Source organism: Agrococcus lahaulensis DSM 17612, assembly GCF_000425105.1.
Classification (GTDB): domain Bacteria; phylum Actinomycetota; class Actinomycetes; order Actinomycetales; family Microbacteriaceae; genus Agrococcus; species Agrococcus lahaulensis.
Genome location: NZ_KE384303.1, coordinates 1 through 55,814, shown reverse-complemented (window position 1 = coordinate 55,814; position 55,814 = coordinate 1). Strand labels below are relative to the sequence as shown.

The 55,814-nt window shown below is 69.3% G+C and carries 56 protein-coding genes (1 of these 56 running past the window's edge); 33 read left to right on the top strand and 23 right to left on the bottom strand.

Annotated elements, in window-relative coordinates:
• Positions 1-956 carry the 5' portion of a bifunctional 2-methylcitrate synthase/citrate synthase gene (locus H508_RS0109665; RefSeq protein WP_026373904.1) on the bottom strand. Its footprint begins 199 nt before the window's first position, so the window shows 956 of its 1,155 coding nt (coding positions 1-956); it begins with the start codon at positions 954-956; the stop codon falls past the left edge of the window.
• Positions 957-1,132: 176 nt separating this feature from the next.
• Here H508_RS0109665 and H508_RS16825 point away from each other — a divergent pair, with 176 nt between their 5' ends.
• Positions 1,133-1,981, top strand: coding sequence for an SRPBCC domain-containing protein (locus H508_RS16825; protein WP_051223171.1), 849 nt, complete (start codon positions 1,133-1,135; stop codon positions 1,979-1,981).
• A 215-nt stretch (positions 1,982-2,196) separates the two neighbouring features.
• Here the strand turns inward: H508_RS16825 and H508_RS0109655 are convergent, their stop codons facing one another.
• Positions 2,197-3,360, bottom strand: a complete 1,164-nt coding sequence (locus tag H508_RS0109655; RefSeq protein WP_026373903.1) for an acyl-CoA dehydrogenase family protein — start codon at positions 3,358-3,360, stop codon at positions 2,197-2,199.
• 154 nt (positions 3,361-3,514) lie between these two features.
• Here H508_RS0109655 and H508_RS0109650 point away from each other — a divergent pair, with 154 nt between their 5' ends.
• Positions 3,515-3,760 carry a CopG family transcriptional regulator gene (locus H508_RS0109650; RefSeq protein WP_026373902.1) on the top strand — a complete coding sequence of 82 codons (246 nt, stop codon included), beginning with the start codon at positions 3,515-3,517 and terminating at the stop codon, positions 3,758-3,760.
• Positions 3,757-4,101, top strand: coding sequence for a type II toxin-antitoxin system PemK/MazF family toxin (locus tag H508_RS0109645; protein WP_026373901.1), 345 nt, complete (start codon positions 3,757-3,759; stop codon positions 4,099-4,101). The genes H508_RS0109650 and H508_RS0109645 overlap by 4 nt, the downstream gene beginning before the upstream one ends.
• Before the next feature lie 7 nt (positions 4,102-4,108).
• On the opposite strand, the gene H508_RS0109640 is transcribed toward H508_RS0109645, so the two are convergent.
• From H508_RS0109640 to H508_RS0109630, 3 genes are read right to left on the bottom strand one after another with little or no spacing between them, the layout of a single operon-like run.
• Complete coding sequence (locus H508_RS0109640) at positions 4,109-5,188, bottom strand: oxidoreductase (protein WP_026373900.1); 1,080 nt, start codon at positions 5,186-5,188, stop codon at positions 4,109-4,111.
• The gene (gene prpB / locus H508_RS0109635; protein ID WP_026373899.1) at positions 5,185-6,096 is read right to left on the bottom strand and encodes a methylisocitrate lyase; all 912 of its coding nucleotides are present in this window, start codon (positions 6,094-6,096) and stop codon (positions 5,185-5,187) included. Before prpB ends, H508_RS0109640 begins: the two co-directional genes overlap by 4 nt.
• The gene (locus H508_RS0109630) at positions 6,096-7,601 is read right to left on the bottom strand and encodes an MmgE/PrpD family protein (protein WP_026373898.1); all 1,506 of its coding nucleotides are present in this window, start codon (positions 7,599-7,601) and stop codon (positions 6,096-6,098) included. Before H508_RS0109630 ends, prpB begins: the two co-directional genes overlap by 1 nt.
• A 114-nt stretch (positions 7,602-7,715) precedes the next feature.
• Here H508_RS0109630 and H508_RS15660 point away from each other — a divergent pair, with 114 nt between their 5' ends.
• The 5 genes from H508_RS15660 to H508_RS17700 all read left to right on the top strand — a co-directional run bounded on the left by H508_RS15660 (position 7,716) and on the right by H508_RS17700 (position 10,594).
• Complete coding sequence (locus tag H508_RS15660; protein ID WP_051223168.1) at positions 7,716-8,378, top strand: GntR family transcriptional regulator; 663 nt, start codon at positions 7,716-7,718, stop codon at positions 8,376-8,378.
• Between the two features lie 147 nt (positions 8,379-8,525).
• Positions 8,526-9,245 (top strand): hypothetical protein, encoded by a 720-nt coding sequence (locus H508_RS0109620; RefSeq protein ID WP_156906054.1) that lies wholly within the window; start codon positions 8,526-8,528, stop codon positions 9,243-9,245.
• A gap of 37 nt (positions 9,246-9,282) precedes the next feature.
• Positions 9,283-9,516 (top strand): type II toxin-antitoxin system ParD family antitoxin, encoded by a 234-nt coding sequence (locus H508_RS0109615; protein WP_026373896.1) that lies wholly within the window; start codon positions 9,283-9,285, stop codon positions 9,514-9,516.
• Complete coding sequence (locus tag H508_RS0109610) at positions 9,513-9,803, top strand: type II toxin-antitoxin system RelE/ParE family toxin (protein ID WP_026373895.1); 291 nt, start codon at positions 9,513-9,515, stop codon at positions 9,801-9,803. The genes H508_RS0109615 and H508_RS0109610 overlap by 4 nt, the downstream gene beginning before the upstream one ends.
• A gap of 125 nt (positions 9,804-9,928) precedes the next feature.
• Positions 9,929-10,594, top strand: coding sequence for a hypothetical protein (locus tag H508_RS17700; protein ID WP_026373894.1), 666 nt, complete (start codon positions 9,929-9,931; stop codon positions 10,592-10,594).
• Between the two features lie 9 nt (positions 10,595-10,603).
• Here the strand turns inward: H508_RS17700 and H508_RS0109600 are convergent, their stop codons facing one another.
• Positions 10,604-12,409, bottom strand: coding sequence for a DEAD/DEAH box helicase (locus H508_RS0109600; RefSeq protein ID WP_051223166.1), 1,806 nt, complete (start codon positions 12,407-12,409; stop codon positions 10,604-10,606).
• A 43-nt stretch (positions 12,410-12,452) separates the two neighbouring features.
• Positions 12,453-13,058: a hypothetical protein gene (locus H508_RS15655; RefSeq protein ID WP_035254699.1), complete on the bottom strand. Its 606-nt coding sequence runs from the start codon at positions 13,056-13,058 to the stop codon at positions 12,453-12,455.
• Between the two features lie 126 nt (positions 13,059-13,184).
• Between H508_RS15655 and H508_RS15650 the strand changes: the two genes are divergently transcribed.
• Positions 13,185-14,075: a hypothetical protein gene (locus tag H508_RS15650; protein WP_035254698.1), complete on the top strand. Its 891-nt coding sequence runs from the start codon at positions 13,185-13,187 to the stop codon at positions 14,073-14,075.
• Between the two features lie 75 nt (positions 14,076-14,150).
• Here the strand turns inward: H508_RS15650 and H508_RS0109585 are convergent, their stop codons facing one another.
• The 3 genes from H508_RS0109585 to H508_RS0109575 are packed head-to-tail and all read right to left on the bottom strand — an operon-like array spanning position 14,151 to position 15,584.
• A complete protein-coding gene (locus H508_RS0109585) occupies positions 14,151-14,621 on the bottom strand; it encodes a cupin domain-containing protein (protein ID WP_026373892.1) in 471 nt (156 codons plus the stop codon).
• Positions 14,622-14,679: 58 nt separating this feature from the next.
• Positions 14,680-15,405, bottom strand: coding sequence for a hypothetical protein (locus H508_RS15645; RefSeq protein WP_051223163.1), 726 nt, complete (start codon positions 15,403-15,405; stop codon positions 14,680-14,682).
• A complete protein-coding gene (locus tag H508_RS0109575) occupies positions 15,405-15,584 on the bottom strand; it encodes a hypothetical protein (protein WP_156906053.1) in 180 nt (59 codons plus the stop codon). The genes H508_RS15645 and H508_RS0109575 overlap by 1 nt, the downstream gene beginning before the upstream one ends.
• A 13-nt stretch (positions 15,585-15,597) precedes the next feature.
• Here H508_RS0109575 and hrpA point away from each other — a divergent pair, with 13 nt between their 5' ends.
• Positions 15,598-19,665 carry an ATP-dependent RNA helicase HrpA gene (gene hrpA / locus H508_RS0109570; RefSeq protein ID WP_084155268.1) on the top strand — a complete coding sequence of 1,356 codons (4,068 nt, stop codon included), beginning with the start codon at positions 15,598-15,600 and terminating at the stop codon, positions 19,663-19,665.
• An 84-nt stretch (positions 19,666-19,749) separates the two neighbouring features.
• A complete protein-coding gene (locus tag H508_RS0109565) occupies positions 19,750-20,094 on the top strand; it encodes a DUF6804 family protein (RefSeq protein WP_026373889.1) in 345 nt (114 codons plus the stop codon).
• Positions 20,095-20,124: 30 nt separating this feature from the next.
• Here the strand turns inward: H508_RS0109565 and H508_RS0109560 are convergent, their stop codons facing one another.
• Together H508_RS0109560 and H508_RS0109555 are read right to left on the bottom strand one after the other, a co-directional pair.
• Positions 20,125-20,325 (bottom strand): hypothetical protein, encoded by a 201-nt coding sequence (locus H508_RS0109560; RefSeq protein WP_026373888.1) that lies wholly within the window; start codon positions 20,323-20,325, stop codon positions 20,125-20,127.
• Positions 20,318-20,881 (bottom strand): hypothetical protein, encoded by a 564-nt coding sequence (locus tag H508_RS0109555; RefSeq protein WP_156906052.1) that lies wholly within the window; start codon positions 20,879-20,881, stop codon positions 20,318-20,320. The genes H508_RS0109560 and H508_RS0109555 overlap by 8 nt, the downstream gene beginning before the upstream one ends.
• A gap of 154 nt (positions 20,882-21,035) precedes the next feature.
• Between H508_RS0109555 and H508_RS0109550 the strand changes: the two genes are divergently transcribed.
• Entirely contained in the window at positions 21,036-22,238 is a 1,203-nt protein-coding gene (locus tag H508_RS0109550; protein WP_026373886.1) for an MFS transporter, read from the top strand.
• 142 nt (positions 22,239-22,380) lie between these two features.
• On the opposite strand, the gene H508_RS15640 is transcribed toward H508_RS0109550, so the two are convergent.
• Positions 22,381-23,154 carry a DUF3800 domain-containing protein gene (locus H508_RS15640; RefSeq protein ID WP_245569498.1) on the bottom strand — a complete coding sequence of 258 codons (774 nt, stop codon included), beginning with the start codon at positions 23,152-23,154 and terminating at the stop codon, positions 22,381-22,383.
• Positions 23,155-23,567: 413 nt separating this feature from the next.
• Here H508_RS15640 and H508_RS0109540 point away from each other — a divergent pair, with 413 nt between their 5' ends.
• The 6 genes from H508_RS0109540 to H508_RS16820 all read left to right on the top strand — a co-directional run bounded on the left by H508_RS0109540 (position 23,568) and on the right by H508_RS16820 (position 29,219).
• Complete coding sequence (locus H508_RS0109540; protein WP_026373885.1) at positions 23,568-24,392, top strand: aldo/keto reductase; 825 nt, start codon at positions 23,568-23,570, stop codon at positions 24,390-24,392.
• Between the two features lie 36 nt (positions 24,393-24,428).
• Positions 24,429-25,400, top strand: a complete 972-nt coding sequence (locus H508_RS15635; RefSeq protein ID WP_051223161.1) for a TetR/AcrR family transcriptional regulator — start codon at positions 24,429-24,431, stop codon at positions 25,398-25,400.
• A 92-nt stretch (positions 25,401-25,492) separates the two neighbouring features.
• Positions 25,493-25,981 carry a helix-turn-helix domain-containing protein gene (locus H508_RS0109530; protein ID WP_026373884.1) on the top strand — a complete coding sequence of 163 codons (489 nt, stop codon included), beginning with the start codon at positions 25,493-25,495 and terminating at the stop codon, positions 25,979-25,981.
• 92 nt (positions 25,982-26,073) lie between these two features.
• Complete coding sequence (locus tag H508_RS17550; RefSeq protein WP_169514175.1) at positions 26,074-26,358, top strand: hypothetical protein; 285 nt, start codon at positions 26,074-26,076, stop codon at positions 26,356-26,358.
• An 80-nt stretch (positions 26,359-26,438) separates the two neighbouring features.
• Complete coding sequence (locus tag H508_RS15630; protein WP_169514174.1) at positions 26,439-27,338, top strand: DUF4349 domain-containing protein; 900 nt, start codon at positions 26,439-26,441, stop codon at positions 27,336-27,338.
• A gap of 189 nt (positions 27,339-27,527) precedes the next feature.
• Positions 27,528-29,219 (top strand): CAP domain-containing protein, encoded by a 1,692-nt coding sequence (locus H508_RS16820; RefSeq protein ID WP_051223156.1) that lies wholly within the window; start codon positions 27,528-27,530, stop codon positions 29,217-29,219.
• A gap of 78 nt (positions 29,220-29,297) precedes the next feature.
• Here the strand turns inward: H508_RS16820 and H508_RS0109510 are convergent, their stop codons facing one another.
• Positions 29,298-29,924 (bottom strand): Fic family protein, encoded by a 627-nt coding sequence (locus H508_RS0109510; RefSeq protein WP_026373882.1) that lies wholly within the window; start codon positions 29,922-29,924, stop codon positions 29,298-29,300.
• Positions 29,924-30,079 carry a hypothetical protein gene (locus H508_RS17545; protein ID WP_169514173.1) on the bottom strand — a complete coding sequence of 52 codons (156 nt, stop codon included), beginning with the start codon at positions 30,077-30,079 and terminating at the stop codon, positions 29,924-29,926. Before H508_RS17545 ends, H508_RS0109510 begins: the two co-directional genes overlap by 1 nt.
• 152 nt (positions 30,080-30,231) lie before the next feature.
• On the opposite strand from H508_RS17545, the gene H508_RS15620 reads away from it, so the two are divergent.
• Positions 30,232-31,551, top strand: a complete 1,320-nt coding sequence (locus H508_RS15620; RefSeq protein WP_051223154.1) for a maltokinase N-terminal cap-like domain-containing protein — start codon at positions 30,232-30,234, stop codon at positions 31,549-31,551.
• A 362-nt stretch (positions 31,552-31,913) separates the two neighbouring features.
• Here H508_RS15620 and H508_RS15615 read toward each other — a convergent pair whose 3' ends face one another.
• From H508_RS15615 to galU, 3 genes are all read right to left on the bottom strand, one after another.
• Positions 31,914-32,801: a YveK family protein gene (locus H508_RS15615; protein ID WP_084155265.1), complete on the bottom strand. Its 888-nt coding sequence runs from the start codon at positions 32,799-32,801 to the stop codon at positions 31,914-31,916.
• Between the two features lie 146 nt (positions 32,802-32,947).
• Complete coding sequence (locus H508_RS0109490) at positions 32,948-33,292, bottom strand: histone-like nucleoid-structuring protein Lsr2 (protein WP_026373880.1); 345 nt, start codon at positions 33,290-33,292, stop codon at positions 32,948-32,950.
• Between the two features lie 97 nt (positions 33,293-33,389).
• Positions 33,390-34,292 (bottom strand): UTP--glucose-1-phosphate uridylyltransferase GalU, encoded by a 903-nt coding sequence (galU, locus tag H508_RS0109485; protein WP_026373879.1) that lies wholly within the window; start codon positions 34,290-34,292, stop codon positions 33,390-33,392.
• 185 nt (positions 34,293-34,477) lie between these two features.
• Between galU and H508_RS15610 the strand changes: the two genes are divergently transcribed.
• The 8 genes from H508_RS15610 to wecB are packed head-to-tail and all read left to right on the top strand — an operon-like array spanning position 34,478 to position 43,251.
• Positions 34,478-36,361: a nucleoside-diphosphate sugar epimerase/dehydratase gene (locus tag H508_RS15610; protein WP_245569497.1), complete on the top strand. Its 1,884-nt coding sequence runs from the start codon at positions 34,478-34,480 to the stop codon at positions 36,359-36,361.
• The gene (locus H508_RS0109475; RefSeq protein ID WP_026373878.1) at positions 36,358-37,500 is read left to right on the top strand and encodes a DegT/DnrJ/EryC1/StrS family aminotransferase; all 1,143 of its coding nucleotides are present in this window, start codon (positions 36,358-36,360) and stop codon (positions 37,498-37,500) included. Before H508_RS15610 ends, H508_RS0109475 begins: the two co-directional genes overlap by 4 nt.
• Positions 37,497-38,120: a sugar transferase gene (locus H508_RS0109470; protein ID WP_026373877.1), complete on the top strand. Its 624-nt coding sequence runs from the start codon at positions 37,497-37,499 to the stop codon at positions 38,118-38,120. The genes H508_RS0109475 and H508_RS0109470 overlap by 4 nt, the downstream gene beginning before the upstream one ends.
• A complete protein-coding gene (locus tag H508_RS0109465) occupies positions 38,120-38,758 on the top strand; it encodes an acetyltransferase (protein WP_026373876.1) in 639 nt (212 codons plus the stop codon). Before H508_RS0109470 ends, H508_RS0109465 begins: the two co-directional genes overlap by 1 nt.
• The gene (locus H508_RS0109460; protein ID WP_026373875.1) at positions 38,755-39,981 is read left to right on the top strand and encodes a glycosyltransferase family 4 protein; all 1,227 of its coding nucleotides are present in this window, start codon (positions 38,755-38,757) and stop codon (positions 39,979-39,981) included. Before H508_RS0109465 ends, H508_RS0109460 begins: the two co-directional genes overlap by 4 nt.
• On the top strand, positions 39,978-41,021 hold the full coding sequence (locus H508_RS0109455) for a polysaccharide biosynthesis protein (protein ID WP_026373874.1): 1,044 nt from the start codon (positions 39,978-39,980) through the stop codon (positions 41,019-41,021). Before H508_RS0109460 ends, H508_RS0109455 begins: the two co-directional genes overlap by 4 nt.
• A complete protein-coding gene (locus H508_RS0109450) occupies positions 41,018-42,112 on the top strand; it encodes a polysaccharide biosynthesis C-terminal domain-containing protein (RefSeq protein ID WP_026373873.1) in 1,095 nt (364 codons plus the stop codon). Before H508_RS0109455 ends, H508_RS0109450 begins: the two co-directional genes overlap by 4 nt.
• On the top strand, positions 42,109-43,251 hold the full coding sequence (wecB, locus tag H508_RS0109445; RefSeq protein ID WP_035254697.1) for a non-hydrolyzing UDP-N-acetylglucosamine 2-epimerase: 1,143 nt from the start codon (positions 42,109-42,111) through the stop codon (positions 43,249-43,251). The genes H508_RS0109450 and wecB overlap by 4 nt, the downstream gene beginning before the upstream one ends.
• 65 nt (positions 43,252-43,316) lie before the next feature.
• On the opposite strand, the gene H508_RS0109440 is transcribed toward wecB, so the two are convergent.
• A complete protein-coding gene (locus tag H508_RS0109440; protein ID WP_156906051.1) occupies positions 43,317-44,327 on the bottom strand; it encodes a hypothetical protein in 1,011 nt (336 codons plus the stop codon).
• Between the two features lie 414 nt (positions 44,328-44,741).
• The gene (locus tag H508_RS0109435; RefSeq protein WP_169514172.1) at positions 44,742-45,809 is read right to left on the bottom strand and encodes a glycosyltransferase family protein; all 1,068 of its coding nucleotides are present in this window, start codon (positions 45,807-45,809) and stop codon (positions 44,742-44,744) included.
• 1,337 nt (positions 45,810-47,146) lie between these two features.
• Between H508_RS0109435 and H508_RS0109430 the strand changes: the two genes are divergently transcribed.
• The gene (locus H508_RS0109430) at positions 47,147-48,607 is read left to right on the top strand and encodes a lipopolysaccharide biosynthesis protein (protein WP_169514171.1); all 1,461 of its coding nucleotides are present in this window, start codon (positions 47,147-47,149) and stop codon (positions 48,605-48,607) included.
• A gap of 455 nt (positions 48,608-49,062) precedes the next feature.
• On the opposite strand, the gene H508_RS0109425 is transcribed toward H508_RS0109430, so the two are convergent.
• Positions 49,063-50,505, bottom strand: a complete 1,443-nt coding sequence (locus H508_RS0109425) for a tyrosine-protein kinase domain-containing protein (protein WP_281168382.1) — start codon at positions 50,503-50,505, stop codon at positions 49,063-49,065.
• A 33-nt stretch (positions 50,506-50,538) separates the two neighbouring features.
• Complete coding sequence (locus tag H508_RS15605) at positions 50,539-51,192, bottom strand: arsenate reductase/protein-tyrosine-phosphatase family protein (protein WP_051223150.1); 654 nt, start codon at positions 51,190-51,192, stop codon at positions 50,539-50,541.
• 110 nt (positions 51,193-51,302) lie between these two features.
• Here H508_RS15605 and H508_RS0109415 point away from each other — a divergent pair, with 110 nt between their 5' ends.
• The 4 genes from H508_RS0109415 to H508_RS16815 all read left to right on the top strand — a co-directional run bounded on the left by H508_RS0109415 (position 51,303) and on the right by H508_RS16815 (position 54,945).
• Complete coding sequence (locus H508_RS0109415) at positions 51,303-52,265, top strand: hypothetical protein (RefSeq protein ID WP_026373867.1); 963 nt, start codon at positions 51,303-51,305, stop codon at positions 52,263-52,265.
• Between the two features lie 63 nt (positions 52,266-52,328).
• The gene (galE, locus tag H508_RS0109410; RefSeq protein ID WP_026373866.1) at positions 52,329-53,339 is read left to right on the top strand and encodes a UDP-glucose 4-epimerase GalE; all 1,011 of its coding nucleotides are present in this window, start codon (positions 52,329-52,331) and stop codon (positions 53,337-53,339) included.
• Between the two features lie 39 nt (positions 53,340-53,378).
• Positions 53,379-53,990 carry an NADPH-dependent FMN reductase gene (locus H508_RS0109405; protein WP_026373865.1) on the top strand — a complete coding sequence of 204 codons (612 nt, stop codon included), beginning with the start codon at positions 53,379-53,381 and terminating at the stop codon, positions 53,988-53,990.
• Between the two features lie 139 nt (positions 53,991-54,129).
• A complete protein-coding gene (locus H508_RS16815) occupies positions 54,130-54,945 on the top strand; it encodes an endonuclease/exonuclease/phosphatase family protein (RefSeq protein ID WP_051223148.1) in 816 nt (271 codons plus the stop codon).
• Positions 54,946-54,954: 9 nt separating this feature from the next.
• Here the strand turns inward: H508_RS16815 and H508_RS0109395 are convergent, their stop codons facing one another.
• The gene (locus H508_RS0109395) at positions 54,955-55,170 is read right to left on the bottom strand and encodes a hypothetical protein (protein WP_026373864.1); all 216 of its coding nucleotides are present in this window, start codon (positions 55,168-55,170) and stop codon (positions 54,955-54,957) included.
• Between the two features lie 337 nt (positions 55,171-55,507).
• Here H508_RS0109395 and H508_RS0109390 point away from each other — a divergent pair.
• Positions 55,508-55,814, top strand: a 307-nt coding sequence (locus H508_RS0109390; protein ID WP_156906049.1) for a transposase, incomplete at its 3' end; no start/stop codon positions are given.

Below are 55,814 nucleotides of genomic sequence, written 5' to 3'. Positions count from 1 at the left end.
CCGATGAGCGCGTAGGCCGGCCCCGAGGGGAAGTCGAGGTTGGGCTTGATGGGCTTCCGGTCGGCCATCGCCTGCTCGAGCGCGCGGTACATCTCGAGCATGTCGGGCCGCTCGTAGTGCTCGACGAGCCGCTCGAGCGCGGCGCGCATCGTCGGCACGCGCGAGTCGCCGTTCTTGTAGACGCGGTGCCCGAAGCCCATGATCTTGCGCTTCTCGTCGAGCGCGGACTGCAGCCACGCATCCGCCCGGTCGGCTGAGCCGACCTCCTCGAAGACCTGCATGACGGCCTCGTTCGCGCCGCCGTGCAGGTGCCCCTTGAGCGCGCCGATCGCGCCGGTGACGGCGGAGTAGAGGTCGGCGAGCGTCGAGGTGATGACGCGGGCGGTGAAGGTGGATGCGTTGAACGAGTGCTCGGCGTAGAGCACCATCGACTGGTTGAACGCCTCGACGACGACCGGGTCGGCCTCCTCGCCGAACGACATCCAGAGGAAGTTCGCGGCGTAGTCGAGGTCGTCGCGCGGCTCGACGAGGTCCTGCCCGTTGCGCCGGCGCTGCTCGTAGCTCACGATCGCCGGCAGCACGGCGAAGAGCCGGAAGGCCTTCTCGAAGTCGGCGGATGCGTCCTCGGTCGAAGGATCGTTGGCCCCGACGATGCTCACGGCCGTGCGCACGACGTCCATGGGGTGCGCGGTCGTGGGGAGCGCATCCATGACCGTCTTGACATTCTCGGGGAGCGCCCGGTGCTCGCGCTCCTTCGCGCGCATCTCGGCGAGCTGCTCGTCGGTGGGCAGGTCGCCGTGCCACAGCAGGTGCGCGACGGCTTCGAAGGGCTGGGTGAGCGCGAGCTCCTGCACGGGGTAGCCGCGGTAGAGCAGCGAGTTCGTGTCGGGGTTGACCTTCGAGATCTCGGTGGTGTCTGCGATGACACCGGCGAGGCCCTTCTTGATGTCGGCCATGGTGCTCCTAGGTCGAGAGGCGGGGAACCGCCTCTGACTCTAGGCCACCCTGGCTCGGAACTCGTTCGCCGGGCGAACGAGGTGCCGGTCGGTCCGAGGGCCGCCCTTGACGGCCGCTCCGCGCGGCGGCACCATCGACGTGTGCGGTTTTCCGCACACGTCTTCCGAGGAGCGAGATGACCCAGCACGACGCCGTGTGGTCGGCCCTCTCGCACCCCGCGCGCCGGCGCATCCTCGATGCGCTGCGCGAGCGGCCCGCGTCGACCGGTCGCCTCCACGAGGCGATCGCCGCGGCCGGCCTCTCCCCCAGCCGATTCGCGACGCAGCGGCACCTGCAGGTGCTGCGCGACGCCGATCTCGTGCTCGTGACCGACCGCGGCCGCGAGCGCGAGAACGCCCTCAACGCATCCGCCCTCTACCAGGCCACCATCGGGTGGCTCGACCCGGCGAGCGCGCGCACCGCGCACTCGCTCGACAGCTTGCGGCGCCTCGCGGAGGCGCCACCGCAGGAGGAGACCGACATGAACGAGTTCCACGTCCGCCAGGCGATCGAGATGGCCGCCCCCGTCGAGCACGTCTGGCAGGCGCTCGTCGACGAGCCGCACCGCTGGTGGGGCTCGCCCTACCTGCTGCTCGAGGGCGGCGACCAGTCGCTCGAGTTCCCGCAGCGCGCGGGCGAGGCCGTGCTCGAGCGGCAGGGCGAGGCGACCGCCCTCTGGGGCATCGTGACCGCGTGCGAGCCGGGCCGCGCCTACGCCTGGACCGGGCAGATGGGCATGGGCCCGGCGTGGACGGGCGAGGCGCGCTACGAGCTCGAGGCGACGGATGCCGGCACGCGCGTGACCGTCGTCCACGACGCGATGCGGCTGTGGGGCGAGGGCGACACCCGGGAGGCGGCGTCGGGCTACGACTACGGCTGGGCAGACCTCAACGCGCGGCTCAAGGCGTTCGTCGAGGACGGCGCCGAGCACGGCACGACGGGCGCGAACGCGGAGCCGGCGTTCGAGTTCGCACCGTCGGTGTAGCCGCCCGGTTCACCCCCCCGTTCGTCGAGCAGCCGCGCAGCGGCGTATCGAGACGAGAGCGATTCGGTCTCGATACGCCCGCTGCGCGGGCTACTCGACCAACGGAGGGCGCGGGCTACTCGACCAACGGAGGGCGCGGGCTACTCGACCGACGGAGCGGGCGGCTACTCGACGAACGGAGGGGCGGCTACTCGACGAACGGCGGACGGGAGCGCTCAGGCCAGACCGAGCGCCCTCGCCACGACGAGCAGCTGCACCTCGCTCGTGCCCTCGCCGATCTCGAGGATCTTCGAGTCGCGGTAGTGCCGCGCGACGGGGTACTCGTTCATGAAGCCGTTGCCGCCGAAGATCTGGGTCGCGTCGCGCGCGTTGTCCATCGCCGCCTCGCTCGAGACGAGCTTCGCGATCGCGGCCTCGGTCTTGAAGGGCTTCCCCGCATCCCGCAGCCGCGCCGCGTGGTGCCACGCGAGCCGCGCGCCGTGCACGCGCGACTGCATGCGCGCGATGACGAACTGCACGTTCTGCCGGGTCGCGAGCGGCTCGCCGAAGACGGTGCGCTGCTTCGCGTAGTCGATCGCCGCCTCGAGGCAGCCCTCCGCAGCGCCCGTCGCGAGCGCCGCGATCGCGATGCGCCCCTCGTCGAGGATGTGCAGGAAGCCGGCGAAGCCGCGCCCGCGCTGCCCGAGCAGGTTCCCCGCGGGCACGCGCGCGTCGCGGAACGTCAGCGGGTGCGTGTCGGAGGCGTGCCAGCCGACCTTGTCGTAGGGCGCCTCGACCGTGAAGCCCGGCGTGCCGTTCGGCACGATGATCGTCGAGATCTCCTTGCGGCCGTCCCGCTCCCCCGTCACGGCGGTCACGGTCACGAAGCGCGTGATGGGCGTGCCGGAGTTCGTGATGAACTGCTTCGCGCCGTTGACGACCCACTCGTCGCCCTCGAGCCGCGCGGTCGTGCGCGTCGCGCCGGCGTCGGAGCCCGCCTCGGGCTCGGTGAGGCCGAAGCCGGCGAGCGCGCGCCCCTCGAGCAGGTCGGGCAGCAGCTCGGCCTTCTGCTCCTCGGTGCCGAAGAGGTGGATGGGCATCGCGCCGAGGCTCACCCCCGCCTCGAGCGTGATCGCGATCGACTGGTCGACGCGCGCGAGGGCCTCGATCGCGAGCCCGAGCGTGAAGTAGTCGCCGCCCTGGCCGCCGTGCTCCTCGGGGAACGGGATGCCGAACAGGCCGAGCTCGCCCATCTGCGCGACGACGTCCATCGGGAGCGTCTTCGTGCGGTCGGCCTCGTAGGAGGCGGGCGCGACGACCTTGTCGGCGAAGTCGCGCACCGCCCGGGCGAGGTCGAGCTCCTCGTCGCTCAGGGCGTAGGTGGTCAGGTCGATCGTCATGCCGGCTCCTCGTTCTGGAAGGGACCGCCCTCCGTGCGCGAGAGCCGTGGGTCGGATCGCGACCCGCTCGGCTGCGCTCCGCGCTGAGCAGTCGCCAGCACTGTACGGCATGCACCGCTGGAACTTCCGAGTATGACTGGTTATACTTGACCCCATGAAGACGGCGATCTCGATCCCGAACGACGACTTCGAGCGCTTCGAGCGGATCGCTGCGCGGCATGGCATGAATCGCTCGGAGTTCTACCGACGCGCCGGCCGGAAGCTCGCCGACGAGCTCGAGGGCGAGGCAGAGCTCACCGCGCTGGCAGACGCAGTCATCGCCCGCGTCGGTCAGCCGTCCGCCGACAGCCCGATGCTCCGGGAGTCGGAGCGCATCATCAGCGAGGGCACCGACTGGTGATCGCTCACGGGGACGTCGTATGGGTCGACTTCGGCTCGCCTCAGGGCTCGGAGCCGGCGAAGCGGCGCCCCGCCGTGGTGCTGCAGGAGGACTGGCTGCTCGCGACCGCCATCGCGACCGTGCTCGTCGTGCCGCTCACCTCGAACGTCGCGCTCGAAGCCTTCCCCGGGAACGTGCTCGTCCCGGTTGATGCCTCGGGGCTCGATCGCGACTCCGTCGCCGTCGTCTCGCAGCTCGGACCGGTGAGCCGCGAGTTCGTCGATCCCTTCCCCGTCGGTCGCGTGCCGGCCTACGTGCTCTCGAAGATCGCCGACGGCGTCCGCCTCGTCACCGGCACCTGAACCCGCGTCAGGCCTGGCGCGCCCGCCGATACTGCGGAGGCCAGACGGATGCGTCGGGCACGCCGTCGAGGGCTGCCTCGGCCGCGAGGGCCCAGTGCGGGTTGCGCAGCCACGCGCGCGCGAGCATGACCGCGTCGGCGTCGCCGTCGGCGAGCAGCTGCTCGGCGTGCGTCGGCTCGTCGATGAGCCCGACGGCGTTGACCTTCGCGCCGGTCGCGGCGCGCACGTCGCGCGCGAAGTGCACCTGGTAGCCGGGCCCGAGCGGGATCTCCTGCCGCGGGTCGAGCCCGCCGGAGGAGAGGTCGAACCAGTCGGCGCCCGCTGCGGCTGCGACCCGCACGTGCTCGATCGTGCGCGCCGTGTCGATGCCGCCCTCGACCCAGTCGGTGGCGCTGAGCCGCACCATGAGCGCGACCTCGGGCGCGGCCTCGCGGACGGCCTCGACGACGAGCCGCAGGAGCCTCGTCGACAGGCCCGACGCATCCGGCCCCCACTCGTCGGAGCGCGAGTTCGTGATCGGCGAGAGGAACTGATGCAGGAGGTAGCCGTGCGCGGCGTGCACCTCGAGCGCCTCGAAGCCGGCGGCGACGGCGCGGCGCGCGGCATCCGCGAACGCCTGCGGCAGCTGCGCGACCTCGTCGGAGGCGAGGGCGCGCGGCGGCGCGTAGCGGCCGAACGGCTCCGAGCCGGCGCCCACCGTCTGCCAGCCGCCCTCCGACTCGGGCACGGTGCCGCGCCCGCTCCACTCGCGATAGGTCGAGGCCTTGCGGCCCGCGTGCGCGAGCTGCATCGCGGGCACGGCGCCGTGGGCGCGGATGCGGGCGGCGATCGGCGCCCACGCCTCCGCTTGCGCGTCGTCCCAGATGCCCGCGTCCTGCGGCGAGATGCGGCCCTCCGGCACGACGGCCGCGGCCTCGGTCATCACGAGGCCCGCGCCGCCGCGCGCGAAGGACGCCAGGTGCTCGCGGTGCCAGTCGTTCGGCATGCCGTCCTGCTCCTCGCAGGAGTACTGGCACATCGGCGAGACCCACGCGCGGTTGCGCGCCTCGAGCGGGCCGACCGCGACGGGCGAGAAGAGCAGGCTCACGCGCGCTCCCCCGACGGCACGTCGAAGTTGAACACGCCCTCGTCGAACGCGTTGTAGGCGGCGTAGTCGTTGAGCTCGTAGAGCCGCGCGCGCGTCTGCATGCGCTCGACGGCGCCGTCGAGCGTGCCGGTCTCCTTGAGGAGGCCGAGCTCGCGCTCGATCGCGCCCATCGCGATGCGCAGCAGCGACACGGGATGGATGGCGATGTTGACACCGACGTCCTCGAGCTGCTGGTGCGTGAAGAGCGCGCTCTTCCCGAACTCCGTCATGTTGGCGAGGATCGGCACGTCGACGGCCTCGCGGATGGCGGCGAACTCCTCGAGCGTCGCCATCGCCTCGGGGAAGATCGCGTCGGCGCCGGCGGCCTCGAGTGCCTTCGCGCGGTCCTTCGCAGCCTCGAGGCCCGCGACCCCGCGGATGTCGGTGCGCGCCATGATGACGAGGTCGCTGTCGCGGCGGGCGCTCACGGCAGCGGCGATGCGCTGCACGGCCTTGTCGAGCGCGACGACCTCCTTGCCGTCGAGGTGGCCGCACCGCTTGGGGTTGACCTGGTCCTCGAGGTGGAGGCCCGCGACGCCCGCGTCCTCGAGCTCGTGCACCGCGCGCGCGACGTTCATGGCCTCGCCGAAGCCGGTGTCGGCGTCGATGAGCGTCGGCAGATCGGTCATGCGCGAGATCTGCCGGCCGCGCTCGGCGACCTCCGAGAGCGTCGTAAGGCCGATGTCGGGCAGCCCGAGCTCGGCCGACATGACGGCGCCCGAGATGTAGGCGCCCTCGAAGCCGAGCCGCTGGATGAGCGGCGCGGTGAGCGGCGTGAACGCCCCCGGGAAGCGCTGGATGCGCCCGGAGGCGAGCCCCGCCCGGAACGCCTTGCGCTTCTCGTTCGGGGTGACGGAGCTCGAGAGCACTAGAAGATGCCCTGCGTCGTGCCGGCGTCGACGGTGCCGGCGGGGGCGCGGAGGTTGAGCTCGCGCACCTCCGCAGGCGTCAGCTCCGGCAGGCGCTCGACGAGGCCGAGGAAGCGGTCGAGCTCGGCGTCGTCGATGATGCCCTGCGCGAGCGTGCGCAGCTTCTGCACGTACTCCGCACGGCCGAACGGGCGCGCCCCGGCCGGGTGCGCATCCGCCACCGAGATCTCGTCCTCGATCGTCTCGCCGGACGTGAGCGTGATGACGATGCGGCCGCCGAACGCCTTCTTGTCGGGGTCCGGGTCGTGATAGCGCTCCGTCCACACCGCATCCTCGAGCGTCGAGATCTTGTTCCAGAGCTCGACGGTGTCGGGGCGCGAGGTGCGCTCGGGCGCGTAGGAGTCGACGTGGTGCCAGCCGCCGTCCTGCAGCGCGACCGCGACGATGTACGGGATCGAGTGGTCGAGCGTCTCGCGGCTCGCGGTCGGGTCGTACTTCTGCGGGTCGTTCGCGCCCGAGCCGATCACGTAGTGCGTGTGGTGGCTCGTGTGCAGGACGATCGAGGCGATGTTCGCGGGGTCGCGCAGCTCGGGGCGCTCGGTGCCGAGGCGGCGGGCGAGGTCGATCCACGCCTGCGCCTGGTACTCGGCCGAGTGCTCCTTCGTGTAGGTGTCGAGGATCGCGCGCTTCGGCTCGCCCGGCGCGGGCAGCGGCACGTGGTAGACGCCCTCCCAGCCGTCGAGCAGCCAGGCGATGAAGCCGTCCTCGCCCTCGTAGATCGGCACGGGGCTCGTCTGGCCGCGCATCGCGCGGTCGACCGACTCGACCGCCATCTTGCCGGCGAACGCGGGCGCGTGCGCCTTCCAGGTGGAGATCTCGCCCTTGCGCGACTGGCGCGTCGCGGTCGTCGTGTGGAGCGCCTGCCCGATGGCCTGGAAGATCGTCTCGGCCTCGAGGCCGAGCATCGAGCCGATGCCCGCCGCGGCCGACGGCCCGAGGTGCGCGACGTGGTCGATCTTGTGCTTGTGCAGGCTGATGGCGCGCACGAGGTCGACCTGGATCTCGTAGCCGGTCGCGAGGCCGCGCACGAGCGCGGCGCCGTCGCAGCCGAGGTGCTGCGCGACCGCGAGGATCGGCGGGATGTTGTCTCCCGGGTGCGAGTAGTCGGCCGCGAGGAAGGTGTCGTGGAAGTCGAGCTCGCGCACGGCGACGCCGTTCGCCCACGCCGCCCACTCGGGGCTCACGCGGTCGTCGATGCCGAAGATCGCGGCGCCGGGCGCGTACGGGTGGCGCTGCGCCTGCTCGCGGGCCGAGACGACCGGCGCGCGGTTGAGGCTCGCGACCGCGACGGCCGCGTTGTCGATGATGCGGTTCGCGATCATCTCGACGACGTCGCCCTCGACCTCGACGGGGTCGACGGCGACCTGGGCGATCTTCCACGCGAGCTGCTCCTCGCGGGGCAGGTTCTCGGCGGACTTCCGGGCTCGCACCTCGTGCGTGATCATGGCGTCTCCTCGCTCTGGCTCACGGGCGGATGCGCGACCGCCCTCCTGCGAGTCTGCACAACTGCATGCAGATGCACAAGTACGCAGATGTGCATTCCGTGGCATCATGACGCCATGGACGATCGCTGGCGCCGCCGGAGCGCGGGCTCCTCGACGTACGAGCAGCTCCGCGCGCTCATCGTCGAGGGCGGGCTCGAGCCCGGCGCGCCGCTCTCGGCGCCGGAGCTCGCCGAGCAGCTCGGCGTCTCCCGCACCCCCGTCCGCGAGGCGATCGGCTCGCTCGTGCTGGAGGGGCTCGCCGTGCGGCGCGGCTCCAACCGCACGATGGTCGCGCCCGTGTCGGTCGCGGAGCTCGAGCACGTCTTCGACGTGCGCGCGCGGCTCGAGGGCCTCATCGCGGCGGACGCCGCACGCCGGCTCACGGCGGCCGACGTCGAGGCGCTCGAGCGGCTCATCGTGCTCATGGAGCGCTTGCGCGACGACCACGTCGAGGTCGTGCGCTTCGGCGCCGAGTTCCACGACGAGCTCCAGCGCATCAGCGGCAACCAGCTCGCCGAGAACCTGCTGCGGATCGTGCGCGCGCACGCCGACCGGTACCGCTCGCTCACCTCGCGGCGCCCGGGCCGCTCCTCCGACGCGGCCGACGAGCACCGCGCGATCTTCGAGGCCGTCGCGGCGCGCGACCCCGATCGCGCCGAGGCCGTCATGCGCGAGCACATCGACGCCGCGAAGGCGGTCGCGATCGCCGTCATGCTGGAGCGCGACGCCGCCAAGTGAGCCAGCGCATCCGCTGGGGTGCGCTTGAGCCGCGACTGCGCGAATCGACGCCGGATCGTGACCGCCGCGGGGCGAGCTCGGGAGCACACTGGATGCCACCGCGTCACGGCCGAGCGGCAGTCGGTGCGCATGCCGAAGGAGCGCATGATGCCTCGGTCGAATCCGGCCTCCGCCGCCCGCCTGCGCGACCGCGCGGCGCTCGCGCTCGTCGCGCTCGCGCTCGCGCTCGCCGCGTGCAGCGGCCCCGCCCCCGGCGACTCCGCGCCGCCGACGCCATCGGCGTCACCGAGCCCATCCGCCACCCCGCCGCCGACCGAGACCGGCGAGCCGCCAACCCCCACGGTGACCCCTCGGCCGAGCGTCACGCCGAGCGCCGCGCCCGAGCCCGAGCCCGAGCCCGCGGCGGCGTACTGCGGCGACGAGTTCATCCTCGACCGCCCGCACCTCGTGTGGTGGGAGGGCACCGAGGCCGAGCAGCTCGCGGCCGCCGACGCGCAGCCCGTCTTCGAGCCGCCGGCGGTGCTCGAGGGCCTCGACGTCATCTGCGTCTCGACCTTCTCGAACCCGCTCGACGACCCGGCCGGCGGTGTCGTGCGCATCGCCGAGGCGCTCGTCGAGCGCGACGACGCCGCGTTCGATCGGCTCGAGGCGTGGGCCGCGGCGAACGGCTACGCCGCCGTCTCCGAGGGCCCGGGCTACCTCCAGTACGCGCCGCCCGCCGATGCCGACGGGTCGCAGCGGAGCCTCTTCTGGGCGCCGCTCGACAGCACGCAGCCCTCGCTCGGGAACGCCGAGACGATCATGCGCTACACCGGGGCCGACATCGACGACATCTACGTGACGCACTCGGTGACGATGCCGCACTGAGCGTGCCGGACATACCAATTCTTGGTACCGTGGACGCGTGGCTCAGAACACCTCAGTCAGCCTCGACGATCACTTCGCGGCCTTTCTGGCTCGAGAGGTGGCGTCCGGCCGGTACCGCTCCGCGAGCGAGGTGATCCGCGCCGGCCTCCGGCTGCTGGAGGACCAGGAGACGCGCGTCGCCGCGATGCGAGCCGCGCTCATCGAGGGTGAGCGGAGCGGCGCGCCCGAGCCGTTCGACTTCGACGCGTTCGTGGCGTCGAAGAAGCCGTGACGCGCATCCGCCTCACCCCCGCCGCGCAGGGCGATCTCTCACAGATCTGGGACTTCACCGAGGAGCGCTGGGATGCCGCGCAAGCTGAGCGATACGTCGGCGAGATCTGGGCCGCGATCGAGCGAGTCGCTGGCGACCCAGGCCGCGGCCGGGCATGCGACGAGATCCGCAAGGGATATCGCCGCTACGGCATCGGCAGCCATCTGCTCTTCTACGTCGCGCGCGGCGACGGCATCGACGTGGTCCGCATCCTCCACCAGCGGATGGATCCGACGCTGCACCTGTGAGCGACGGATGAGCCCAGCGCGCCGTTGCGCGATCGTTACGGGCGGCGCTCCCGGCGGGCACCTCGCGACCGCACACTGGGAGGACCAGCGCGCGGCGGGTCCGCGCCCGTCACGAGAGGCCGCACGTGCGCTCCACCACTCGCTCGCTGCTCGTCGCCGCCGCGGCGCTCGCCCTGCTGACCGGTTGCGCCGAGGCGACCCCGGCGCAGACGGCGGCGCCGACGTCGACCCCCGCCGCGACGCCGACCGCGACGCCAACCTCGACGCCGACGCCCACGCCCTCGGCGACCTCGACCGCCGCGCCGAGCGGGTCGCAGCTCGACTTCGCCGACGGCACCCCGTGCGCCGACGCGACGGCGATCGATCCCGAGAGCGTCACGACCATCAGTTGGGGCGGCACCTACGAGGAGCAGCTGGCTCAGGCCGAGCTGCGCACCGGGTTCGAGCCGACCGGCATGCTCGCGGCCGACGGCATCCTCTGCTCGCTCAGCTACCGCCTGCCGCTCGACGGCGAGCCGAGCACCGGCGACTTCTCCGTCGCCTACGTGCGCGACGCGAGCGTCCCGACGCGGGTCGCCGAGTGGGCGGCGGCGAACGGCTACGCGCCCCCGTCCGACCCGCAGTCGATCGGCGAGGAGGTCGTCGGCATCACGGCCGACGGGCTCCGCGACGTGCGCGTGGTGCGGCTCGAGGCGGCGGCCGACCTCGAGCGCGCCCGCCGCGTCACGGGCGTCGACCTGCAGCCGGGCGACCACCAGGTGCTGCACCGCACGATCGTGCCGCAGGGCTGACCGCGGCGGTCAGCGCCGGTCGACGAGCCGGCGCAGGTAGTGGATGCGGTCGCGCAGCTGCTGCATCGAGGCCTGCGCCACCGGCGGGCCGCCGCACACCCGCCGGGCCTCGGCGTGCACGAGTGCGTGCGCCTCGCCGCGCCGCTTCGCGACGATCGCGACGAGCGAGTTGAGCAGCTGCCGCTCCTCGCGCATGTTGCGGTAGAGCGGCTCGGGCGCCTCCTGCGACGGCGGCCGCTCGCGGATGCGCGCCGCCTGCCGCGCGTGCCGGCGCTTGAGCAGGTCGGAGATCTCCTCGGCGTCGAGGATGCCGGGGATGCCGATGAAGTCCATCTCCTCCTCGGTCGCCGGCTCGACGAGCTGCCCGAACTCGGCGTCGCCGAAGAGCACGCGGTCGAACGTCGCGCTCGACTCGAGCGGCTCCCACGTGAAGGGCGCCGGCTCCCGGTCGTCCTTGTCGCCCTTCTCTGCGGCGGCCATGAGGTCGTCCTCGAGCAGCTGGTCGTCGGGCTGCTCGCGGTCGAGCGCGTGGTCGCGCTGCCGCTCGAGCTCCGCCGCGAGCGTCAGCAGCGGCGGCACGGACGGCAGGAAGACGGTCGCGACCTCCCCGCGGTGGCGCGAGCGCACGAAGCGGCCGATCACCTGCGCGAAGAACAGCGGCGTCGCCGAGCTCGTCGCGTAGACGCCCACCGCGAGCCGCGGCACGTCGACGCCCTCCGAGACCATCCGCACGGCGACCATCCACCGCTGCGTGCCCTTCGAGAACGCCTCGATCCGATCCGAGCCGCCCGGGTCGTCCGAGAGCACGACGGTCGGCTCCTCGCCCGAGATGCCGCGCAGCAGCTGCGCGTACTGCCTCGCCTGGGCCTGGTCGGTCGCGATCACGAGACCGCCCGCATCCGGCACCGCCTGGCGCACGTGCGTGAGCCGCACGTCGGCCGAGCGCAGCACCTGCTGGATCCACTCGCCGCCCGGGTCGAGCGCGGTGCGCCACGCGCCGTTCGTGATGTCCTTCGTGTCGCCGTGGCCGAGCGTCGCCTTCATCTCGTCGCCCATCGACGTGCGCCACTGCATCGTGCCGGCGTAGGCCATGAAGAGCACGGGGCGCACGACGCCGTCGCGCAGCGCGTGCTCGTAGCCGTAGGCGTAGTCGGTCCGGCTCAGGCGCACGCCGCGCTCGTCGCGCACGTACTCGACGAACGGGATGGGCGAGGTGTCGCTGCGGAACGGCGTGCCCGTGAGCGAGAGGCGGCGGGTCGCCGGCCCGAACGCCTCGAGCACCGCGTCGCCCCAGCTGAGCGCGTCGCCCGCGTGGTGCACCTCGTCGAGGATGATGAGGCTCGGCGCCGAGCGGGTGATGCGCTCGTGCACGGATGCGCGGGCCGCGACCTGCGCGTACGTCACGACGACCCCGTGGTACTGCCGGGGGTAGTCGCCGTCGGCGTTCGCGAAGTCGGGGTCGAGGCGGATGCCCGCCTTGTGCGCGGCGTCGGCCCACTGCTGCTTGAGGTGCTCGGTCGGGGCGACGACCGTGATGCGGCGCACCGTGCCGCGCCGCAGCAGCTCCGAGGCGAGCCGGAGCGCGAAGGTCGTCTTGCCGGCGCCGGGCGTCGCGGCCGCGAGGAAGTCGCGCGGCTCGGTCTCGAAGTACTGGGTGAGCGCCTCCTGCTGCCACGCGCGCAGCGGCTGCGCCGTGCCCCACGGGGCGCGATCCGGGTAGAGCGGCGGCAGGTTGTCGGCCGCCCACGAGCCGTAGTGGCCGCCGTCTGCGGGGCCCTCGGGGCGCGCGATCGGCTGGCTGGTCACTCGCTCCATCGTAGGCGCGACCGCCGACGCGGGTGCCCTCGCGCGTGTCGCATCAGGGCGCTGGGAGCAGCTCGACCGACCCGGCGACCGCGTCGAGCTCGGCGTCGTCGACCTCCGCCTCGCCGCCGGAGTAGGCGATCGCGATGGCGTGCCCGTCGCGGTCGTCGACCGCGACGACCCACATGCCGTCGGAGGGGTCGTCGGCGCTGCCGAACGTGAAGTCGACGCGCACGGCGCTCGATGCGCCGGGCACCTCGATGTCCTCCTGCGAGAGGATGCGGAAGCGCTCGATCTCCGTCTGCGCCTGCGCGATGAAGACCGAGACGCCCGCCCTCGCGCCCTGGAAGCTGCCGAAGCCGTCGGCGATCGCGATCGCCTCATAGCTCGGGCTGTCGGTCGCCGCGTAGCGGAGGGTGAACGTCTGGTCGCCGCCGGTCTGCTCCCACTCCTCCGGCACGTCGACGGATGCGCGGCCCAGCACGCCGCGCTCGCTCGGCTCGGCGGGGGCGGCCGAGGGCGAGGCGCTGGGCTCCGCGGCGCCGCCGGTCGCCGCCGGCGTCGCCGCGGTGCTCGGCGCCGGGCTCGTCGACGGCTCCGGCGGCGACTGCATGCAGCCCGTCAGCAGCAGCCCTGCCCCCAGCGTCGTCGCGATCGTCATGCGGCCACGGCTCGTCAGCATCGTCGGCGCTCCCCTCGTCCCCCTCGACGGTAGCCGCGCATCCGCCGATCGCGCTCGACGATCGCACCCCGTGCCATCTCAGGCGGGCGCGCCTAGGCTGACCGCATGCACTACCTGCTCGGCCTGGCTGCCCTCCTGATCGGCGTCGTGATCGCGACCCGCCGCACGCGGCCCACGTGGTTCGTCGTGCTCACCGCCGTGCTCATCGGCATCGGCGCGCTGCTCGCCGTGCTGAGCTACGCGCGCGTCACCGACTCGCTCGGCCTCGTCGCCAACAATGTGCTCGGCTGGACGTACGTCGGCCTCTCGATCATCACGATGCTCTCGGCGGTGTTCGTGCTCGAGCGGCGCGGCGAGTTCGGCGAGGAGCTGCCGCCGCTCATCGGCGACAACCCGCTCGACGGCGACACCGACGACAGCGACGACCTGCCGCCCGGACAGCCGCACCCCGACTTCGCCGACGCCGCGGCCGAGCGCGCGCGCAACCAGGCTGGTGCCCGCAGCCGCGCCGAGGCTCGCGGCTCCGCGGGCCTCTCGGCCGGGCTCGCCGGCGGCGCGGGTGCGGCCGCCGCGACGGCCGCCGCCTTCGGCGACGGGATCGTGCCGACGGCCGACGAGCTCGGCTCCGACCCGGCCGCGAACCGCGGCGGCACCCTCGCGAGCGACGCGGTCGCGGGTGCGTCGACCGGCGCTGGCGCCGCGCAGCCCGAGGCGGGCACGCGCGGCGGCACGATCCCCGAGGTGCACCCCGGCGACACCGAGACGCCGCGCGGCTACTCCCCCGCTCCCGAGGAGGGCCACCAGGGACGCGACGAGGACGCCGACGCCGAGGGCGCCGGCTACCGGCCCGGGCCGAGCGAGGAGGCGCAGGACGGCACCGCGGTCATCGGCGCCGACCCCGACATCCACACGCCCGCTGACGAGACCGACGTCGAGGCAGCGCCCGAGGGACGCGCCGACGACGGAGACCGGAGTGACGCGCCCGGTCGCGACTGAACGCATCCGCTCGTCCTCTCGAGACAGCACGACGCCCGCCGGTCGACCGGCGGGCGTCGTCGCGTCGAGGGAAGGCTAGGCCGTCTCCTCGCCCTTCTCGTCGACCTCCTCGACCCACGACGGCGGCTCGTCGCGGCCTGCCTCCTCGTCCTCCTCGGCCTTCTCGGCCGTCTCCTGCACGATGCCCTGCGCGTGGTGCGTCGGCGCGTAGATCGTGTAGAGGCGCAGCGGCTCGTCACCGGTGTTCTCGACGTCGTGCCACGTGCCCTCGGGCACCTGGATGCTCCAGCCGTCGCCGACCTCGGTCTCGGTCAGGTCATCCTTCGAGGGGCCCATCTTGACGACGCCGCTGCCCTGGTCGATGCGCAGGAACTGGTCGGTGCCCTTGTGCACCTCGAGGCCGATCGAGGCGCCCGGCTCGATCGACATGAGGGTGACCTGGAGGTGCTTGCCCGTCCAGGCGACGCGGCGGTAGGCGTCGTTCTCGACCGTGGCGGTCTCGATGTCGAAGACGTTCGGCTTGGGTCCGTTGTCCTTGATGTTCATGCTCCGCATCCTGCCTGCGGAGGCTGGGAGGAAGCGGGGCGGTGGCCACCGGTCGCGTTCAGTATTGGAGGAGTTGCGCTCCTGTCGCTGGCAGGTCGGAACGCTCGCGATCGACGCGATAGCCGTGGAGACGGAGCACGTCGGCGGCCACCTCTAGGTCGTCGCGCACAGCTGACTGGAGCTGCAGCTTCCGCCAGCGAGCTCGTCCCGCCTGCAGGGCGACCCTCCACTGATGCGACGCGCGCACGCCGAACTCTTCGATGAGCATCTGCAACACATCCTCGATCGAAGGCCGGAAGCGCGTCCCGCCGAGTGGAAAGTGCAGAGCGCTCAAGTGAGGGACCGCGTCGGCAGTCTTCAGTCGCCGCCTCGCTCGCCGCGAACCGGATCCTGGATAGCCCATCGCGTAAGCGATCGCGTCTCGGTGCGCGTGAATCTGAAGGTGGGCTGCCGGGATCCCACCGTCCGGTCGCTTGACGAATTCGTACCTGAACAACGGATCAGCGTCCCATGCGCTCAGCACGTGCACCTCGGAGTCCTGGACTGCCAAGAACTGACCATGACCGTCCCAAGTGCACGAGTACCTGAAGTTCAGACGCATGAACGTCTCGCCGTCAGAGTCCGCCGCGAGCGGAACACCCGCCGGATCCGCTGGGCGAACAGAGATGCGCCCCTCGAGCACCGTCACCGACACCTCGTGTGCGGACCCGAGCGCGCCCTCGAGAGTCGCTGCGAGGTCGGCCGCGAACGAACGCGCCTCAGCCTCGAGCGCGGAATCGTCCATCAAGGAGCCAGGAGGAAATCCAGCTCAGCAAGTCGCTGAATCGCGCGGACCATCTCGGACGTCGTGCCGCTTGTCATGCTTCGGCGCCGAAGTTCCACGCGCTCGGTCGTCCCGAGCACAGATCGGATCTCAGCCTCGAGTTCCTGGCGCTCAAGTTCCGCGTCCTCGCGCTTGAGCATGTGCATTGTGACCATGGCCGCCTCCCCGGTTCGAAGCACAGTATCGGCCCTGCCGCTGACACGCTGCTCGACACGGGAGAATGGTCGGGTGCGCATCGAGTACCCGGCCGAGCTGCCCGTCAGCGACGCGCGCGACGAGATCATGGCGGCGATCCGCGACCACCAGGTGGTCGTCGTCGCGGGCGCGACGGGCTCCGGCAAGACGACCCAGCTGCCGAAGATGTGCCTCGAGCTCGGCCGATCGAGGATCGGCCACACGCAGCCGCGCCGGCTCGCCGCTCGCACGATCGCCGAGCGCATCGCGGAGGAGCTCGGCACCGAGCTCGGGCAGGAAGTCGGCTACAAGGTGCGCTTCACCGATCAGGTGAGCGCCGACACCCGCGTCAAGGTCATGACCGACGGCATCCTGCTCGCCGAGATGCACCGCGACAAGGACCTCGAAGCCTACGACACGATCATCATCGACGAGGCCCACGAGCGCAGCCTCACGATCGACTTCCTCATCGGCTACCTGCAGCGGCTCCTCCCCCGGCGACCCGACCTCAAGGTCATCGTCACGAGCGCGACGATCGACCCGGAGTCGTTCAGCCGCCACTTCGGCGGCGCGCCGATCATCGAGGTCTCCGGCCGCACCTTCCCGGTCGACATCCGCTACCGCCCGCTCGTCGCGGAGGCGCAGCGCGTCGGCCCGCAGGACGCCGACGACGACGGCGAGCCCGACGAGCCGGCCGTCGACCTCGACCCCATCGAGGGCATCGAGGCGGCGCTGCAGGAGATCGCGCGCGACGACTCCGGCGACGTGCTCGTGTTCTTCCCGAGCGAGGCTGACATCCGCGACGCGCAGGACCAGCTGCAGGGCCGGCTCGGCCCGACCACCGAGATCCTGCCGCTCTACGGCCGCTTGAGCGCCGCCGAGCAGCACCGCGTCTTCGAGCGCTCGACCCGCGCGGGCATCCGTCGCCGGGTCGTGCTCGCCACCAACGTGGCCGAGACGAGCCTCACGGTGCCCGGCATCCGGCACGTCATCGACACCGGCACGGCCCGCATCTCGCGCTACTCGGCGCGCAGCAAGGTGCAGCGGCTGCCGATCGAGGCGATCAGCCAGGCGAGCGCCAACCAGCGCTCGGGCCGCGCCGGCCGCGTCGCGCCCGGCATCGCGATCCGCCTCTACTCCGAGGAGGACTTCGACCGCCGCCCCGAGTTCACCGACCCCGAGATCCTCCGCACCAACCTCGCGGCGGTCATCCTGCAGGCCGCGTCGCTCGGGCTCGGCCCGCTCGAGGAGTTCCCCTTCCTCCAGCCGCCCGACCCGCGCGGCATCAAGGACGGCCGCGACCTGCTGCGCGAGCTCGGCGCCATCAGCCCCAAGGGCGACATCACGCGCATCGGCCGCGAGCTCGCGCGGCTCCCCGTCGACCCGAGGTTCGGGCGGATGGCCCTGGCCGGCCGGGATGCGGACGTCGCGCACGAGGTCATCGCGATCGTCGCGGGGCTCACGATCCAGGACCCGCGCGAGCGCCCGCTCGAGCGCCGCGAGGAGGCGGACCGCATGCACACGCGGTTCGTCGACCCGAAGAGCGACTTCATCACGCTGCTCGCCCTGTGGCGCTACCTTCAGGAGCAGCAGGCGACGCTCTCGGGCAACCAGTTCCGCAAGCTCTGCAAGGCGGAGCACCTCAGCTTCCTGCGCGTGCGCGAGTGGCAGGACGTCGTGCGGCAGCTCACGCGCTCGATGGGGCTCAAGCCGGACCCCTCCGGTCGTCGTCCCCGCTCGTCGAGTAGCGCCGAAGGCGCGTATCGAGGCGCGCAGCGCTCCGGTCTCGATACGCCGACTTCGCCGGCTGCTCGACCAGCGGAGGGAGCGTCGGCTGCTCGTCCAGCGGGTGGGGACGGCGACTGGCCGCCCGCCCGCATGACGGTGAGCGTCGACGCCGACGCCGTCCACAAGGCGCTCCTCTCGGGCCTCCTCGGCCGCATCGGCCGCCTCGACGAGGCGCAGAAGGCGCAGCACCCGCGGCCCGGCGAGCCGGGTTCGAAGCGACGGATGCGTCCCCGCGCCGAGTACGTCGGCGCACGGGGCGCGCGGTTCCAGATCTTCCCCGGCTCGGGCCTCGCGAAGAACCCGCCTCGCGCCGTCATGGCCGCCGAGCTCGTCGAGACGAGCCGCCTCTTCGCCCGCACCGTCGCATCCGTCGACCTCGCCTGGGCCGAGCCGCTCGCGGGCGACCTCGCGAAGCGGCAGGTGAGCGAGCCGCACTGGGAGCGCAAGCAGGGCGCGGCGGTCGCCTACGAGAAGGTGACGCTCTTCGGCGTCCCGATCGTCGAGCGCCGGCGCGTGCAGTACGCGCGCTTCGACCCGGAGCACGCGCGCGAGCTCTTCATCCGCCACGCGCTCGTCGAGGGCGAGTGGGACAGCCCGCAGGAGTTCGACCGCAAGAACCGCGAGCTGCGGCGCGAGATCGAGCGGCTCGAGGAGCGCCAGCGGCGCCGCGACCTGCTCGTCGGCGACGAGGCGGTCTTCGAGTTCTTCGACGCGCGCATCCCCGCCGACGTCGTCTCGACCCGCAGCTTCGAGGGCTGGTGGCGCAAGGCTCGCGAGGAGACGCCCGACCTGCTGACGATGACGCGCCGCGACCTCACGGGCGAGGAGCCGCAGGTCGACTCGCGCGCGTTCCCGACGAAGTGGCAGCAGGGCGAGCAGCGGCTGCGGCTGAGCTACCGCTTCGAGCCGGGCGCCGCCGACGACGGCCTCACGGTGCACGTGCCGCTCGCGGTGCTGCCGAGGCTCAGCCCCGAGGGGTTCGACTGGCTCGTGCCCGGCATGCGCGAGGAGCTGCTCACCGCGATGATCAAGAGCCTGCCGAAGCACGTGCGCAAGCACGTCGTGCCGGCCGGCGACTGGGCGCGCGGCATGCTCGCCGAGCTCCCCGACGAGCCGGCGGGCGGCGAGCGCGCGCGGTCGCTCTCGGAGGTGCTCGCGGCGCGCATCTCCCGCACCGCCTACGTGCAGGCGGCCGCGAGCGACGTCGACTGGGGACGCATCCCCGACCACTTGAAGCCGACCTTCGCGGTGGAGGACGCCCGCGGCCGCCGCCTCGGCCAGGACAAGGACCTCGAGGCGCTCAAGCGGCGCTTCGCCGGGCAGGCGCGCACGCAGGTGGCGAAGGCGGCCGTCAAGGTGACGAGCGACCTCGAGCGCGACGAGGTCGCGGGATTCGACACCGACCTCCCCGAGCACATCGACGTGCGGCAGGGCGGCAACACGGTGCGCGCCTACCCGGGCTACGCGGTGACGGGGAAGGGCACGGTCGGCATCCGGCTCGCATCGACCCGCGAGGCGCAGCAGCGCGACCAGCGCGCGGCGGTGCGGCAGCTGCTGCTCCGGCAGGTGCCGAGCCCCGCGCCCTACGTGCAGGCCAACCTCACGAGCGCCGAGAAGCTCGCGCTCGGCGCCTCGCCCTACGCGTCGACCGACCGCCTCTTCGACGACCTCATGCTCGCGATCATCGACGCCGAGCTCGGCGCGCGTCCGCCTGCGACGGTCGCGGAGTTCGAGGCGCTCCGGGCGCGCGTCGCCGACGGCCTCGTCGACCGCATGTTCGCGCTCGCGAGCCAGGTCGCGCGCATCCTGACGAGCGCGCGGCTCGCCGACCGCGCGATCCGCGACGGCGCGAGCCTCGCCCACATGGCGGCGCTCGCCGACGCGCGCGCCAACCTCGAGCAGCTCGTCTTCGACGGCTTCGTGAGCCGCACGGGGCTCGATCGGCTCGGCCGGCTCGAGGTCTACGTGCGAGCGATCGAGCACCGCGTGAAGCGGCTGCCCGAGACCGCGAACCGCGACCGCGCATGGATGAGCGAGGTCGAGCAGGCGACGGTGCTCTACACCGCGGCGGGCGGCACGCTGCCGCTGGCGCCCTCGGTGACGGATGCGGTGGCGAGCGCCGACGAGACCGGCAAGGCCGAGCGGCTGGTCACCGCCCGCTGGCTGCTGGAAGAGCTGCGCGTGAGCCTCTTCGCGCAGCCGCTCGGCACCGCGGGCCCCGTGAGCCTGCAGCGCATCAGGAAGGCGCTCGCGGCGTAGCGCGCTCCCCGCCGCTCCCCCGCTCGTCGAGTAGCGCGCGCAGCGCGCGTATCGAGACGCTGCACGGGCGTAGGTTTGGAGGCGATGTCCTCCGACCGCTACGGCCCCACCTTCCAGCGCAACGCCCTCGCGCCCGGCATCCTGCTCGCCGTCCTGCTCGTCGTCGCGCTGCTGCTGCTCGAGAGCGAGTGGTACGGCACGCTCCGCTTCGTCATCGCGGTGCTCGCGATCATCATCGGCTGGTTCGCGCTGCAGGCGCGGCATTGGTGGTGGGTCCCGGTGTTCGCCGCGATCGCCATCGCGTGGAACCCCGTGCTGCCCTTCGACTTCGCCGGCCAGGGCTGGGCGCTCGCCCACATGGCCGCGGCGCTCGTCTCGCTCGTCGCCGGCGTGCTCATCAAGAGCCCGCGCGTCGACGACCGGCGCTAGGCGTTCCACCGGCCAGCGCTGCTGGAGGAATCACGCGCGCTGCTTGGCGAGCTCGACGATCCACGGCTCGGTCTCGATGCCGCGGATCTCATCGGCCACGATGCGCGCTCGCGCCGCTGCGATGCGCTCCGCCTGCGTCACGATCCGCCCGGTGATGCGGGAGCGGTAGACCGTCTGCCGCTCTGGCTCCTGCCCGCCGGTGCCCGTGTCGTCACGCTGCTCGTCAGCCATGGTCGCCTCCTCGACCCATTGTGCCGCGGTCGTGCTCTGCGGTCGAGTGTGCATCGCCCTCGTCGGAAAGCCCTGCTCCCGACAGCGGCGAGCCGCTGACCGCGTCGTGCGCCTCGGCTGTGAGCGCGAACTCCGTCGCGGCGGCGATGATGTCGGCCTCGTGCTGGTCCGCCCACTCGCTGCGGCCCAGCGCCTCGAGCACGCCGAGCCCGATGACCGCAGAGCTCCCGCCCCGAGCGACCTCCGTGAGTGCCCACTCCGCCCGGGCCCACCACTGCTCCTTCCGCCGCTGCCGCTCGAGCTGCCGGCGATCCTCCTCCGCCTGCCGCCGGGTCGAGCGCGCGCCGTACGCGGCTGCGGCGAACGCGATGAGCGCGGCGGCGACCGCCGCGGCGCCGCCGAACCCGGCCGACGTGAGGAAGGTCGACCAGGCGAGCGCGTCGCCGAGCAGCGCGACCGAGAGCGCGCCCACGATGAGCCCGACCACGACGCCGAGCGCCGCCGAAAGCACGGCGAGCGCCCGCCGAGCGCCGAGCTCGTCCACCCTCCTGGCCATGCGCGGATCGTACGCGGCGAGCACCGAGCCGCACCACGGGAGATCGCACTCCTGTGGAGGAACGCGTGCACCCGCATCCGCTCTGTCACCGGCCGCGCAGACACCGCATCCGGCATGCACGTCCGCAGGATGCAACCCGTCGTAGGCTCTCCTGGTGCGCGCATACGGTGAGGTGCTGAGGGTCCCTGGGCTCGCGCGCATCATGCTCGCGCAGCTCATCGCGCGCTTCCCCGCCGGCATGTACTCGCTCGGCATCCTCATGCACATGGAGCAGCAGCACGGCTCCTACACCGCGGCCGGCCTCGTGCTCGCCGCCTTCTCGGTCGGCATGGCGATCGCCGGGCCCTTCGTCTCGCGGCTGATGAGCCGCTTCGGAACCGTGACCGTGCTCGTCACGACGGCGGTGATCTCGATCCTCGCGCTCCTGTCGATCGCGAGCTTCGAGATCCCGCTCTGGGGCGACGTGCTCGCCGGCGCGATCGCGGGCGCCGCGATGCCTCCGGTCGTGCCGACCGTGCGCACCCTCTACCCCCGCATGGTGCAGCAGCGCCTGCTCGCGCCGCTGTTCTCCTTCGACGCCGCGCTGCAGGAGATCATCTGGGTCTTCGGGCCCGTGCTGCTGACGCTGCTCGTCTCGCTGCTCGGCACCGGGCCGACGCTGCTCGTCACGATCGCGATCCAGGCGATCGGCGCCCTCTTCTTCATCCTCGCGCCCGAGGTGCGGCGCCTCCGCATCCCGCCGACGACGCGCAAGCTCGGCCGGGTGCTGCGCAAGCCCCCGGTGCTGCTGTCGGTCATCGTCTCGTCGATGTTCATCGGCGGCTTCGCGGCCGTCGAGGCGGGCGTCGTCGCGACCTTCGGCGAGGGCGCGCTCGAGGCGGGCATCGTGCTCGGCGTCTCGGCGCTCGGCTCGCTCGCGGGCGGCTTCGCGCTCGGCGGCCGCGGCATCACGCCGTGGTCGGTCGCGATCCGCCTGACCATCGTGCTGCTCGGCATGGTGATCGCGCTGCCGCTCAGCGACGTCGTGGGCCTCTCGATCGCCCTCTTCATCGCCGGCATCGGCACGGCGCCGGCGCTCGCGGCCTTCTCGGCGATCGTCGCCGGCACGGTGAAGTTCGCCGACACCCCCGAGGCCTACGCCTGGATCGGCACCGGCCAGCTGCTCGGCGCCGCCCTCGGCTCCGCGATCGCGGGCGTCGCGATCGACGCGAGCGGCGGCGTCGGCGGCATCTGGGTCGCGGTCGTCATGGTGGCCATCGCGGCGGCGATCGCCGCGATCTTCCGCCGCCACCAGCCCGACCTGCGGCAGGGCATCGGCGAGCCGCCCGACACCGCGCCGGTCGAGCTGCCGCGCTGATCACTCTTCAGTCGATCTGTGCCTCTCGGCGCTCGCCCGGAGCTTTCGCAGCGCATCATCCGGGATGCTCGCCCCCAGCAGCTGCCCGCCCGGGGTCGGATGCAGTGGACGCTCGGGGCGGAAGATGTCGGAGTGATTGAGGTCAGGCACGCCTCGGTTCCACAGGCGCAGTTTCGACTCGTGAGTGAAGGAGCCTCGCACCGCGTCGACAGCCCGCGGTCCGGTAACCCAGCGGTAGGGCGAATCGCGAATGGTCTGAAACTCGATCGCGCGGGTGACGCAGGCGGAGATCCAATCTGCGAACTGGATGTTTGCGCTCAGGCACACTGTCGACATGCATCGGCGGCTCGATGATGCGCCGCATCTCGGGGTGGCTGCTCGCACGCCCGAGGATGTGCGCGTACATGTTCGGCACGCGCTCGGACCGCTGGTTCTCGTTGATCTGGTCGATCATCACCATGAGATTTGATCCGTCCTGCGAGTCGGCATGCCGCGCGAGTCGGTTGAGCGTCTCCTGCATCGCGCTGGTCTCGCGCTGCGCGGTGTCCAAGCGTGTCTGAGCCGGTGTGCCCAGCGGCTTCTCGTGCGCGTAGTAGAAGAGATTGCCGCCGAACGAGCGCAGCTTCCTCACGAGCCCGTTGAACACGCGAACCTGCTGAGGGAACTTCGCGAGCGTGTCGGGTCGGAAGATCGATGACCCCTTGCGCTCCCACTGACCAGGATTGGAAGCTCGCTCGATCTCGGTCCGGAAGACCCGACGCTTCTCCTCGGTGAAGACGGTCCCGAATCGGCGTGCGTGCACCTCAGGTATGACGAAGCCCGCGTACCCGAATGCGGGGCTCGTATGGAAGCGCGGGTGATCCTTCGCGACGAACGCGCCGGGTTCGCCGATCTCATCGATGTAGGCGAGCAGCACATGCCGATTGTGCCTTCAACATGTGACCCAACGCAGAAACCCACGCACGAGGCGTGGGTTTCTCGAATCGGCGCGCCGAAGACTGTTCCACTCCTCGCTACCGCTCTCCACGATAGTCGACGCGCAGCCGCAGCAGCAACGGTGCGGCTGTACGCCGTGGAAGAAACCGAGGCCAGCTCGATCGCCACCATGTGGGCGGCTCGCTCTGCACCTCGGATTCCAGTCGTCATCGCAGCTGGCGATCGCCAGGATGTCCTGCCCCGCCTCCCCGGCTGGCACCCATGGAGCTGAGCCGAGCCGCGAGCCCGATCGGGCACAGCTGCGGGCCGGCACCCCGCTCGGCCCGATCGAGCTCGCGCCTTGTCCCTCGCGCGACGGACGCCTCGGACGACACCGCCTGCGATGATCGACGCGTGCCCCACTCCCTCGCGCTCAACGACGGCAGCAGCCTGCCCGCGCTCGGCTTCGGGCTCTACAAGGTGCCGCCCGCCGAGACCGCCGACGTCGTCGCCGCGGGCCTCGAGGCCGGCTACCGGCTGATCGACGGTGCCGAGCTCTACGGCAACGAGCGCGAGCTCGGAGAGGCACTCAAGCGAGCGGATGCGTCGGGTCACGACCGCGACGACCTCACGGTCACGAGCAAGTTCTGGGGCGAGGCCTCGCAAGAGCCCGCCGCAGTGCGGGCCGCGTTCGAGGCGAGCGAGCGGGCGCTCGGCCGCATCGACGTCTACATGATCCACTGGCCCCGACCCGCCCGCGACCGCTACGTCGACGTCTGGCGCACGCTCGTCGAGCTGCAGGCCGAGGGCCGCGTGCGCACGATCGGCGTCAGCAACTTCACCGCGGAGCACTTGCGCCGCATCATCGGCGAGACGGGCGTGACGCCGGCGATCAATCAGGTCGAGTCGCACCCGTGGCTGCCGCAGCACGAGCTGCGCCGCGTGCACGACGAGCTCGGCATCGTCACGCAGGCGTGGAGTCCGCTCGGCCGCTCGCGGGTGCTGGCAGATCCGGCCATCCGCCGCATCGCGGCCGAGCACGGCGTGACGCCCGCGCAGGCGATCATCCGCTGGCACCTGCAGAAGGGTGGCGCGCTCGTGCCGAAGTCGACGCATCCGCACCGCTTGCGCGAGAACCTCGACGTCGACGGCTTCACCCTCGGCGACGACGACATGGCCGCGATCGCGGCACTCGAGACCGGCGAGCGCACCGGCACGCACCCCGACGACCGCAACTAGCGACGCTACGACACGACACGACGACACGAGACACCCATGACGAGCATCGAGCCGCACGACGACTCCCCGCCCCTGCCGCACGCGCACGCCCTCACGTGGGGCGTCGCCGCGCTGCCGCACCGCGGCCCCAAGCGCGAGCTCAGCACCGAGCGCATCGTCGAAGCGGCGATCGAGATCGCCGACGCCGACGGGCTCGAGGCGGTCAGCATGGGCAGGGTCGCGGCCGCGGTCGGCGTCGCGCCGATGTCGCTCTACCGCTACGTCACCGGCAAGGACGACCTGCTGCTGCTCATGTTCGACGCGGCGAGCGAGGTGACGGTGCCGAGCACGGGCGGCTCGTGGCGCGAGCGCGTGAAGCAGTGGGCGCTGTTCGTGCGCGCGACCTACGACGCGCACCCGTGGCTCGCCGACCTGCCGCCGAGCGCGACGCCCACGACCCCCAACCGGCTCGCGATCCTCGAGGCGGGCCTCGTCGCCCTCGAGGAGGTCGACGCGCCCGATCGCATGAAGGTGCCGACGCTGCTGCTGCTGCTCGGCTACATCGCCCTCTACGCGCGCGCGTCGAGCGATGCGGACGTCGACGACGAGGTGCGGCGCGCACTGCCCGAGCTCGTCACCGACGAGCGGTTCCCGCTGCTGGCGCCCGCCGTGCGCGAGGGCATGTTCGAGCCGCAGCAGCCCGATGACGGCCGCGGCTTCGGCTTCGGCCTCTCTCGCCTGCTCGACGGCATCGCGCGCTGGCTCGAGCGGGGCGAGCCCGACGACGACGTCGAGCGCATGCCGGCGGCGATCGTCGCCGACAAGCAGGTGCGCGAGGCGGCGAAGGCCGTCGCCGAGGCGCGCGAGCAGCTGCGGCGCGCGGAGTCGAAGGCCGCGGATGCGGTGGCGAAGGCGACCGAGCGGCTCCTGGCCGCCGAGGCCAAGGCCGAGGCCGCCGAGGCGAAGGCGGCCGCGAAGGCCGGGGCGAAGGCGGCGAAGGCCGAGGCGAAGCGCTCGAAGCGCGACTGACCCGTCGCTCGTCCCGCGCATCGGAAGCGCAGCCTGGAGCCTGCCAGCGCACCGTGCCACAATGTCGGAGTACGCCGACACTGGAGGGTCGAATGCTCGACAGCGAGAGCCTGGGCAGGCGTCTCCGCGCTCTGCGAACCAGTCGAGGCCTCTCCCAGCGCGAGCTTGCACGGCGCGCCGGCATCGCTCGCTCGAGCATCATCGATCTCGAGCAGGGCAAGCAGACGCTCGAGCTCCGCACGCTCATCGCGGCGCTGAACGCGCTCCGCCACGACGTCGATCTCGTCTCGGATGTGCGTCCGTCCGAAATCCTCGCGGAGCGGAAGCAAGACATCCTGCGGGCCGCAGCCGCGCACCGCATCAGCCATGTACGCGTCTTCGGGTCCACGGCGCGCGGCGACGACGATCGCGAGAGCGACATCGACCTCCTCGTCCACACCCCCGACGACATGCACCCGGGCGAGCTCGCCGCGTTCGAGGCCGAGATCGAGCGTCTGACCGGGTTCGACGTCGACGTGCTGTCCGACAAGCTCGCGGGCGCCAAGTACGACGAGATCCGCGCGTCGGCGGTACCGCTGTGAATAGAGAGGCGCGCGAGCGAGGCCGACGAAGCGCCGCGGTGCGGGCCGCTGCATGCGAGCGAATCATCGCTGCCATCGACGACATCGAGACCGTGATCCGAGGCCAGACGCAAGCGGACTTCTTCGCGGAGGACTTCGATGCGCGCACTCGGCGCAAGGCCTGCGAGCTCGACGTCGTCAGGATCGCGAACGATGTCGCCGAGGCCGGGATCGAGGACGGCTTGCCCACGCTCGCACGGGACGGGCTGAGGAAGCAGCGGTCGATCGCGGCGCACTCGTACGTCGCGATGGACCCCGACATGCTGTGGCGCGGACTGCACGGCCTCGACGAGGTGAAGCGCGCGGCCGAGGCCGCACTGAGGGCACTCGGCGCGTAGTCGCGAATCGAGAATCAAGACGCTCGACTCATGCGAAAGGTTGGGCTGTGATTCTCGCGCCAGCGAAGCACGCTGGAACCATGACCCGCAGACTCGCCCCGATGGCCGGCATCCTGATCGCCGGCGCCGTCCTCCTCACCGGCTGCGGCGCGAGCGGCGCCTCGACCGGCTCGCCGATCATGCCGACGACCGACCAGGGCGGCTTCCCGGAATCCGCGCCCGACTTCGAGGAGTCGGCCGGCGGCGACAGCGGCGGCCTCCCCGAGCAGGACGCCGAGAACGACCGCGACGTCATCATCACCGGCGACGTGTCGATGCGCGCCGAGGATCCGATCACGACGGCGGATGCGGTGGCCGACGCCGTCGAGGCCCGTGACGGCTCGATCGACGCGCGCTCCGAGGGCGCCTCGACCGACTTCGAGCCCGCGTGGGCGACGCTCACCGTGCGAGTGCCGGCTCCGCAGGTCGAGGACCTGCTCACCGCGATCCGCGGCCTCGGCGACGTGACCGCCGTCGACACGAAGGAGCAGCGCGTCGGCGCGCAGGTGCGCGATCTCGAGGTGCGCGTCAACGCGGCGCGCGCCTCGGTCGAGCGCCTCACCGAGCTGCTCGGCACCGCCGCGAACACCGACATCCTGCTCGACGTCGAGGCGCAGCTGACGCAGCGCACCTCCGAGCTCGAGCAGCTCCTCTCGCAGCAGCGCACGCTCGCCGACCAGGTGGCGATGTCGACGATCGACGTCAGCATCCGCGCGACGACGGTCGAGGGGCCGGCGGGCACGCCGAGCTTCTGGGACGGCCTCGTCGCCGGCTGGGGTGCGTTCCTCGCCTGGGGCGCAGCGTTCCTGTTCGGCCTCGGCCAGGCGGTGCCCACGCTCGTGGTCCTCGCGCTGCTCGCCCTCGTCGCGTTCCTCGTCGTTCGACGCGTCATCAAGCGGATGCCGTCCCGCAAGGCCCCTGCTCCCCCGCTCGTCGAGTAGGCCCGACCACCCGCTCGTCGAGTAGGCCCTTAGGGCCGTATCGAGACGGGAGCGACCGGTCTCGATACGCACCTGCGGCGCTACTCGACCAGCGGCCGTGCCCGGAAGCTCTAGCCGAGGTTGAACCCCTCCGCTACGCTCATCGTGGCCCCAGCCTGTTCTGATACTCCGACCGTCACGAGGTCCGCTTTGTCCCGCCGCCGCTCCCTGCTCTATGCCGCCCTGGCCACCCTCGGGCTCAGCACCGCCCTCATCGTCGCCCCGACCGGCGCGCCCACGGCCGTCTCGTCCGAGCAGCTCGCGCAGACGCAGGAGGCGCACCTCGCGGTGATCGACGAGATCTCGATGTGGGATGCGCGCTCCCCGCACCCGCGCATCGGCACGGTCTCGGGCGACCCGGTCGCCGGCACGATCGAGATCGGCTGGGCGGGTTCCGTGCCGTCCGAGGTCCGGGCGATCGCCGACGACGCGGCGACCCGCGGCATCGACATCACCTTCGTGGCGCAGGAGGCGAGCGAGGCCGAGCTGGTCGAGCTCGCCCACGCGCTCGCGGCATCCATGCCCGCCGACGGCGCGTTCGCCATCGGCATCGGCGCCGACTCGCTCTCGGTCGAGGTGCCGACGCCCGAGGCCGCCGAGGCGGCCGGCACGGAGCCGATCGCGCTCGAGGGCGAGGTGCTCGAGGTCATCGACGAGACCGAGCAGGCCGCCGAGCAGCTCGGCGCGACGGTCACGGTCGAGGCGACCGACACCGTGCCGACGACCACCGCCGTGACCGAGCTCGCGCAGGGTCAGCCGGTCGACGCATCCGCCGCCCTCTTCGCCGGCCGCTCGAACGACTCGACCGAGGTCTCGGGCGGGGTGCGCGTGCAGACGCAGTTCGCGAGCGGCTCGTGGGTGGGCTGCACGTCGGGCTTCACCGGCTTCTACGGCCACCAGCCGGTGATCGTCACTGCGGCGCACTGCAGCGACTTCCGCGACGGCCGCGCGGTGCGGAACGCGGCCGGCACGCGCATCGGCACGTCCGACCTCGTCGCCGAGCTCAACGACGGCGCTCGCCCCTACGACCTCGGCGCGATCGCGCTGTCGTACGACACCCGCACGCTGCCGCGCATCTACACCAGCGAGACGTCGACCGTCAGCATCACCGGCACCCAGCTCTCCTTCCCGCCCGCCGGCTATCAGCTGTGCTCATCGGGTCAGGTGACGGGCTGGAAGTGCAACATGACGACGGGCGCCGCCTACGTCGCCTGCTACGGCTCCGAGTGCATGAACGTGCAGGAGGTGCGGGCGAGCAGCGGGAACGCGTTCTGTCGCGGCGACTCCGGCGGCCCGGTCGTCAGCACGCCGAGCTCGGGCGGCGCGATCGCCGTCGGCGTCGTCTCGGGCCTTCGCGGCACGAACGTCACGTGCTCCGATCGCGGGCTCATCGCGCCCATGTCGCAGCTCATGGCGACGATCCCCGGCCTGCAGCTGCACACGGTGAGCGGCAGCGCTGCGGGCGACGCGCCCATCGCCATCCTCGACCGCATCAACGCCGAGCGCAGCGCCGCCGGCCTCGGTCCGCTCTCGCAGGACGGCTGCCTCAGCAGCATGGCGCAGGGCTGGTCGACCACGATGGCCGCGACCTCGGCGACCGGCAGCGCGCACAACCCGAACCTCAACGCGCAGGCCCGCGGCTGCGCCATGCTCGGCTGGGGCGAGAACGTCGGCCGCACGTCCGGCTCGGCCGTCTCGCCGGGCGGGATCATGGACGCCTGGATGGCCTCCTCCGCCCACCGCGCCAACCTGCTGAGCACGTCCTTCACGCACGTCGGCATCGGCGTCGAGCGGGGCGCGAACGGCTACTGGTACTACGTGCTCGACTTCGGCCGCCGCTGACACGGCCTGTCAGCGGGCCGACGGCCGGCCGAAGCGCACCGGCAGGAGTGCCGCGATGGTCGCGACAGCTGCACGGACTCAGTCCGCGAGCGGCCGGGTCTTGATGAAGGCGGCGAGTGCTGCAGGGTCGCGAGAGCGGTCGTATTCGCGCAGCAGATCGATGTACTGCCGCTTGTCGACCTCCCAGTCGTACACGTCCGGTTCCACTCCCTCCTGCGCGACGGCGAACACGAGATCCGCGAGCAATCGCGTCGTCCGGCCATTGCCGTCCGTGAAGGGATGGACTCTGACGATCTCGGCGTGAACCGCGATCCCGAGTTGGTGAGCTGTCCAGTCCGCGGTGTGCTTCCAACGATGCTGGATCGTGCCGAGCGCGGATCGCACCTCCACTGCAATCAGCTCCGGCGGAACGCCGATGTTGATCTCGCGCTTCCGATAGACGCCAGCCCATGACCAGACATCGCCGTACAACCGCCGATGCAACTCGCGGACGAACAAGTCGTCAAGCACCGCGTCGAGCGTCAAGGCACCGTTGTAGGCGCTGAGCAACAGCTCCTCGGCAACGGCTTCCTGCAGCGCTTGCTCGAGGTCGTAGACCGCCACCTTCGAGATCGGCTCGCCGAGGACGTGCTTCGCTTCGTCAGTCAGCGCGTCGAACTCGTCGTCCGAAACGGGCGTCTCGCCGTAATCCGGCGCGAGCGCCATCAGCCGCGTTCGCGGCGCTCTGCCAGGAAGCGCGCCACGCTGGGCGAGCGCACGTGAGTCGGGGGAACGGTGCGCCGCTCGAGCTGGGCTGACGCCTTCGTCGAACGCGCGACCGCGCGCCGCACGGCGGCCTTGTTCACGACGCGGCGTTCCATGATCTGCACCCTCGAGTCCGGTGTTCTGTGCGGTCCGACTCTACCGCCGACGAAGGCCCTCGTCACTGGGTGATCGCCCGAGCGACGCGTCGACGGCCGTGTGCTCCTCCCCACTCTGCCAACGCTCAACCAGCGCAGGCAGACTGACTCGCATGAGCGCTCCCCTCCCCTTCGACGCTCCCGAGGTCACCGAAGCCATCGCGGCCTGGATGCCCGACGCCCGGTGGTACCCGCTCAAGGGCCAGCAGGCCGACATCACCCTCGCGCACTCGTACGAGCTCGGCGACGCCGCGATCCTGCTCATGCGCGCGGGCGACGCGCTGCTGCAGGTCCCCGTCGCGTGGCGCTCCGAGCCAGGCACCGCCCCCATCGCGCAGCTCGGTGGCCGCTGGCTCGTCGACGCGTGCTCTGATCCGGATGCGGTGCAGACGCTCATCGAGATCGCCGCCGGCACGAGGGCGGTCCCGGGGCTCGAGGGCGACGCGACGAAGCCGCTGGGCCCGGCGGGCGCGATCCGCGTCATCGGCGGCGAGCAGTCGAACACGTCGATCATCGGCGGCGACGGCAGCTGGATCGCGAAGGTCTTCCGCGTCGTCCACCCCGGCGACAATCCCGACGTCGTCGTCACGGGCGCGCTCACCCGCGCCGGCTCGGAGCCGGTGCCGGCGCTGCTCGCCTCGATCCGCGCCACGTGGCCCGCAGGCGATGCGACCGTCACCGGGCATCTGCTCGCGGTCTCCGAGTTCGTGAGCGGCGCGGAGGACGCGTGGGAGCTCTACCGGCAGCACGCGCTCGCGGCGCTCCGCGGCGAGGAGCGCGAGGCGCCCGACGCCCGCGCCCTCGGCGCGGCGGTCGCGACGGTGCACCGCGATCTCGCGGCCGCGCTCGGCACCGCCGAGGCGAGCCCGGCCGACACGCACAGCTTCATCAGCGGCCTCGAGCAGCGCCTCGGCTGGGCGCGCGAGCAGGCGGCCGAGGCACTCGCCGACCTCGACGACGAGCTCGGCCGCGCGAAGGAGCAGCTGCGCGAGATCCGATCGATCGGCGAGCTGCAGCACATCCACGGCGACCTGCACCTCGGTCAGGTGCTGCGCTCGAGCGACGGCGACTGGCTGCTGCTCGACTTCGAGGGCGAGCCGCTGCGCCCCATGCACGAGCGGTCGATCCGCGAACCGCGCCTGCGCGACGTCGTCGGCATGCTCCGCTCGTTCGACTACGCCGCCGGCTCGGCGCAGCAGGAGCTGCCCGACGCCGACCCGGCGGCCGCCGACGAGTGGGTGCGGCAGCGCCAGCAGGAGTTCCTTGCGGGCTACGCGGATGCGTCGGGCCCGGTCGACGAGGACGACCCCGTCTTCCGCGCCATCCAGCTCGACAAGGCGCTCTACGAGGTCGTCTACGAGGTGCGGAACCGCCCCGACTGGCTGCAGGTGCCGCTCGAGGCGGTCCGTCGGCTGCTGACCTCCGCTCGTTGAGCCAGCAGCAGGCGCTCCTCGGGCAGCGCTGAGGCGCGCCGCTCGGAGCGTCCGCTACGGTGCCCCTAGCAGCGCCAGGGAGGAGGGGCACGGATGCTCGTCACGCGCCCTCCGCTCGCGCGCGACTCGGCACGGCCTGCGGGTCCGGCGAGCTGAGGCTCAGCTGTGGCGACGCTCTCCGATCGCGGCCGGCTGACCGCGCCGGCGATCGACGAGCGCCCCGCGGTCCGCGAGCGCCGCCACGTGCTGCTGACGCTCACGATCCTCGCGCTCCCGTTCTCGTACGTGCCGCTCGAGCTGCTGCCGGGCAAGGTGAGCGTCACGCTCGTCGTCTTCGCGCTCGTCGCGGCCACGGGCATCCGCTACGGCGTGCTGCGCCAGCGCGTCCCGGAGCCGGCGATCGCGAGCGCGAGGTTCACGGCGGTGGTGGTCTTGCCCTCCCCCGGGATCGACGAGGTCATCACGAAGAGCCGGCTCTCGCCGTCGACCTCGACGAAGTTGAGGTTCGTCCGCAGGGTGCGGAAGACCTCCGACTGCGGGCTGAGCGGCTCGGCATGCACGACGAGCGGTCGCGCGGCGGCCTTCGGGTCGAAGTGCACGGCGGCGAGCAGCGGCGCGGAGGTGACGGCCTTCACGTCGCGCTCGGTGCGGATGCGCGTGTCGACGAGATCCCGGACGACGATGAACGCGAGCGCTGCGACCGCGAGCAGCAGCGCCCCGAGGATGCCCTGCAGCACCGGCCGCGGGCTCTCGGGCTCGGCCGGCACGTCGGCGCTCACGATGGTCGCGAGCCGCACCGGGCTCGTCGAGCCGGTCGTCTCGAGCTCCTCGACGGCCTCGGCGAGGCTCGCGGAGGTCGCGTTCGCGAGGTCGGCGGCGAGCGCGGGGTCGTCGCTGAGGGCGGAGATCTCGAGGATGGCGGTGTTCGTCACCGGCATCGCCTCGACCTGCTCCATGAGGTCGCGCACCGGCACCTCGAGCTCGAGCCGATCGGCGACGCGCTCGAGCACCTCCTCGCTGCCGGCGAGCCGGGCATAGGTGTTCACGCGCGAGAGCGTGAAGGCATTGCCCTGCACGAGGTCGGAGCTCGTATCGGCCGCTTGCGTCGAGATGAAGACCTCGGTGGATGCGCGATACGACGGCGTCTGCACGAATGAGATGAGCAGCCCCGCGGCGGCGCCGAGGATGGCGGCGAAGATCACGAGGAACCAGTGCCTCCGCAGCAGCCGCGCGTATTCAAGGAAGCCCATCGTCGTACCTCCGGAGCATCATCGCGGCCATTCGTGCCGCAGTGCGCCATCGCCTCGGCTGCCGATTGCTCACATCGTAGGAGTGCCGGCGCAATGCAGACGGGCGCCGCTGCTCAGCAGTGGCGCCCGAATGGATCATGATCTGATCAGCGGTTCTTGTATCGCTCCACGATGTCGGCGGGGATGCGGCCGCGCGAGGCGACCTTCAGCCCCTGCGACTCGGCCCACTCACGGATCGCCGCGGTCTCGCCGCTGCCACCGCTGCTGCGGCGGCTGCTGCCCGAGCTGCGGCCGCGGCTGCGGCCCGAGACGCGGCGCGATGCCCGCACATAGCGCTCGAGCGTGCTCGAGAGCTCTTCGATGTTGTCGTTGCTGAGGTCGATCTCGTACTCAGCGCCGTCGAATCCGAATCGCACCGTGCGACCGGTGCCATCCTCGATGGGCTCGCCCGTGAAGTCATCGACGAGCTTGGTGAAAGTCTGCTTTGCCATGGAACGCAATATAGACCAATTCGCCGTGAGCGCAACACAGGAATGCGAAGTGAGGAAATGTACCCCTTCGAATGTACCCCGATGAATCTGGTAGCGACTATGCCGGCTGTTCCGAGAACCGCTCCACATACTCGCGGAGCCATTCGCGCAGACCCGGCCCGAGATCATCGCGCTCGCACGCGAGCATCACGTTCGCCTTGATGTAGTCGAGCTTGTCGCCCGTGTCATAGCGACGACCGCGGAAGATCACGCCGTGCACGCCGCCCTCTGCATCGTCCTCCGCCATGGTGAGGAGCGCATCCGTGAGCTGGATCTCTCCCCCGCGGCCGGGCGCGGTCCGCTCGAGCACCGGGTAGATCTCGGGCTTCAGCACGTAGCGGCCGACGATCGCGAGGTTCGAGGGCGCCGTGCCCGGCTCCGGCTTCTCGACGAGCCCGCGCACGCGCACGACGTCGTCCTCCTCGGTCGCGTCGACGGTGGCGATGCCGTACAAGTGTGCTTGCGCCGGGTCGACCTCCATGAGCGCCACGACGCACGTGTCGCGCTCGTTGTGCACCTGCAGCATGCGCTCGAGCAAGTGGTCGCGCGGGTCGATGATGTCGTCGCCGAGCAGCACCGCGAAGGAGTCGCCGTTGACGTGCGCCCGCGAGCGCAGCACCGCGTGGCCGAGCCCGAGCGGGTCGCCCTGCCGTACGTAGTGCACATTGGCGAGCCCCGTCGACTCCGCGACCTTCTCGAGTCGGTCCGCGTCGCCCTTGCGCGTGAGGATCTGCTCGAGCTCGGTCGCACGGTCGAAGTGGTTCTCCAGCGCGTTCTTGTTGCGCCCGGTCACGAAGAGCACATCGGGAAGCCCGGCGCGCACCGCTTCCTCGACGACGTACTGGATCGCCGGCTTGTCGACGACCGGCATCATCTCCTTCGGGAGCGCCTTCGTCGCTGGCAGGAAGCGGGTGCCCAGCCCTGCCGCGGGGATGACGACCTTGGTGACAGAATGGCGCATGGGGGTCACCGTACCTGCCCGCGGCGTCGCCCGCCTGAAATGAGCGGATAGACCCTACCGGGCGCTGGCGGTCCGCGCTCCTCAGCAGATCTTGAGGGTGTTGTACCCTTGCGGCCAGGAACTCGAGTCGGTTGCGCGTGTGAATTCGTTGTGCGTCGCAGCGCCGGGAAAGCACGGAGGAACGGGTGGAACCCAGCGCACAGGGCGACGGCAGGAGCAGGTCGCTGCGCGCCAACATGCGGGTGTTCCAGTACCTCTTCGATGCGATCGCATGGATCGGCGCGATCGTCCTCGCAGTGTGGCTGCGGTACGAGTTCGGTTTTGGAGAGACGAACTGGCTCGCGATGCTCGCGCTCGTTGTGCTGGCGGCGCTCTCTCAGCTCGCAGCTGGCAGTGCGCTCGCCCTGTATCGCCGCCGCTACCACGTCGGCAGTTTCGACGAGGTGCTCAGCCTCACGGGATCGGTGGCGCTGACGACGATCGTCATCGGCCTCCCTGTCCTGATCGCCGGACCGGAGATCGGGATCCCGCGGAGCACGCCGTTCATCGCCGCGCCGCTCGCGTTCCTGGCGATGGCACTTACTCGCTACTTCCGCCGCCTGGCGCAAGAGCGGGCGAGCCGGCCGAAGGACGCTGCGACGCCGATCCTCGTCTACGGAGCAGGATTTGTCGGGTCAAGCCTGATCAAGCGCATGCGCACTGACCCACAGTCCCGGTACAACCCGGTCGGCATCATCGACGACTCTCCCAACCTCGCCAAGGCGGTGCGGACTGGGGTGCGTGTGCTTGGCACGGGCGAGCAGCTCGCGGAAGTGGCGCGAGCGACCGGAGCGACCACCATGGTGATCGCTATCGCCCGGGCCGATGCCTCGCTGATGCAACGAATCTCAGATCGAGCCGCCGCCGCCGACCTGCGGGTGCTCGTTCTGCCGCCGCTCGACGACATTCTCGAGGGCCGCAGCGCGATGGGCGACCTGCGGGAGATCTCGATCGAAGACATCATCGGCCGCCACCCTGTGGACACCGACATCGAGACAGTCGCTGGCTACCTCACCGGCAAGCGTGTGCTGGTCACCGGCGCTGGGGGCTCCATCGGTGCCGAACTCTGCCGTCAGATCGCCCGCTTCGGGCCATCCGAGCTGATGATGCTCGACCGCGACGAATCGGCGCTACAGGCGGTGCAGATCTCGATCGCCGGCCATGGCCTGCTCCACACGAAGGATGTGGTGCTCGCCGACATCCGCGATGCCGACGCAATCCGCGACCTGATGGCGGAGAGACGCCCGCACGTCGTCTTCCACGCCGCTGCCTTGAAGCACCTCCCCATGCTCGAGCAGTATCCAGACGAAGCATGGAAGACCAATGTGCTCGGCACACTCAACGTTCTCGAGGGCGCTTATGCTGCCGAGGTCGAGACGTTCGTCAACATTTCCACCGACAAGGCCGCCAACCCCACGAGCGTGCTGGGCCACTCGAAGCGGCTAGCTGAGCGCCTGACCGCTTCGTACGCGGAGCGCGGTGTTGGGCGCTACCTCTCGGTCCGCTTCGGCAATGTCCTGGGCAGTCGCGGGTCGATGTTGCCAACGTTCACTGCGCTGATCGAGGCAGGCGGCCCCTTGACGGTAACTCACCCCGACATCACGCGCTACTTCATGACGATCCCGGAGGCGTGTCAGTTGGTCGTCCAGGCCGGCGGCATCGGCCGTCCGGGCGAGGTGCTCATTCTCGATATGGGCGAGCCCGTGAAGATCCTCGATGTGGCGAAGCGGATGATCCGCATGTCCGGCAAGCCGATCGAGATCGTGTACACCGGCCTTCGACCGCACGAGAAGCTGCACGAGGAATTGATCGGCGCCGGCGAGCACGACGAGCGCCCGTTCCACGAGAAGATCACGCACGCGCGTGGCGAACCGCTGCTGCCGGACGATCTGGACAAGGCAGTATGGGATTCGCATTGGGATCGGGAGCGTCGATCGAACGACACGCACAACGATGCAGAGCAAGCACACATCGGGGGCGCGACGGCTCCCATCGTGCCGAGCCAGCTCGGACTGAGGGGAACCCGATGAACGACCGAATCTACATGTCGTCTCCGGACGTCGGGGACGACGAGAAGACCGCTGTCCGACGAGCGATGGACTCGGGTTGGATCGCACCGCTCGGGCCCGAGGTCGATGCGTTCGAGCGAGAACTCGCGGGCCGCGTCGGTGTCGCCCACGGCGTTGCGCTGTCGAGCGGCACCGCAGCGCTTCACCTCGGTTTGCTGGGTCTCGGCATTGGGCCTGGTGACATCGTCGTCACATCATCGATGACGTTCGCTGCGACGATCAACGCGATCACCTACACGGGCGCGACTCCGGTTCTCGTCGACAGCCGCCTCGAAGACGGCAACATCGACGTCAACCTGCTGGAAGAAGCACTTGCTGCTCTTGAGCAGGACGGCACACCCGCGAAGGCGATCGTTCCCGTCGACCTCCTTGGTCGGGCGGTGGATTACACCGCTATCGAGCAGCTCGCCGCTGAGCGCGAAATACCGATCCTCGCGGATGCGGCTGAGTCGCTGGGAGCGCGGCACCGTGGCCGCGCGGCCGGATCATTCGGCGTAGCGTCGATCGTCTCGTTCAACGGGAACAAGATCATGACGACGTCGGGCGGCGGGATGCTGCTGACCGATGACGGGGACCTCGCGTCACGAGCCCGATACCTCGCCACCCAGGCACGTCAGCCGGTCGCCCACTACGAGCATGTCGATGTCGGCTACAACTACCGACTCTCGAACATTCTCGCTGCGCTCGGCAGAGCCCAGCTGCAGCGACTGGACGAGATGATGGCGCGACGGCGCAGGATCCGCGAATCGTATCGACAGCTCTTCAGCGCCGTCGATGGCGTCGAGCTGTTTCAGGGTGTAGACGACGGCGAAGACAACTGCTGGCTCACGTCCATCATCATCGACGACCGGGCGACCGGCATCTCACCCGCGGCCGTGCAGGCGGCGCTCGCGGCTGAATCGATCGAGGCGCGCCCGTTGTGGAAGCCCATGCACCTGCAACCGGTCTTCGCGCACCTGAGGTCCTTCGTGAGCGGAGCGTCGGAGGCCCTGTTCACGCGCGGCTTGACGCTGCCGAGCGGGTCAGCGCTGCGTGATGACGAGTTGGAGCGCGTGCACCGAGTACTGCGTGGTGCGCTGGTCGAGCGAGTAGCGGCGTGACGACGCGCCGATACGACAGACTGAAGCGAGGTCTCGACGTCGTCGGCAGCGCTACCGGCTTGGTCGCCGCTTCTCCCCTGCTGGCCGGTGTCGCCCTCGGCGTGGCGCTGAAGTTGGGACGACCCGTGCTCTTCCGGCAACCGCGGCCGGGCCAGAACGGCCGCATCTTCACTCTGCTCAAGTTCCGCTCGATGCGGTCGCCCGACCCGACGAAGGGGCTCGTGAGCGACGCCGATCGGATGACGCCTTTCGGCGCCGCCCTCCGTGCCTCCAGTCTCGACGAACTCCCCAGCCTCTGGAACGTCCTGAAGGGCGAAATGAGCTTCGTCGGGCCGCGACCGCTCCTCGTCGAGTACCTCGACCGCTACACGCACGAACAGGCCCGTCGCCACGAGGTCAGGCCCGGCATCACAGGCCTTGCGCAGGTCCGCGGGCGCAATGCCCTCTCTTGGGAGGAACGCTTCGCGCTCGACGTCGAGTACGTCGACTCCCGTAGCCTGGCTCTCGACGCTCGAGTCATGCTTGAAACCATCGTCGCTGTCTTCCGTCGAACCGGGATCTCCGCCGAGGGACACGTGACGATGCGCCCGTTCGAGGGTGCCGAGCAGGTGCATCGCTGATGGAACGCATCGTCGTGTTGGGAGCCGGCGGCTTCGGTCGAGAGGCTCTGGATGTCATCGAGGCTATCAACAGTGTGAGCCCTCGGTGGGACGTCGTCGGTGTCATCGACGACGCGCCAGCTGCCGTGCAGCTCGACCGCCTCGCGGCGCGCGGCGTTCCTTGGTTGGGTGCCCTGGACACCTTCCTCGACTCGAGCGGCGAGCCGGTTTGGTTCACCGTCGCGATCGGCTCCCCGGCGGCTCGGCAACGCCTGCACGCACGCCTTGAGGGTGCCGGCCATCGCCCTGCGACGCTCGTGCACCCGGCCGCGCACGTCGGATCCTTGGTGTCGCTGGCTCCCGGCACGATCATCTGCGGAGGCGCGCAGATCTCGACGAACGTGACGATCGGCGTCGGCGGCCACGTGAACCCGAACGCCACCATCGGGCACGACTCAACGCTTCACGATTGGGTGTCGATCAATCCGGCCGCGGTCGTCTCAGGTGAGGTGACAATAGGCGCCACGTCGCTTGTTGGCGCGGGTGCAGTCATCCTCCAGGGCCTCTTAGTCGGTGAGGGAGCACTGATCGGCGCAGCCGCGTGCGTCACGCGTTCGGTGGAACCTGGCCGCACGGTGAAGGGGGTCCCGGCACGATGAAGATCGCCATCGTGTCGCAGTACTACCACCCCGAACCTGTCGCGATTCCCACAACCCTGGCGGAAGAGCTTGCGCGCCGCGGGCACCAGGTCACCGTCGTCACGGGCTTCCCTAACTATCCGGATGGTCGCGTCTACTCGGGCTACCGCCTCCGCAGTCGCCAGGTAGAGACGGTGCGCGGAGTTCGGGTGTTGAGGGTGCCCCTCTTCCCCGACCACTCCGGTCGTGCGCTATTGAGGATGGCGAACTACGCGACTTTCGCGGCATCCTCGACCGTCGCTATGGCAGCGCTTCGGTCTGCGGACGCCGTATACGTCTACGCGACTCAGATGACCGCCGCACTTGGCCCCCAGCTGTGGCGAACTCTGGGGCGCGCGCCGTACGTGCTGCACGTTCAAGACCTCTGGCCTGAGTCCATTACCGGCTCTTCGCTGGTATCGGGCCGCGTAGCTCAAACGATCGACGCGGTTCTTGAGCCTTGGCTACGGTCCGCGTACCGGCGAGCCTCGCACGTCATCGCGATCGCGCCGACCATGGCTGCATCGCTCGAGAGCCGCGGCGTGGATCGCGCCAAGCTCACCACTCTGCTGAATTGGGCGGACGAGAGTCCCATTCAGTCGCGTGACGCCCCAATTCAGATCCGAGGCAGCGGTGAGCGTCTCGAGATCGTCTACGCGGGCAACCTCGGTGATCTCCAAGGCCTCGATACCGCGATCCGGGCGATGGCGCTGCTCGAGCGCCCAAACCACGCGCATCTCCATTTGTTCGGCTCCGGGGTCGCTGAACCGCAACTGCGCGAACTCGCTGCGTCGCTCGCTAGCCGAAACGTCACTTTCCACGGGCGCGTCCCTCCATCTGCGCTCGCCGCGGTGGCGCGGCAAAGCGACTTCCAACTCGTCTCGTTGCGTGACCTCCCTATTATGCGAGGCACGATTCCGTCGAAGCTTCAAGCAAGCCTACGCGACGGCGTTCCGGTTATTGCCTCCGTCGGCGGTGATGTCAAGCGCCTCGTCGAGGCATTCGGCTTCGGGCTCGCAGTCTCTCCTGAGGACCCGGGCGCGCTCGCCAAGGCCATTCAGGCGGCGATATCGCTGGACGGAGCGTCCAGAGAGGCGATGGCCCGCCGAGCGCGCCATACGTACAAGACCACCATGTCCTTGGAGCACGGCGTCGACGTGATCGAGCGCCTGCTGGAGACCGCAGCACAGGAAGGAAAACCGTGACCCACGACTACTCGGGATCGACCGTACTCATCACTGGGGGTACAGGATCGTTCGGCCACACAGTCGCAAGGAAGTTGCTCGAGACCGATGTTTCTCAGATCCGCATCTTTAGTCGCGACGAGGCTAAGCAGGATCTGATGCGGCACGAGATCTCGGATTCACGACTTCGGTTCTACGTAGGCGACATCCGGGATTACACCAGCGTAGAGCGTGCAATGCGTGGTGTCGATTTCGCTTTCCATGCCGCCGCTTTAAAGCAAGTGCCATCGTGCGAGTTCTTCCCGATGGAAGCGGTACGCACGAACGTGATGGGCAGCGAGCACGTCGTTCGGGCGGCGGACCACGCGGGAGTGACCTCCCTCGTATGCCTGAGCACCGACAAGGCTGTGTACCCGGTGAATGCCATGGGTATGAGCAAGGCCATGATGGAGAAAGTCGCGCAGTCTTACGGCCTCAACAATCGTGACGCGACCACAACCGTGTCGTGCGTCCGCTACGGCAACGTCATGTATTCACGCGGCTCGGTGATCCCGCTCTTCGTGCGCCAGCTGCGTGCGGGAAAGAACTTAACCGTTACGGATCCGGGCATGACACGCTTCATGATGTCGCTCGCCGACTCCGTCAGCTTGGTCGAGTTCGCCTTCCACAATGCGGTCCAGGGGGACCTCTTCATTCGGAAGGCCAAAGCCTGCACGATTGGGGACCTGGCTAGGGCTGTGATCAACCTGTTTGAGGCTGACGCGAGCGTAGAGGTGATCGGCACGCGTCATGCAGAGAAGCGATCCGAGGCCTTGGCCAACCGCGAAGAACTGTCCCGTGCCGAAGACATGGGAGACTATTTCCGGATCAAAGCGGACGCGCGCGAGCTCAACTACGGGGTCTACGTGGACGAGGGCGATCCGCGTCAGAACCAGTACGACGACTACGACTCACACACCGTCGATCGCATGTCGATCCCGGAGGTCGAGCAACTCCTGCTTACGCTTCCCGAGATCCATCGGGAGCTGCGCGAGGCAGGCATCGAGCGGCCTGCCAAATGAGCGTGGCGATGACCGGCGCGCGAGGCTTCCTGGGGTGGCACACGCGCGCGGCACTGAAGGAAACCTCGACGACTGTCCAATCGGTCGCCGTCGGTGACAACTTCGACGCCGACGCCGCTGCGCGCGCGGCTTCGAGCGATCGTTTCATTCACATCGCGGGCGTCAACCGCGGCTCGGAAGTCGATGTGGCGGAAGGAAACGTCCACTTCGCCGAGCAGGCGGCTTCCGCCATTGTCACCGCCGAGCCCCCGCCCAGTGTCGTGTCATTCGCCAACTCCACGCAATCGACCAATGGCACCGTGTACGGTGAGTCCAAAGCCCGCGCCGCCGGCATCCTTGCTTCTGCTGCCGAGCGCGTTGGGGCCGAATTTGTCGATCTACACCTCCCGAATCTATTCGGTGAGCACGGCAGGCCGTTCTACAACGCCGTCACATCGACATTCTGCCAACTCTTGGCTGACGGCGAGGAGCCGACAGTCGAGCACGACAAGGAGCTGACACTCCTTCATGCACAGGACGCTGCAGATGCCCTAATCGGAGCAGCGCCCGCGACTACCGTGGAGTCGCTTTCGGCACAGGAGACAGTCAGCGGATTGTTGGGGCGCCTTCGCGGAGTGTCGGCGGTGTACGCGGAAGGGGAGATCCCAGACATTGCTTCGCCGTTCAGCCGCAACCTATTCAATACGTATCGCTCCTACACCTTCCCGACCCATGCGCCCGTGCGAATTAGCAGGAACGCAGATGCACGCGGATCGTTCTTCGAGATCGTTCGCTCTCGCGGAGGCTCGGGCCAGTCTTCTTTCTCCACGACCGTGGCGGGCGTGACCCGGGGTGATCACTTCCACCGACGAAAGATTGAGCGCTTTACGGTGCTTTCGGGCCGCGCCGTAATTCGTTTGCGTCGCCTGTTCACTGAAGACGTAATTGAGTTTCACGTCGATGGTGAAAGCCCTGTGGCTATCGACATGCCGACCATGTGGAGTCATTCGATTCAGAACACTGGTCATCAGCTTCTGTACACGGCCTTCTGGACGAATGATATCTTTGACCCTTCCGCTCCAGATACGATCGACGAGGCTGTAATTCGATGAACAAACGACTGAAGGTGCTCACCGTTGTAGGGACGCGACCAGAGATCATTCGTCTCGCTCCTACGCTAAAACTCTTGGATGAGCATACCGATCATGTACTGGCTCACACTGGCCAAAACTACGACTACGAGCTCAATGAAGTCTTCTTCGAGGACCTAGGGCTTCGCCGACCCGACCATTTTCTTGAGGCGGAGACATCCTCACTAGGCGCTGTGATGGGCTCGATCCTCGTCAAGACGGAGGAAGTCCTGCGAGTGGAGCGTCCAGATGCGATGCTCGTACTGGGCGACACGAATAGCTGCATTTCGGCCGTAATGGCGAAGCGCATGAAGATACCCGTCTACCACATGGAGGCAGGGAACCGCTCGTTCGACGAGAACGTGCCCGAGGAAACAAATCGTCGTCTGGTGGATCACGTCGCAGACTACAACCTGGCCTATACGGAGCACGCGCGTCGGAATCTGCTGGTGGAGGGCCTCCACCCGTCGCGAATCATCGTGACAGGATCACCGATCCAGGAGGTCTTGCAACACAACAAGGAGCGGATTGATGCGAGCGACGTGCTGGCCCGACAGGGTCTTACCGAAGGTGGCTACTTCCTCGTCAGTCTGCACAGGGAGGAGAACGTCGACAACCCCGTGCGGCTCGAGCTTGCTCTGCGGTCGTTGAACTCATTGTCCGAAGAGTACGACGTGCCCGTGCTTGTCTCGACACATCCTCGCACGAGGCGGCGCCTCGAAGAGCAGAGCGCCGACTTGAAGGGCAACCTGATTCTGCACCGTCCCTTCGGGTTCAATGATTATGTCCGGCTTCAACTGTCCGCGAAGCTCGTGCTCTCGGACAGCGGCACTATTAGCGAGGAGTCCAGCATGCTGGGCTTCCCCGCGGTCACAATGCGCGACGCAATTGAGCGTCCTGAGTCGCTAGACACGGCCGCAATGATCACATGTGGCGTGGAGCCGACCTCGGTATCTGAAGCAGTCGGCTTTGCGCTCCGCGCTTTCGAACGGCTCGGCCGACCGCAGGTACCGTCGGACTATTCGATCACCGACACTTCGCGTCGCGTCGTGGCCTTCATCCTGTCGACTGCGCGGACTCACCACGCCCGAACCGGCATTAGAACCCGGCAGAACGCGTGAGATGTGGCTGGGCACCGGTTCGCTTGAACCGGTGCCCGCTGTCATTCTCGCGTCTGCCTGGGTAACTATGCGCCAGCATGCTTCGAGATCGGCCGCCTGATCGGGACGTCCTGCCCGCCAAAAAAGAACTCCCGGAAAGTCGGAGGCAGCAATCCGAGCCGGCGGATCGCGGCGAGCATCAGAAGCCAGATCACTACGACCAACGGTGCCTTATCGACCCACACGAAGTTGCCGACTGGGAACGCTAGCATCTGAAGGAACACGAAGTACCGCATCATGGTCGACGCCAGGGTACCTCGGGACTCGAGGTGACTCGCGAGCCTACCCAGGATTACGCAAGCCGCAAAGAACCCGAGCATGCCTGCATTAGCGGCGAAGAGCACCGAGTCCGGGTGCCACCGGACACCTACCTCTACGACTTCCGTCATGACGTCACGGACCTCGGTCCCGTTGAGCGCCGAGCCGCCGGGAAGCAACCATAGGAGGGAGCTCTGCCAGTCTCGCAGCCATACATCGGTCCAGAAAGTGGAGACGTACAAAGAGCCGAAGCCGAAATAGCTGTAGAAGGCCAGCAGCGCGCCGACGACGCCCGGTCCGAGCATCTCCCGCAGCCAAGAGTCCTCGAGATGTATTTCACCAAGGTCCAGCAAAGCAGGATCCACACCCCGCGCAGCGAGGATCGCGACATAAAGCGACGCCAGACCGACCGCGACAACGAGGATGTACAACTGACGCGCGCGGGAATTCTTCGACCCTGGCCGAATCAACAGTGCGAACAGCAGTGCCGAGCCCACATGGAAGAACTCCAGCCCCGTGCCCCGCGCGAGACCCGAGTAGGCCATCGCGGCGAGGGAAAACGAGAGCAGCACCCACTCCTGGGGCGCGACGCGCCCCCCACGGGCGACCACCGACATCACCGCGCAAATCGCGATCGCGTACGTAACGACTTGCATCGCGAACCAGATGGTGAGTGCCCCTCCGCCGCCTGCTTCGACAAGTTCTTGGGTGTAGCCCTGATACTGCACGTAGAGCGACTGATCTCCGCCGAGCCCGCTAATCACTTGCGCCGGTGACATGCCCGTGCTGTACTGAGCAGACAAGATACTCGCCACTATTGCGGTCATACCCAGACCCACGGCGATCGTGCCGTTCCAATGCCTCGGCGGAATTTCCGAAACTTCTCGCGGAATCCGCGCAGACCGACCGAATGAGTATCCAAATGCGAAGAGCACAACACAAATGAGAAGTTGCATCAATGCTGGCAGCACTTGTGTCGCGGTCATACTCGTCAGCGACGCCAGCGCGAGTACATACAGCGCTAGAACCGCGTATGCGTAGCTTAGGACCCGCAACGAACTCATGAGTGTCTCCGCATCCTTTGATTGAGACGCGGACTTGGGGGGAAGAGCCTGCCCGCTCTGGTAATGACCGGAGGAAGTATCCTCGATACTTGGCGAGAGCTCGGTCCTGCGTCCGTCTGGCTCAACCGCTCACGCTCCAACGTGCGCGGCGTCACGGAGTGCTTCCCACAGTTTGGCCCGCGAGCGACCGGCCTCGTGATTCGCCAAGGCCACCTCAAGACCGCGAAGCGCCTTATCAGCCCGCGCTTCGCGATCATGAACCGCCTCCTCCACCACCACGTCCAGCTCATCGTGGCCGAGCGAAGACGCGACGTAGGCTGCACCCGAGCTGGCTAGATACTCCATAGAAGCAACACCTGCCGGTCCTATTGCGAGAACCGCCCGTCCGGCGGCGAGATACTCAGGAATCTTCGTCGATACGGACAGGTACGTCGCAACTTGGTCGCTTCGTTCGAACGACTCGACGTGGACCAGCAAGTCGGCGCTCTCGTAGACTCGCCGCAGTTGGCTCGCGTCGACGGCCTCGTGCATCACAATGGACTCAGAAGAGCGAAGCGCTTGATCCATTGCTGAATCAATGTGTGTTGAGGTGTAGATGTGGAGTTCGGCTCTCGTCCCCCGGCCCTGAATTCGATCAAGCGCGGCGCCAAGTTCAGCAAGCGTCTTCCAGCGATTCAGGTGTAGCCCGCCGGCGTATGTCAGAATAATCAGGCCGGGCAAAGAGTCGCGATGAGCAACCGTCGCACTAGTCACTTCTACAAGATTCATCAGCGGCGTGGACGCGATACCAAACTGTTCGCGATAGACGTTCGTCATTTTGTCCCCAATGGTCAGCACACGCTCGCTCGCCGCGCACATTGCGAGGAAGTGTCGACGGACGCTCGCGCGGGCCAGCTTAGCCATCGGGTTTCCTGCGGGCAGCGGCAATACATAGTCGTCAGTGACATAACTGAAGATCTTGGCCTCGAAGTCGCGCGATATGCGAACGACCAACGGGTAGAGATGGGTTGCGTCGCCGCCGCTGAAGAAGATGACCTCAGGATCGAAATCATCGATCCAACTCCTGATGTCGCGGTATCCGAGGCGCAGCACCCCTCCGAGCACGGCACTGCGCGCTGAGCGGATCGTCTGCGACGAAGCCAGAGCGCGCGTCGCTCCGGGCGACAGAACCTGATCTGCTATCGTCGTGGCCTCCACGGGCGCTCCCAGCGACCGCGTCCTGCGAGTCATGAATCGCAGTACGTCTTCGTCCGACACTCGGTAGAACCGGGTTGTGATACTCGAGTTCGGTAGTTCGCGATGGAAATACAGCTGTGCAATTCGCTCGGAAGGATAGCCTTCGAAGAAGGATGCGTATGTCTTTCCGTTATTCGAAGTCTTCGAGAGCGGGTTGACAGCAATGATCAGCACCCTCGGTAGGTTCTCGCGCATCAGTGAACTCTCCGCTCGGTTTCGGTTAAACTGCGACGCCTAGTCTCGTCCAACGCCGGCAGGGTCACGGCCGCTGCGAGCCGATGTATCAAGCCTGTCGCCCCCTTAGCCTATCCGGCCTCGCCGCGCCACCGAGCCCGCGACTGCAATCGACGTGCCTGGACCCGGATGAGGGGCAGACACCAGAACCGTTGCCCGCTCCGGGTGGATGTGCCGCGCCATGACTCTGGCGCGGTGTGGGTGACGAATGGGCTCGATGAGCGAGCGCGTGGATTTCTCTGAGTTGCAACTCGGCCCAGGCGGCAAGGGCGACGACGCGGGCGGTGCAGCGGGTAACGGTATGCCTCGAGGGCAGACAACGGCCTGCTGACGCAGGTAGCCGCGAGTCGGGAATGGTCGTCGACAGGCGAGCGGACTCGGTCGTAGCGCGCTTCGGCCTGCGCTGGTGCGCTGCGCCAGGCGCATCGTTCTTGCGACTGGATCACCGGTCGCCGCGATTGGACGGCGCTTCTCACTACAAGCTGGCAGCCGCTCTCGCATGTCGCGAATCGAGACCTGCTTCGAAGCGCGGACAACTTCGCCCGTCATCGGGTCAGGGGAACGGCAGCGCGCGCTGGCCGTGCAGCACCTATGCGACGCGCGGGGCGAGAATTCCGAGGAGGTGCGTGATCTGTCCCGACCGAGGCGCACCTCGAAGCGCGGCGCGGGCGTTGGCGACGGGGCTGGAAGGGCCGATTCCTCCTCTGCGCCGCAGACCATTCCACCCCCGAAGCGTTCGACTCAGCGGTCGACAGGGACATCAGCGTCCTTGGTGGCGACGACCTGCGAGCGTCAGCAGCGCCTTGACACCCGGCGCCGCGATCGGCCCCCGCCCTGAGGCGTGACCCGGCCGTTCGCGCGAGACACGAGGACCTCCGTCGGTAGGCGAAGCTTTCACAATACCGCTCATCCCGCGGGGTCCGCGCTACGACCCGCCGTGTTACGGCCATTGCCGGAAACAGCTAGACGGCAGGGCGATAGGCTGATCGGAGCGACGGCCCTGTCCGGTGGGCCACGGAAGCGCCCTACGCGCATCCTTGAGCTGCAGATTCGAGGACAACACTTTGTCGCAGAGCGTGCTGGCAGACGGCGCACGGGGCGGTGCGCTCGTTGTGGCCGGCAGCCTGACCAAGGCCGTCGTTCAAGTTCTATCGGTGACGATTCTTGCTCGCTTGCTGCTGCCCGAGGACTTTGGCGTGGTGGCGCTCGTGGCCGTCTTCATCGCACTGGGATCACTTCTGCGCGACTTTGGTCTACCTACTGTCGCGTTACAAGCCCCCGAGTTGTCCCACCAGCAAGCATCGAACATGTTCTGGCTCAACGTTGCGTTTGGGTCAGCCGCGGCGGTTGGCCTGTGTTTGGCCACGCCACTGCTTGCGGCGTGGTTCAACGAGCCGCTGCTTTGGGTCGTCGTCCCGAGCATGGCGTCGCTTCTGCTCCTCGGCGGGCTGTCGGCGCAATTGCACGTGCAACTCTCGCGCAACATGCGTTACCGCGCGCTGGTAGTTGGCGAAGTCGTGTCGATGGTTGCTGGCCTTGGCTCCGCCGTGGCTCTCGCGGCCGCAGGCGCCAGTTATTGGGCATTGATCGCTCAACACCTGGTAGCGGCGGTTGTGCTCTTAGCTATGCGTTTCGCCGCCACTCGCTGGAAGCCGATTCGCTTCCGCAGGGGCAACGGCGCATGTCGCGCCCTTGCGGTCGGAGCTGAGTACACCTTCGTGCAGCTTCTCGCTTTCCTGCAGACAAGCGCTGACTCGCTTGTAGTGGGCTGGCGTTTCGGGTCAACTACTCTCGGCTATTACAATCGAGGGCTACAACTCCTCGCGTTCTCGAGTCTTCTGCTCGGCCCGCTCATGCAGGTTGTAGTTCCCACCCTCAATCGAGCACGCGCTCAGGGGCGCGCACTGGGGCCCATGCTCCTCCGGATTCAGTTCGTAGTCGGTCTCGCCGTCATCGGCGTGCTTGCCATAGCGGCAGGAACGGCTCAGTCACTCGTTCCTTTCCTATTGGGCGGTGGGTGGGAGCGCACCATACCCATCTTCCAAGCCCTCGCGGTAGGAGGTTGCTTCTACGCCTTGAGCATGGTGAACCACTGGGGTTTCGTGGTAACCGGGCGGAGCCGTGCCTTGCTTCGGTCCGACATGATCAGTAAGCCGCTCGTGATCGTTTGCGTTGCGATTGGCTCTGCTTTCGGTGTGCTCGGAATAGCGGTCGGGTATTCCATCGGCATGGCGTTGGCGTGGCCGGTCAGCACTGTTTGGCTCGGGCGCGCGACGGGCGTTCCGGTACGACGCCTCTTCGCTAACGGCGTCCTACTTATAACGGCCGGCGCGGCCGGCGCGTTGACCGCGGTCTTCGTGACCGCATTGACCTCTGTTGCTTCGGGGGGTCTCGCTATCGCCGCTGGAGCTGCAGCGTGCTCTATCATGATCCTGCTACTACTGAGCCTGGTACCTGACGCTCGCCGGAATCTGCGCGGAGCCTTCAAACTCCTGAAGCTGCTTGGGACTCAACGGGCGGGGTGAAGCACTCGCACCCACCGGCGATTCATCGCTGCGGGGGCGATTCCGCCGTCCGTGCCGCACTACGCCGAGCTCGCTATGCGGCGCTCGGCGCTATGTGACGTTCCGTGTCCAGCACCGCAGGATCTGCGGCGCCAGGCGCCCGTCGCCGAGGTCGGCCGCTCGATCCGCACGGACTGACGCATCGCGTAGTCGTAGCACGCCGCCTCCGCTCATTGAGCAGGGCGGCCGGAGGCCGCTGCGCAAGCGTCGGGCTTCCCGAGACTGTGAGTAGTCTGCCCGACGCAGACGGCGCAGGTACGCTCACTGAGGCGAACGCGAGCGCCCGGCGGACGCAGAATCACCGCCGTCCTCAGCGCCATTGCACTCGGAGCGCCGCGTCGCGAAGACCGAGTTGACGACGCGCACCATGGTGACCACGGTTGAGCGACCGGCCCCGCCGTCCACTTCTACTGAGATCACCGTGTCTTCGGCAATGCCGGGCGCTTTGCCTTTCGCTCCTGCTGCTTACGCTCGACGTAACCGTAGTGCCCGTACCCGTAATGCCCGTACCCGTACGCATCAGCGCCGCGCGTCGGGACCATCGTGAGGACGACGCCCCCAACCGCAGAATCGACGGTGTCCAGCAGCTGCACCGCGGTTTCGAGTTGGTGCTTCGTCGCCTTGCCAGCCGATGCGACGAGCACAACACTCTCGACATGCTTGGAGAGCACTGCGGCGTCAGTGACGGGCAGCAATGGCGGCGCGTCGAAGAGAACCCAGTCGAACTCCTCCTGCAGCTCCTTGAGCAAGGTCGCCATCGCCTTAGACCCGAGTAGCTCAGACGGATTCGGCGGGATCTGGCCAGCAGGCAGGACGTACAGCGCCTTCGTGCCCCACTGCTGAACCGCATCAACCAAGTCGGCCCGGCCGATGAGTACATCGGTCAGCCCGACTCCACCGTCCAAGTTCATATAATCGGCGACCTTCGGCTTGCGGAGATCTGCATCGACAAGGATCACGGTCTGTCCGGCGTCGGCCATCGCGATTGCGAGGTTCGCGGTTGTAGTGCTCTTGCCCTCCCCGGGGGTGGCCGAAGTGACCACAAGCGAGCGTGAATCCTCGTCGACCTCAATGAACTGCAGGTTCGTTCGCAACGTGCGGAAGGACTCGGAACGCGGGCTCAGCGGATCGACATGCACAATGAGCGGGCGTTGCTTCGCCTTGGGATCGAACGCGATCGCCCCGAGCATGGGCGCGTCAGTGACGGCGCGAACGTCGCGCTCGTTGCGGATTCGGGTGTCAAGCACCTCGCGCAAGAGAGCGAATCCGACCGCCAGCGCCAGGCCGACGAGCGCGCCGATCACAATATTGACGGTCGTGCGGGGGCTGATCGGCGTAGTCGGCACCGAAGCACGCTCCACGACGGCGAGTTGCACTGGGCTGGCCTGATCGGGACGAGCCTCGATCGCGGCAACAGTCTCCGAGAGACTTGCCGCCGCTGCATCGGCGAGAGAAGCGGCCTCTGCCGGGTCGTCGCTCGTGGACGAGATCTCGATGATCGTTGTGTCGGGGACGGTCCTGGCACTGATGCGCGCATCGAGGGAGGTGTAGGACTCATCGAGCGAGAGCGATTCGATCACTCCGTCAAGCACGCGCTGAGAGTCGACCAGGTTTGCGTACGTCTCGACGCGGGACAGCGTGAAGGTGTTGCCTTGTGCCAGTTCGGCTGTGGTGTCACCGGCTTGGAGCGAGACAAACACCTGCGTCGACGAGGAGTAGACGGGCTTCTGCACGAGCGAAAGCACGGCGCCGGCTCCTACGCCAACGAGGGTCGCCGCTATAAGGAGCACCCAGTACTTCCTGATGACCCGGATGTAATCCGACAAGTGCAACTTGACTCCCTGTGCGTATGTCGGCACGCCAAGGAGATGCGGCACGCCGCAAACATCCTGTCACACCCGGAGTTCCGCTCCACGCCCGTCTGCGAGTGTTCGCAAGCACGATGCGATGCGGGCGACGTGCACTTCGATCGCGTCGGCTGACCGCTTGTACACCTCCGGCTCGAGCCGGTAGGGATCCTCGACGTCAAGCTCGTCCGGCGACACCGGGGTCGGCATCATACCTCGCGCTGTCACCGCCGCGTCGACGACGCGGCGCATGAAGGCGGCGAATCCGTCCCTGCCGAGAGGCGCGACCGACGACTCGAGCTCGCCGTTAGCGAGCGCCTCGACGATACGAGCGAACTCAACGAGCGTGAAGGAACGTCGGTTGGCGCGCGGCACTAAGCTTGTCGCTGCCGCGCGGTGCTCGCGGGCCATTCCGACGATGAGGTCGGCCTCTTCGACGTGCGGCTCGCGGATGCGTCGCGCACGGTGAGCAGCAGTGTCCGGGATGCCCAAACGAACCGCTTCCGCGACGGCGAGTTTGTCCATCGGGTCGTCGTCGAACGCCTTCGTCCCGGCACTCGAGATCTGCAGGGCAGGAATGTCGGTGCGCCCGAACGCCGCGGGGATCCGAGCACGAAGGAGCTGCTCCGCCTGGGGCGAGCGGCAGAGGTTGCCAGAGCACACCGTCAGGATGCGGAAGACCCCATCGTTCCGCGTCACTGGCTCCCGGGACTGTCGACTCGGAAGCGGCATGCGAACAGAGTACCGGGAGACGCTTGGTGAATGGCTAGTGTTGAGTGTCTGTCACGAGGCGAACAGGAGGTCTCAGCATGCCGCTCGATAGGCAGCAGGGCTGGGCCATCGCCGGATTGGCCGCTGCGGCGGTCTTCGCGGCTGGGTCGCTGACCGCCGTCTCGATCGCGAACGATCAGCGGGCAGCGGAGGCGCGCGAAGCCGGCAGCTCGACGACCGTGCTCGACGAGCGCTACCGTGCCGCGATCGCCGGGCTCACCGCGGCGGAATCGGCGCGCGCACAAGCGGAATGCGAGCTCGAGGCGCGGATCGTCGAGGCGGTGCAGCTCGAGCAGCGCATGGCTTCCGCTCTCGATGCCGCAGAGATCGTCGACAACGCCGCGCTCATCATCCCCCGCAGCGCGCGGCTCGCTTTCGAGCCCGATCGCGTCGCCGCAGTCGAGAGCTTCGCCACGGGGTTCACCACCGACACAGACGCGGAGCTCGCCGCCCGCTACGCCGGCGTCGCCGACGTCGTCGCGGCGTGCCTCGCGGAGCGCATTACGCCGGAGACGCCCGGGCCGAACCCGCTCACCGAAGAGGCAGTCGCAGATGCCGAGGCGCGTGCTGCGGCCGCGAGCTCTGAGCCGGTGCTCGACGCCGAGCGGCTCCAAGCGCTCGAGCAGGCCATCATGTCCTTCGGCGAGCCGACGCTCGCCGTGACCGACGCGCGCGTCGCGGTCACCGGGATCGATGAGACCGACGCGGCCCTCGCGGCCGCCGCCGACGCTGTGCGCACCGCCCCCACGGGCGCTGCGACGGTCGAGCTGCTCGAAGCGCTCACCGCGCACGCGCGCGCGGCAATCGACGCCGCGAACCGGAGCGTCGAGCCGGCTCCGCAGCCGGATCCGGCGCCCGCACCCGCACCTCGACCCCGCCCGGTCAACCCTGTGCCGGTGAACCCGACGCCCGCTCCAACCGCCGATCCTGAGCCCCAGCCGACCCGGCCGGTCGAGCCAGGGAACGGCGGCGACGCACCCGTCGATCCTGAGGAGCCTTGAGCGCTCACTCGATCGTGACCAGGCGGTTCGGGCGCGATTCGACCCTCGATCTCTAGGAAGCCCATGCGCGTGCTGCTCACCGGCGGAGCCGGCTTCATCGGCTCCCACACCGCCATCGCGCTCGTCGAGCACGGGCACGCGGTCGTCATCCTCGACGACCTCTCGAACGCGAGCGAAGAGGCGGTGCGCCGCGCCGAGCGGATCGCCGGCGCCGCCATGCCGCTCATCGTCGGCGACGCGGGCGACGCCGAGCTCGTCGGCCGGGTGCTCGCCGAGCACCGCATCGAGGCGGTCATCCACTTCGCCGGGCTCAAGGCGGTCGGCGAGTCGGTCGAGCAGCCCCTGCGCTACTACCGGGTCAACCTCGGCACCGCGATCGCGACCCTCGAGGCCATGGCGACCCACGGCATCCGCCGCTTCGTCTTCTCGTCGTCGGCGACCGTCTACGAGCAGCCCGGCGAGCTGCTGCGCGAGGACGCGCCGGTCGGCATCGACCTGCCGAACCCCTACGGCCGCACGAAGGCGATGATCGAGGCGATCATCGCCGACACGGCCGCCGCCGACCCCGCCCTCGAGGCGGCGGTGCTGCGCTACTTCAACCCGGTCGGCGCGCATCCCTCGGGCGAGATCGGCGAGGACCCGAAGGGCATCCCCAACAACCTCATGCCGTTCATCGCCCAGGTCGCGGCCGGCGAGCGCGAGCGGCTGCGCGTCTTCGGCGACGACTACCCCACCGTCGACGGCACCGGCGTGCGCGACTACATCCACGTGCTCGACCTCGCGGAGGGGCACGTCGCCGCGCTCGAGGCGCTCGAGCCGGGGGTGCTCACCGTCAACCTCGGCACCGGGCGGGGCGCCTCGGTGCTCGAGGTGCTGCGCGCGTTCGAGCGCGCTGTCGGCCGTGAGCTGCCCTTCGAGGTCGTCGAGCGGCGCGTCGGCGACGCGGCCGTCTCGACCGCCGACCCGACGCTCGCGCACGAGCGGCTCGGCTGGCGAGCGACCCGCTCGCTCGACGACGCGGTGACGGATGCGTGGCGGTGGCAGGAGCGCAACCCGCGCGGCTACCGCGCCTGAACCCTCGACACTCCCAGGATGCGGGGCCATGCTGGCGGCATGGCTGAGACGTACCACCACGAACCCCCGTACACGATCGGCGTCATCTGCGGCAGCATCTCCGCATCGTCGATCAACCGCCGGCTCGCGCGGGCGCTCATCAAGCTCGCGCCCGACGACCTGCAGTGCTCGTTCATCGAGATCGACCAGCTCGACCTCTACGACCACGACCGCGACGGCGACTACCCGCCCGAGGCGCTCGAGCTCAAGCGGCAGATCCGCGAGGCGGACGGCATCCTCATCGTCACGCCCGAGTACAACCGCTCGGTGCCCGGCGCGCTGAAGAACGCGATCGACTGGGCATCGCGCCCCTACGGCGAGAACGCGCTGTCGCGGAAGCCCGTCGGCATCATCGGCACCTCCCCCGGCGCGATCGGCACGGCCGTCGGGCAGCAGCACCTCAAGACGATCATGTCGTTCTGCAACGCGCCGCTCATGAACGAGATCGAGGCGTACGTGCAGTACCAGGAGGGGCTCGTCGACGACGACGACAACGTCACGGTCGAGTCGACGAAGGAGTTCCTCTCGACGTACATGCGCGCGCTCGACGACTTCGTGCGGCGGGTGCTGACGGTGGTGCCGAAGCCCGACGGGTCGACCGCGGCAGGCTGAATCGCTGCCTCCGGCCGAGGCGCCGATCGCCGAAGCACCGAACAGCGTCAGGATCGGCTCAGGCCCCGTCGGCACTGCCCGCGCGCGGGATAGCGTCCACGCATGCAGTGCCGTCCCCTTCGTCGCGCGGGCTGACGGCATGCGCGCGCCAGCGGAGCTGCGGGTCGTGACCTGGAACGTCTGGTGGCGCTTCGGAGAGCGCTGGGAGGAGCGGCAGGAGGGCATCGCCGCGACGCTCGAGCGCCTCGACGCCGACATCATCGGCCTGCAGGAGTCGTGGGCGACGCGCGAGGAGTCACAAGCCGCCGTGCTCGCCGAGCGGCTCGGGATGCAGAGCCAGTGGGCCGGCCCGTCGCTGCCCGAGCTGCCCGACGAGCCCGAGTCGCCCGACCACGCGGGCGTCGATCTCGGGCTCGCGGTGCTCAGCCGCTGGCCCATCCTCGACTCGTGGACGCGCACGCTCCCCTCGAGCCGCGACGTCGCCCCCGTCGCGCTCGTCGCCGTCATCGAGCACCCGCGCGGGCCGCTGCGCGTCGTGTGCACGTGCGCCGAGCACCACGCGCACTTCGGCGACGACCACGTCGCCCAGACGCGCGAGCTCGCCGAGCTCGTGCTCGAGCTCGCGGCGCTCGAGTCGCCGCTCCCGGTGCTGCTCATCGGCGACCTCAACGCGCCGCCCGACGGGCCGGAGCTCGCGCCGCTGCTCGAAGTGATGACGGATGCGTGGACGGCGGCCGGGCACGCACCCGACGAGGGCGTCACCCTCTCGAGCGAGCACCCCGACGCACCGCTCGGCGCGGCCAAGCAGCTCGATCGCCGCATCGACTACGTGCTCGTGCGCCCTTCGGCCGGGGGCCGCGCGCCCGAGGTGCGGAGCGCATCCGTCGACACCGACAGGGTCGACGGGCTACACCCCTCCGATCACTTCGCGGTCGTCGCGGACCTGAAGGTCTGAGCCGCGCGATCAGTGGCCGCGGCGCGACTCACGCTGCGCCGCGAGGTCGTCGAGCGCGCGGCGGAGGCACCGCGACTGCGCGGGCGTGAGGGTGTCGGGATCGAGCTCGTCGACGAATCCGGTCGCCTCGCCGCCGGGCGAGGACGGCGCCGCCTCGCGGTCGACGGCGCGGAGCTCATGGCTCCTCGCGGGGGCGGCGGGCCGGTGCCGGGCGGCGAACGACATGCTCCGGACACTAGGACGGATCCGCGCGCCGGAACCGCTTCTGCGCACACTCCTCGGCCGCTCTTGAGGATTCGTCGCTCGCCGGCCGGGTGTGGGAGTCGCGCGTTCCTCGTTCCCGAGCGCGATGACGCTGTCACCAGGCGTCGGACATAGCACGCCTCAAGCTGCGGCGGCGGTCGCTCCGCGTCGGGCGTCAGGACGGCATACTGACATTCGTTCCGCACGAGGATGCGGCGCGGCATCGCGCCGCCTCCGAAGCAGCTCGCCGAGCATCCTCACGCGCCTCGCGCCCGCGAAGCGGGGACGATCCGGCAGTCGATGAACCGTCCCCGGTTTGATGCCGGTTCCTTTCGAGTCTGGAAGGAAGATAGTCATCATGCCGAAGCAGATCCCGGAGGAGACGAAGCAGCGAGCGATCCGGCTCGTGCTCGACCACCTCGATGAGTACCCGAACCTGACGACCGCGTGCGAGACGGTCTCGAAACGGCTCGGCTTCGGGGCCGAGTCGCTGCGCCGATGGGTGCGGCAGGCTCAGATCGACGCCGGCGAACGGCAGGGCGCCTCGACGAGCGAGTCGGAGCGGGTGCGGCGGCTTGAGCGGGAGAACCGTGAGCTGCGTGAGGCGAACGCGATCCTGCGCGACG

What these genes read in the sequence shown, in the direction of transcription:
- H508_RS15655 (WP_035254699.1), bottom strand. Translation starts at nt 13,058, where the DNA reads ATGACGATCGCGACGACGCTGGGGGCAGGGCTGCTGCTGACGGGCTGC.
- H508_RS17545 (WP_169514173.1), bottom strand. Translation starts at nt 30,079, where the DNA reads ATGGAACGCCGCGTCGTGAACAAGGCCGCCGTGCGGCGCGCGGTCGCG.
- H508_RS0109620 (WP_156906054.1), top strand. Translation starts at nt 8,526, where the DNA reads ATGCCTCGGTCGAATCCGGCCTCCGCCGCCCGCCTGCGCGACCGCGCG.
- H508_RS15645 (WP_051223163.1), bottom strand. Translation starts at nt 15,405, where the DNA reads ATGGACGATTCCGCGCTCGAGGCTGAGGCGCGTTCGTTCGCGGCCGAC.
- H508_RS0109510 (WP_026373882.1), bottom strand. Translation starts at nt 29,924, where the DNA reads ATGGCGCTCGCGCCGGATTACGGCGAGACGCCCGTTTCGGACGACGAG.
- H508_RS15620 (WP_051223154.1), top strand. Translation starts at nt 30,232, where the DNA reads ATGAGCGCTCCCCTCCCCTTCGACGCTCCCGAGGTCACCGAAGCCATC.
- H508_RS0109450 (WP_026373873.1), top strand. Translation starts at nt 41,018, where the DNA reads ATGAGCGTGGCGATGACCGGCGCGCGAGGCTTCCTGGGGTGGCACACG.
- H508_RS15650 (WP_035254698.1), top strand. Translation starts at nt 13,185, where the DNA reads ATGCACTACCTGCTCGGCCTGGCTGCCCTCCTGATCGGCGTCGTGATC.
- H508_RS0109530 (WP_026373884.1), top strand. Translation starts at nt 25,493, where the DNA reads ATGCTCGACAGCGAGAGCCTGGGCAGGCGTCTCCGCGCTCTGCGAACC.
- H508_RS0109655 (WP_026373903.1), bottom strand. Translation starts at nt 3,360, where the DNA reads ATGACGATCGACCTGACCACCTACGCCCTGAGCGACGAGGAGCTCGAC.
- hrpA (WP_084155268.1), top strand. Translation starts at nt 15,598, where the DNA reads ATGGCCGCCTCCCCGGTTCGAAGCACAGTATCGGCCCTGCCGCTGACA.
- H508_RS15630 (WP_169514174.1), top strand. Translation starts at nt 26,439, where the DNA reads ATGACCCGCAGACTCGCCCCGATGGCCGGCATCCTGATCGCCGGCGCC.
- H508_RS0109600 (WP_051223166.1), bottom strand. Translation starts at nt 12,409, where the DNA reads ATGGAGCGAGTGACCAGCCAGCCGATCGCGCGCCCCGAGGGCCCCGCA.
- H508_RS0109395 (WP_026373864.1), bottom strand. Translation starts at nt 55,170, where the DNA reads ATGTCGTTCGCCGCCCGGCACCGGCCCGCCGCCCCCGCGAGGAGCCAT.
- H508_RS0109440 (WP_156906051.1), bottom strand. Translation starts at nt 44,327, where the DNA reads ATGTCACCGGCGCAAGTGATTAGCGGGCTCGGCGGAGATCAGTCGCTC.
- H508_RS0109555 (WP_156906052.1), bottom strand. Translation starts at nt 20,881, where the DNA reads ATGGCCAGGAGGGTGGACGAGCTCGGCGCTCGGCGGGCGCTCGCCGTG.
- galU (WP_026373879.1), bottom strand. Translation starts at nt 34,292, where the DNA reads ATGCGCCATTCTGTCACCAAGGTCGTCATCCCCGCGGCAGGGCTGGGC.
- H508_RS16815 (WP_051223148.1), top strand. Translation starts at nt 54,130, where the DNA reads ATGCGCGCGCCAGCGGAGCTGCGGGTCGTGACCTGGAACGTCTGGTGG.
- H508_RS0109415 (WP_026373867.1), top strand. Translation starts at nt 51,303, where the DNA reads ATGCCGCTCGATAGGCAGCAGGGCTGGGCCATCGCCGGATTGGCCGCT.
- H508_RS0109630 (WP_026373898.1), bottom strand. Translation starts at nt 7,601, where the DNA reads ATGATCACGCACGAGGTGCGAGCCCGGAAGTCCGCCGAGAACCTGCCC.
- H508_RS0109575 (WP_156906053.1), bottom strand. Translation starts at nt 15,584, where the DNA reads ATGCTCAAGCGCGAGGACGCGGAACTTGAGCGCCAGGAACTCGAGGCT.
- H508_RS15635 (WP_051223161.1), top strand. Translation starts at nt 24,429, where the DNA reads ATGACGAGCATCGAGCCGCACGACGACTCCCCGCCCCTGCCGCACGCG.
- H508_RS16825 (WP_051223171.1), top strand. Translation starts at nt 1,133, where the DNA reads ATGACCCAGCACGACGCCGTGTGGTCGGCCCTCTCGCACCCCGCGCGC.
- galE (WP_026373866.1), top strand. Translation starts at nt 52,329, where the DNA reads ATGCGCGTGCTGCTCACCGGCGGAGCCGGCTTCATCGGCTCCCACACC.
- H508_RS0109650 (WP_026373902.1), top strand. Translation starts at nt 3,515, where the DNA reads ATGAAGACGGCGATCTCGATCCCGAACGACGACTTCGAGCGCTTCGAG.
- wecB (WP_035254697.1), top strand. Translation starts at nt 42,109, where the DNA reads ATGAACAAACGACTGAAGGTGCTCACCGTTGTAGGGACGCGACCAGAG.
- H508_RS15660 (WP_051223168.1), top strand. Translation starts at nt 7,716, where the DNA reads ATGGACGATCGCTGGCGCCGCCGGAGCGCGGGCTCCTCGACGTACGAG.
- H508_RS0109560 (WP_026373888.1), bottom strand. Translation starts at nt 20,325, where the DNA reads ATGGCTGACGAGCAGCGTGACGACACGGGCACCGGCGGGCAGGAGCCA.
- H508_RS0109405 (WP_026373865.1), top strand. Translation starts at nt 53,379, where the DNA reads ATGGCTGAGACGTACCACCACGAACCCCCGTACACGATCGGCGTCATC.
- H508_RS0109585 (WP_026373892.1), bottom strand. Translation starts at nt 14,621, where the DNA reads ATGAACATCAAGGACAACGGACCCAAGCCGAACGTCTTCGACATCGAG.
- H508_RS15615 (WP_084155265.1), bottom strand. Translation starts at nt 32,801, where the DNA reads ATGGGCTTCCTTGAATACGCGCGGCTGCTGCGGAGGCACTGGTTCCTC.
- H508_RS0109475 (WP_026373878.1), top strand. Translation starts at nt 36,358, where the DNA reads ATGAACGACCGAATCTACATGTCGTCTCCGGACGTCGGGGACGACGAG.
- H508_RS0109565 (WP_026373889.1), top strand. Translation starts at nt 19,750, where the DNA reads ATGTCCTCCGACCGCTACGGCCCCACCTTCCAGCGCAACGCCCTCGCG.
- H508_RS0109490 (WP_026373880.1), bottom strand. Translation starts at nt 33,292, where the DNA reads ATGGCAAAGCAGACTTTCACCAAGCTCGTCGATGACTTCACGGGCGAG.
- H508_RS0109465 (WP_026373876.1), top strand. Translation starts at nt 38,120, where the DNA reads ATGGAACGCATCGTCGTGTTGGGAGCCGGCGGCTTCGGTCGAGAGGCT.
- H508_RS0109460 (WP_026373875.1), top strand. Translation starts at nt 38,755, where the DNA reads ATGAAGATCGCCATCGTGTCGCAGTACTACCACCCCGAACCTGTCGCG.